Source organism: Acinetobacter psychrotolerans (assembly GCF_048552595.1).
GTDB lineage: Bacteria > Pseudomonadota > Gammaproteobacteria > Pseudomonadales > Moraxellaceae > Acinetobacter.
In genome coordinates this window covers 1-54241 of the sequence record NZ_JBIMDK010000022.1, presented here as the reverse complement: position 1 = coordinate 54241, position 54241 = coordinate 1, and the positions used below count along the sequence as shown (strand labels likewise).

Below are 54241 nucleotides of genomic sequence, written 5' to 3'. Positions count from 1 at the left end.
TACCCCGTATTGGTGAGATTGTCGTTATTGACTTCTTTGATGGCAATATTGACCGACCATTTGTGGTGGGTCGTATTCATGAAGCACAACGTCATCCCACCAAATTTGATAACAAAGGTAAACTGCCTGATACCAAAAAACTGGCAGGTATCAGAAGTAAGGAATACCAAGGCGAAGGCTTTGGGCAACTGCGCTTTGATGACACTACAGGTCAGATCAGTACCCAATTGCAAAGCAGTCATGGTGCTACCCAGCTTAACTTAGGTAAGCTCAGTCATCCCAAAGACAAAGACACCAGTGATGATCGTGGTGAAGGATTTGAACTGCGCACTGACCAATGGGGAGCCGTCCGTGCAGGACAAGGTTTACTGCTTTCAACCTATAAACAAGACCAAGCCAAAGGTGATCACCTTGATTCAGAGCTTGCCAAAAAGCAACTTGAAGGCAGTCACACCAACAGCAAAGCTTTAAGTGACATTGCTAAAAATCAAAAAACTGATGAAATTGAATCAGTTGAACAACTTAAAGAATTTGCAGAACAATTAGAGCAAAAAATTGCAAAATTTAATAAAGCCTTGCTTTTATTAAGTTCACAAGATGGGATTGCCTTAAGTACCCCTGAAGATATTCATATCTCCGCAGATTCACAAATCAATCAGATTGCAGGCGATAGCATCAACTTGAGTACGCAAAAGAATTTGATTGCACACGCACAAAACAAACTCAGTTTATTTGCTGCTCAAGGTGGCATTAAAGCCATTGCAGCGCAGAGTAAAGTCGAGATCCAAGCGCAGTCAGATGCATTAGATATTTTTGCCAAGCTGGGGATTAACATTTCATCTACTGATGACAAAGTTGTGATTAGTAGTCCTAAAGAAGTTGTGATTACAGGTGCAACTTCACAGATTACTTTAAATGGCTCAGGAATTTTTCCAAAGACGGGTGGAAAGTTTGAAGTGAATGCTGGGCAGCATGTATTTCAACCCGGCGCAGGTGTTAGTGCTAAATCTAACTTACCCCCACCGCCGAAACGTGGGCAGGGTGTACTCGAATTATTACATGACTATGCACATGGTGATTTTGTTAAACAAGGTGGTTATACCGTTATTGATTCATTGGGTAAGCAATTTAAAGGACAATTGGATGACAAAGGTTTTGTACGCGTTTCAGGATTAGCGACAGGTGCTGCCAAGGTAGTATTTGAAGATGACAAGCGTAACCCTTGGGATGAAGCAAGTGATTTCAAACGCCCTCCACAATGGCCAAACGAAAATGACCCTGATGCACAAAGTTTGATGGGTAAGGCTGAAACTGCTCTGAAAGGTGCGGTTTCAGAAGCGAAGAAGGCTTTAGGTCAAGCATTTACCAATCCAGCATCGATTAAAAAGACCATTGAAACAGCTAAGGCTTTAAAAGATGGCGGAGCAAAAGCCTTATTACCAATGTTACAGCAAGGTGTTGAAACGCAGTTGACCAATCAAATTGCCAACTTTGTACCGAAAGCACTTGGACAAAGTTCATTAGGGCAAGGTATGGGAGCTGGAGTACAAGGTATTGTTGCAGGTAGTAATTCTAAACCAATCATCAATCCTTTAAGACCACAAAATTCAAATAATTCGGGTCAAAATCCAACTTTGACAAACAGCAATCCGATGAATGCAATGAATTTAACATTTAAATAAGAATAGAGAATCACAAAGATGGGAATTCCACCAAAAAAAGTATCTAAACAGCAAACTAAACCAAGTGTAAGAACGAATACTGGTAAAGCAGCGGTTGCACCAATCAATACCATAAAAATGGCAGATGTAAATGCTGGAACGAAAAAAATTAATCAATGGCTAAAGCAAAATACAGGTGGTGTGGTTGATTTAGATACTTTGAAAAGTGTTACAGGTGCTTTACCTGTTATAGGAAATATTATTTCATTAACAGACGCAGTTTACGATGTTATAGAAATCACTAAAAAGCCTAACCCAGGGTTTCCAGATTGGCTAAATTTAGGGATTGATATAATTGGTGTTATTCCGATCCCTCCTGGTTTAGCTGCATCTAGAATGGCGCTGAGACCAGCTCTAAAAGTATTAAAAAGTAAGAACCTTGCTAAAGAAATACCAGATGCAATTATTGATTTATTAATGATGCATGTAAATGAAAAAGTTGCAGGTGAGTTGGATAAATTTGCAGAGAAGGCACAACCCCTTATTAATGAAATGGTTGATAGCTGTGGAAAAAAGGGCAAAGAGCTTGGGAATAATTTTGCAGATGGAATGAGTAAATTGCTGAATGGGCAATTATTCGACTCTAGAAAGGATTTAAAGAATGCTAAATCCAGCTTTTCAAAAATGTCTGATAATATTTTTAGAGATTCAGGGAAAGCTTTTGATCATGGCATCGCATTTTTAAGAAGTGGTCTTTCTGTTGTTGGGCAAGAATATGGAAACACAACAGCTAAAGCTGCTACAAGTTTTATCGGTGCAGATACGAAAGCTGCAATAAATAAGCAGATTGGCCTATTTAGAAAATTTAGTAATGCTGTACCAGCTAAATTAGCTCCTTTAGCTGAACCTAGTACCACCATGAGTGTTGCTTGGATGTTGCAAAAGCTGACACTTGCAGCTAAAAAATTCAAACAGAAAAAAGCCAAAAAGACGGTAGCTATTAAACCAAACCAAACTTCACAAAAAGATAAAAAACGTCCAAATGGAGAGTTAGAAACAATTCAAAACCAAAAAGGAGCAAATAATAATCCTAATGATAATTGCCAGTTAAACACAACAGGTGTGAATGGAAGTAAATCAAAGCCAGTAACTAAAACTAAAAAAAGTATTACTTATGCTTTAGGGACAGAATTTTTAACTCATGTGGATGCATTTGAATTTGCTCTTTCTAGTTTTGTTTTATCTAGGACCTATGCTTCAAATTTGTATCAACTAGATGAGGGAGAGTTTGGAGCACGTTGGCTTACTCCATTTATGACACGTATTATTAATAAGACAGAATATGTAGAAGAAACAGAACAAAAAGAAGGGTATATCCATAAATTAAAAGGATTCCAATATATTGGAGCAGATGCTCGTCCAATTACCTTGGCAGATATTAAAGTTGGAGATAGTATTCATGACCAACAGGAAGGATTTTATTACAGTGTGATTTCTGAAAACGTACAAATGATTTCATTTGGTACAGATGAAAAGCACATCTTTGAAAAATATAATGATGAATACCGATTATCAATAATTGAGTATACAAATGGAATGACGGCAGCAGTTTGCTATGACCATAAGATCAATAATAAGTCGTATATTTCAGATATTTTAATTAAAAATAAATCCCTGTTGTTGCTACACGTCGCATTTAGCATAAATAGTCAAGGTAAGGTTGAAGATGTTTGGGCAATTGAAAAGGGAGAATTAAAACGTCCACTAGCAAGCTATAACTACAATGACAAAGGTGATTTAGTTGAAGCCATTACTGAAAATGGCGCAAGTTATCATTACCAATATCATCATCATCTTATAACACGCTATACCGATCTTACAGGTCGCGGTATGAATTTAGAATACGATGGCATTGCACCGACTTCTAAGGCATATCATGAATGGGCAGATGACGGTAGCTCTGAGGTTCACTTAGAGTGGGATGAGAATATTCGTCTTACCTATGTCATTGATGCATATGGTAATGAAACAGAGTATTACTATAATATTGATGGTTATACTTACCGTATTGTTTATCCAGATGGGTTGGAGGAGTGGTATTTCAGAGATGAATGTAGTCGTGTAGTTAGACATATTGATACTGACGCAGCCGTCAATGAATATGAGTTTGATGAGAATGGTAACTTAACCACAATTACACAACCTGATGGGGCGACCATCCACTATGATTATGATGATCAAGATCAACTCATTGGTATGGTAGATGCCGAACAAGGTCGTTGGTTTAAAGAATACGATGGATCAGGAAATATCATTAAAGAAATTGATCCACTAAAAAGAGAAACAAAGTACAACTATAATGGTATGGGGCTTCCTACACAAATTACCGATGCTAAGGGTGGGAGTAAGCGATTAGAATATGATGGCCAAGGGAACTTAATTAGTTATACAGATTGTTCAGGCAAAGAATCTAAATGGCAGTATGATCTCCGAGGTCGAGTGGTCTCTGTAGAAAACGCTTTAAAAAATAAAATTGAATATTTTTACAGTGATTTTACAACTGAAAAAAGAGAGCCTCTTGAAAAGGGTTTACCATTAAACTCCTTTGGTCAATTAGAAAAGATTAAATATAGTGATGCATTAGAAGAACATTTTATTCATGATGCAGAAGGGAGATTATTGGTTTATATTGACCCAACAGGTAAAAAAACATGTTATGACTATAACTCAGCAGGTTTGATTTCTTATCGCATTGATCCTCAAGGTTATAAAATCAAATATGAATGGGACAAACTCAATAGACTAAAACGTTTAATTAATGAAAATGGTGCAGCTTTTGAGTTTTTTTATGATGTCATTGGCCGCTTAACCAAAGAAATTGACTTTGATGGTAAAGAAACTATTTATGAATATGATGAGGCAAATGGTCAGCTTCAAACCAGTATAGAAGTTGCAATGCTTCATGGGCAAAATTTATCAGGAAATCTTGCGCCTAAAGATCGTATTCAACATTTTGTTATGGACAGTATGGGTCGTCTTGAACAACGTACTTCTGGTTTTGGATACAAAGGTCAAAATGAATTAGAAGAACAAAAGTTAGAGGAGTTTGCTTATAATAGTCATAGTCAAATTTTACTGGCAAAGAATGCTGAAAGTAAGGTCGAGTGGTTCTATGATGTTGTTGGTAATTTAGTTCGAGAGCACATTCAAGATAATACAACGTGTAAAACAGCTGTGTGGAAACATAGCTATGATGAAATAAATGATCGCATTAAAACCATACGTCCAGATGGACAAAATCTTGATTGGCTAACGTATGGTACAGGTCATGTGCATAGCTTAATTTTAAATGGTCATGATATTGTTAGTTTTGAAAGAGATGATTTACACCGTGAGACTGCCAGACATTACGCAAATGGCTTAAGTCAATTTGAACAGTACGATGAACAAGGTCGCTTAAGTCAGCAACAGATCGTCAAAGGTCATGAAAATGGCTATGCGTATGAGCAATTACAACTAGAGCAAAATGCTGTTCAAGATACAGCTAGCTTATTATCTCGTGTTTATCGTTATGATAAATCGGGTCAGCTTGCACATATTCAGGACAGTCGTCGTGGTGACATTTATTATAAATATGATCCACTTGGGCGTCTGTTTGAAGCGACATCAAAACTGGGTAAAGAAAAATTTAGTTTTGATCCAGCAAGTAACTTAATTGATCGAGATATTGACCAGCAAAATCACATTCATGAACGTGCAGCTGATGGAAATCAGCATGGTTATTTAAAATTGGTCAATAATGTTGTTCGCCAGTATTTAGATCAACAATATCAATATGATGCTTATGGTCAGCTGACGACTCAAAAATCAACACAAGGTGATTTGAATTTATCTTGGGATGTTTTAGGTCGTTTGGTACGTAGTCGTAATAGCGAATATACAGCTGAATATCGTTATGATGCGATGGGTCGACGTTTAGCAAAAAGAAGTAAGCATCATCGTACAGGTCAGGAACGAGATTTTATTTATGGTTGGGATGGAGATACTTTGGCTTATGAATCCAATGAGCTATATACCAAGCATTATATTTATGAAAAAGACAGTTTTATTCCTTTAATTCAAGCCGTTTATCAAGCACCTATACAGACTCATACCACACCCGTTTGGGATGATAAATACAGTTTTAATCGAGATCCACTTTGGAAAAAGACTCAGAGTGGTCAAGGTTTTGATGACATTTGGTTCTATCACTGTGATCATCTAGGTACACCACAAGAGCTGAGTGATCTAAGTGGTCAGATCATTTGGAAGGCACAATATAAAGCTTGGGGTGAATGTAAAGCAGAGAAAGTGAAATCAAACTTCTTTGAAAATAGTGAAATTATTTCAAATAACATTCGTTTCCAAGGTCAATATTTTGATGAAGAAACAGGACTTCACTATAACCGCCATCGTTATTATTCCCCTTATGTAGGACGTTTTATTTCTAAAGACCCGATTGGGCTTTTAGGTGGGCATAATGTTTATGCCTATGCGCCAAATCCTATTGATTGGGTTGATCCGAGAGGCTTAGCTGGTGGAAAAGGCAAGTCAAATACCCAGATGGGAACAATGCAAAAAAAACAACCTTGTCCTAAATCTCCTTGTGATGGTGTTAATCCAACATTAGCTGCTACAGAATTTCAAGGTAAACCTCCATATGAAGGAGTCGATAGCTATACAAATATTGTATTAAAAAAAGGGGCAATTATTCATACATTAGCACCTCATGGCACTAATACCCCGGGATATTTTGTTGATACAAAACAACTATATAAAGAAAATGGTAAGGGTGCTAGATCATACAATGATTCGTTACAAGTTTTACATACAGATAATAATGAAAAAAATTATCCTAATGTTTGGGGAATGAGAACGAAAGTTACCACATTTAGAGTTAAAGAGGATATTTGTGTGGCGAAAGGAATAGCAAAAGCGAATCCAGATTTTGGAAAGGGTGGTGGAACACAATATTTTGTTAGTTTACAAGATAGGCATAAATTAACAGCTGTTGGCAATATAATTGATCTAAAGTAAAAAAGTAGGAAGTGAAATGTATAAACTTTTAATTAAAAAAGAAACTGGTTTAGTAATTTTAGAAGATAAAATTTTTCTGGAAAAAAAAATTAGTTTTAGTAATTTTTTTGAAAAAATTAAAGGCATTGATTTATTTTTAAATCAAAAAAATGAAGATAATATAAATTTTAGAATTGATGTAAATTTTTTAGAAACTGATTTTGCTTTGATGGGTGAGTTTGATTCCAATAAATTTTTGTCATTATTATATTTGGTGAAGTTAAATTCCATAATAGTAGAAAAAAAGTGGGATACGACAGAACAAGATGTTTTACAAGAGTTGGAAGAATTGAGTATTTTATTTAAAAATTATTTTTTTGCTAAAGTGATTAAATTTAATGGAATTAATGAATATTTAATAGAATTAGAGTGGGGTAGAATTATTTTATCTATGACTAAGGATTTGTATCATTCTATAGTCATTCAATATAAATAACCTGAATCGTGGATAAGAAGTGACTTGAAAAATACAAGAACCAGAGCCATCATTTAGTTACCAAACTAAATTTACTACTCTAGTTCTTATGTTTAATAGTACTCAATTATTCTGCATCATTGATGATTTTTTAAATTTGAATTAATCTATTAGGAATTTCTAAAATAGAACTTTTAATGCTTAAAAATTAGTCCTATTCAGCTTAGTATTTTCGAAACTCTCTTTATTGCAATTTTACATAAACGTGCTTAGTTTAATAATTTCAAAGTATTCTCTGCTCGAAGTGTTAAAATTGAAAAAATAAATCAAATTTCTTCTAAAATTCAGTAACTATAAACAATAACATCCGTTTTCAAGGACAGTACTTTGATGTGGAGACAGGGCTTCATTATAATTATGTGGGTCGTTTTATTTCTAAAGATCCAATTGGACTTTTAGGTGAGCATAATGTTTATGCGTCGAATCCCTTGGAGTGGGTTGATCCACGAGGATTGGCAAGAGGGAAAGGTTCTAAAGGAAGTAGTGGAAAAGGGAGGTTCGTCTAAGAAGAAACCTTGTCTAGGTAATCCTTGTGAGGGGCGAAATCCGGCTGTATCAGGTAGGTCATGGCAAGGGCGCCCTAGTGATGATATGTATATTGGCAAAGATTCTTATAAAAATGTAGTAGTAAAGAAAGGAACAGTTTTATATACACTTCACCCACATGGACCGAATACTCCTTCATATTTTGTAGATGACAAACAATTAAGTTCTACACACGGTAAAGGTGCTAGAACTTATAATGATGCATTGCAAATAGGACATACAGGAAACAGTACTGGTAAATATGCCAGAGATATGCGGACAACATTACATAAATTTGTAGTAACAGAAGATACTTGTATGGCTTTTGGAGAAGCTAAGGCTAATCCTCAATTTGGGAGTGGAGGTGGAAAATAATATTATGTCATGGGAATAGATAAGAAAAATCTAAAAGCTACAGGCAAAGTTTTTGATATTAAATAGAGAGTTATTATGAATGATTTAACTATAAATTTGAAAAGTGGTGATTTGTTTTTAAACAACTTTATTTTTAAAATTGATACTGAAAAAAATTATTTGAATAGTATAGAGCACCTTGATCATTCATCTCGAGATAAGGTTTTAGAAGTAAATGGATTTAAAAAATATGGCGGTTATGATGTTTGTTTTGCAGGGGTAATTTTTGGCCCAGAGTTTGTTTATAAAGCTGGTGAGTTATATTCAAAATATTTTATGCTAGGTGAAGGTTGTTGTGTTACCAACGGATGGGATGCAACTGAACAAGATCAGAAGAAAGATAGAGTTTTTTTAACCAATAAAATCTCAAACTTTTTAGATAAGAAACCTGATAAAAAGTTAAAATCAAGGGACGTTTTTATTTATGAATGGGGAGAAATAGTGGTTTCTATAACACATAGAGATTATTACGTTATGTTGAATTTTAATTATTATTAGAGTTTTATTCCCTTAATTCAAGCCGTTTATCAAATGCCTATACAGGTGCATACAACACCAGTTTGGGATGATAAATACAGTTTTACTCGTGATCTACTTTGGAAGAAGACTCTGAGTAGTCAAGGGTTTGATGATATCTGGTTCTATCACTGTGACCATTTGGGGACTCCACAAGAGATGAGTGATCTAAGCGGTCAAATCATTTGGAAGGCGCAATATAAAGTTTGGGGTGAATGTAAACCTGAAATAGCTAAGTCGAATTTCTTTGAAAATAGTGAAATCATTTCAAATAATATTCGATTCCAAGGTCAATATTTTGATGAAGAAACTGGATTACATTACAACAGACATCGTTATTACTCGCCTTATGTAGGTCGCTTTATTTCCAAAGACCCAATTGGACTTTTAGGTGGGTACAATGTATATGCTTATGCTCCGAATCCTATTGATTGGGTCGATTCGAGAGGGTTGGCAAGAGGGAAAGGTTCTAAAGGAAGTAGTGGAAAGGAGGGGGGGAGGTTCGTCTAAGAAGAAACCTTGTCCAGGCAATCCTTGTGAGTGCAAAAACCCAGCTGCTGAAGCAAGAGGATGGCAAGGTTCAAATCCATATGAAGGCGTTGACTCATATAAAAATGTAGTTTTGAAAAAAGGAACTATTTTATATTCATTATACCCTGGTGGAGCACCAGGTTATGCAGTGACAATCGCTACAGTCAACCAAGCTAAAGGTAGTGCTCAAAAATTCCATGATTTAGTTCAAGTAACACCTGGATGGGATAAAGATTTAGGTAAAATGCGTGATATGAGATATAGAGTAACAAAGTACGTTGTTCAAAATGATATTTGTGTTGCTAAAGGAAAAGCTCAAGCCAATCCTAATTTTACATTTAAGGATAAGGATAAGGATGGAAATGTGTTAGGTAAAGATCCTCATACGTATTCAGGTGGGGGAACGCAATTTTTTATTTCTGAAAGTGAATTATCACAATTAAGTAAGAGAGGTGTTAGAAATATATGAAAATTGAATTGACGAATGTTCTAATCTGCGATTGTCTGATTCAGGTGATCGAAAAAGAACTCAAAGTGGGTAATGAAATTATAGAAAGTGATCAAAATGCTGGGTGGCCTAAAGAGGATAGTAAATTCGTATTATTAAAGAATAAAATTAGTATTAATTTAAATTTTCTTCCTTTAAATGTTAAACAAAACATAAATTCAGATAAACATTATGGATGGCATAATGAATTATATTGCAATATTCACCACGATTTACTTACTGCTGGTCGAACAGAATATCTGAAATAGTCAATTTATTTAAATTGCATAAAGTTCTAAAAGATTATTCGCCTTTACTTTTTGGATGTGGTGATTAATTTTTAAATATTTATTTTTCAATATGATGCTAGTTGTGGGTTATAAATAAAAGTGGATATAGAAAAAATATATATCTGTGCTTGCTTAAAAAAGCATTATATAGAAAGAGGTAGAAAAGGGAGATACTATTAGATCAATCAATGGAACACCTCATTGGCCAGAAAAGATAGTAGATTTGTTTTTTTAATAAGAGACTTATATTAGATTCATTGTATGATATATCATCATGGGTCTTTGTAAGCATTAACAATGATATGTATTATACTTGGTGTAATGAAATATATTGTGATAAATATCATGATTTATTTTTGGCTACTTATATGTAATTTTTAATATTGGTATAGGTGTTAGTTTGAAAAATATAACAATCATACATTTAGAGGTGGTTAAATAATATTAAAAAACTCCTTTCTAAGGGAGCAATGAGGAGATAGGGCTTCGTTACAATAGATATTATTTCCCATATGATATTACGTATGGAGTTTTATTTTAAAATTCCTAGTTGGAATTTCAGGTGGAAATAATATGTCTAAATTCAGAATCTTGATAAATTAATTAATTTCAGAGGATTTTCAGGAGGAGCTGGGTAAATAGTTATAATTATTAAACGTAAAGTATCTTTACAATCAATAGCTAAGTTTTAAAATTTGGAATGGTAAATGAATTTAGAGCTAAACAAATCAACAGGAAATCTATTTGTTAATAAGAGCGAGTTTTTTTTTGATAATGAAAAATTTATTTCAAATAATACTTTTTTGAAAAAACATTTTAAAGTGAATGGTTTTGATACGTATGGATTTGAAGTTGTCTTTTTTGAATGTAATTTTAGCTTAAATATTATATTTAAGGATGGTGATTTTGTTAGATATTTTTTCTTAACATTTGGTGAGGGTTGTTATGATGATACTTGTTTAAAAAAGCAACTTGTAGAGTTGAGCAGTTTGGTTGAAAAAGAAGTAAATATAAAGCCCAAAAAACAAGAGTGGAAATCATTTTTTAAATTTGAGTGGGGGCGTGGAATTAAATGCAATTAGACAGGATTATTCAATTACAATGAAGATTCATAATATAAAAATATAATTCTTATGAGAAAAATAACTTTATTCTAGCTTCTAACATCATTATTTCTCTTATGTGGGGTAATTTATTTCCAAAGACCCAATTGGTCTTTTAGGTGGGCATATGATCAAAAAAATGTCAGAAATGCCGGGTTAATAATGGAAATTTAAATGTATAAATTAAGTTTTAATAATGCTTTTTTAATTAATGGTTCATTTATTAATACAATAGATGAAAAAAAATTTCTTAATGATATTAAATTAGTTGTTGCTGAAAGCGATTTTTTTATTAAAAACAATAATGGCTACACAACTTATAGTTTTTATTGTGATTTCTTAAGTGTTAATTTTAAATATTCTATAATTTTTTTTAATTATGAAATATATGGGGAGCCTTATTTGATTTATTGTGAAAAAATGGTGGTATTGACTGGATTAGTGATATTAATTTTTTAAGAGAGAAAGCAGAGCATTTGAAAAATATTTTCCTTACTAATAAAATTAAACTTATTAAATTTGATGATGAAGTTTATGAGTTTTTAGATAAAGGAGTTTATATTAAGTTATATCCTTCACCACCTGCTATGGGGTAGTGTTATCAATTAAAGTATAATCATTTAATAATTGACTGTAAATAAATTGATATTATTTATAGCTAAAATTTCTAAGATATAAGGAGGACTTTGAAATGAGGTTCGACTAATTTATAAAATTATTTAATCTGAATCTAAAGAATAAATTAATAAGGTTTCATTACAACCGCCATCGATATTATTCACCTTATGTAGGGCGTTTTATTTCTAAAGACCCAATTGGTCTTTTAGGTGGGCATAATGTTTATACTTATGCGCCAAATCCTGTTGAATGGGTTGACCCGAGAGGATTGGCTGGAGGAAAAGGTTCTAAGAGTGGTGGTGGGAAAAGAAGAAATAATGGGATTGCAACAAAACAACCTTGCCCAAGAAGTCCTTGTGATGGAAAAAATCCGTCTGCATATGCAACAAAATGGCAAGGAGGTACAAATAAAGATTATCCAGGTGTTGATAACTATCAAAATGTAGTTGTTAAAAAAGGGACAGTGATATATACCTTATATCCTAATGGTCCAAATGCACAAGTGACAAAGAACCCTGGTACATATTTTGTTGATGGAAAAGAGCTTTTAAAACATAAGAAAAGTGGAAATGCCCAAACGTTTAATGATGCATTACAGACAAGGCATGCTGGAAATACTGAAGGTGCTTACCCAATGCGTTCAAAACTCCTAAAATTTGTAGTGGCAAAGGATACATGTATGGCAAAAGGTAATGCGGTAATGAATAAACAATATGGTGGTGGTGGTGGAACTCAATATGTATTAGAAGAAGCTGATAGAAAAAATGTTGTTAATACTGGTTTAGTTATGGATATATAATGAATAATTTAGCATTTAATAGTGGAATTTTTTTAAACAATTTTTTTATTGATTCTGCTGATGAATTTAATTTTAAAAATCAGGTATTAAAAGCCTTGGATACTGACCAATTGAGCAGTAAAGAATATAATGGTTATATAACATACAGTTTTTTGTGTGAATATCTTGAGACAAAATTTAGATTTTATGTAACCTTTCATGAAAAAAAAAGAAATAGTGACCCCTATTTGGTATGGTTAGATAGTAATTGTGAACAAAAAAAATGGGAATCAAGTGAAAAGGATTTGTATAAAGATGTTGAAAATTTAAAGAAAAAATTAGAAGCAAAAGGCTTTTTACCTTATAAGGGAAAAGAAAATTTAAGTTTCTATTATATTATTAATAAAACTAATTTGGTCTTGACGGGATCATTGAGGTCTATGAGTACAATTATAGGTATTGAGATGTAATTGCATAAAAATGTAATAGTAAAAAGTACTGCCTTAAATTAACCACTACAACTCATCGTGCGATACAATTTTTTTGAAATGGCAGTCGTTAAAAATATTTTAAATAAAATAAGATGAGAAAAACATGAAAATTACAAATGTAGAAATACATATTTGTAACTGTTTAGAATAAATCATAGTAAAGGAATTAAATATAGGTAACTCTATAAGAACTTTCAATGAAACTCCTGAATGGCCAGAAAAAGATAGTAGGTTTGTATTTTTAGATAATAAAATAAATTCCATTTCATTAAAAAATTTACCTGAATGGGTTTTCATTAGAGTAAATAATGATATGCATTATACTTGGTATAATGAAATTTATTGCAAAAAACATCATGATTTATTAGCGGCAGGTGATATGTGATTTTTTTTAAATAAATGATGAATGTATTTACATGAGGGATACTTTTACATTTTTGGTGGACGTAATGCTTATGTCTATGCGCCAAATCCTGTTGAATGGGTTGATTCTTTTGGTTTGGTGGAGATAAGAAAACATAATTTCCCGCCAACAGGTTAAAAAATACATAATGAGTAATTGGGTTAAAGGTACTACAGATTATAATGGAGTTGTCCGTTGCCAAGCATGTAATTGTGATTTGACTGGAAAAAAAAGACTGTTCAATATTCGCCACATGTCGTAGTGATGTGTGCTGATATCAACGGAAGCTTTAATTGGGTAAAGTGATCAAACAGCCCAACTAGACAGTAAATCTACGTCATATTTTGCTAAGACATGACTACTATACTTAGATAGAGCTGATACAAGTTTTGGGTTAACCCAGAGCACATTCCCAAAAATATCTTAAATCTACAATCGGAACAGATTTAATTTAGGTGCGATTACTGATATGCCGAAAATTCCGAAGCAATGCTATAGGTTAAAAAACTAATTTGAATTGTGGATAAATTAAGACATATCAACAATCACTAAATAAAATCTCTAAATCTGCTACAATTACGCCAATTTTGAATTCCCACTTTTTCAGTTTAAGTACATATTTAGAAATGTGTACATAACTGCGTACATATTGTAGATTTTTCTCATGTTTAAAGATGAATTAGTTAGGCAAGTAAAGGCTCGTAGGACTTTTGCTATTATCTCCCACCCCGATGCTGGTAAAACCACCATGACAGAAAAATTGCTGTTATGGGGTAAAGCTATTCAGGTCGCTGGGATGGTGAAAAGCCGTAAATCTGACCGTGCAGCAACTTCCGACTGGATGGAAATGGAAAAAGAACGTGGAATTTCCATCACCACATCGGTTATGCAGTTCCCGTTTAAAAAGCACGTGATTAACTTACTCGACACTCCGGGACATGAAGACTTTTCGGAAGATACCTACCGGACCCTAACCGCAGTAGATTCTGCGTTGATGGTGATCGATGGTGCAAAAGGTGTCGAAGATCGAACCATCAAGTTGATGGAAGTCTGTCGTATGCGCGACACGCCAATCATTTCATTCGTCAACAAAATGGATCGTGAAATTCGTGAACCATTGGAACTACTTGATGAAATTGAAAATGTTCTGAAAATTCGCTGTGTGCCACTGACTTGGCCTATGGGTACAGGACGTGATTTTGCAGGCGTGTATAACCTATTTGAAAATAAATTCCACGTTTATAAAGCTGGTTTTGGTTCAACCATTACAGAGATTGAAATTCGTGATGGTTATGATTATCCAGACTTGCGTGAAAAGGTTGGTGATCTTGCATTTGCTTCATTTGAAGAATCACTTGAATTGGTACAAATGGCAAATGAACCACTAGACCGTGATTTATTCTTACAAGGCAAACAAACACCTGTGTTGTTTGGTACAGCACTGGGTAACTTTGCAGTTGACCACGTACTGGATGCATTTATTGAATGGTCACCTGAACCGAAAGCACATCCGACACATGAACGTGCTGTGGAGTCTACGGAAGAAGGATTCAGTGGATTTGTCTTTAAAATTCAAGCCAATATGGATCCGAAACATCGTGACCGTATTGCATTCATGCGTATTTGCTCAGGTAAATATGAAAAAGGCATGAAAATGAATCATGTCCGCACAGGTAAAGAAGTGCGTATTAGTGATGCTTTGACCTTCCTTGCGGGTGAGCGTGAGCAGCTTGAAGAAGCATGGCCGGGTGATATCATTGGTTTACACAACCACGGTACCATTCAGATTGGCGATACCTTTACATCAGGTGAAAATTTACATTTCACTGGTATTCCGCATTTCGCACCTGAAATGTTCCGTCGTGTGCGTCTGAAAGATCCTTTGAAATCTAAACAGCTACAAAAAGGCTTAAAAGAACTTTCAGAAGAAGGTGCAACACAGGTCTTCATGCCACAGATCAACAATGACTTGATAGTTGGTGCAGTCGGTGTACTTCAGTTCGATGTAGTCGCATATCGTTTGAAAGAGGAATACAAAGTAGATTGTGTTTACGAGCCAGTAAACATTAATACAGTACGTTGGGTGTCATGTGATGACGAGAAAAAATTCAACGAATTTAAGAAAAAAGTACATGATCAGCTGTCTGTCGATGGTGGTGGTCATTTGACTTATCTTGCACCAAGCCGTGTAAATTTACAGTTAATGCAAGAACGTTATCCAGATATTAACTTCCGTGCCACACGAGAACACTAAGATTGAGTAAGGTATTTAAAAATGTAAAAACAGCTTCCTTGTGAAGCTGTTTTTGTATCAGAATAGTATGCTTTTGGAGTAAGGGGCTTAGGTCATGCAATTAACAAAAAAAATAACATCCGTGCTTTGCTTAAGTATGCTGTTTCTGGTGGCGTGTGATTCGAAAAAAGATCAGACTTCAGAACAAATAAATTCCAAACCTACGCAACAACAAACGGCTGAAGTCTTACCGTATCTGAATATTCAAGAAGTGAAAGCAGATTATGCTTTGCCATTTTGTGAAAAGAAAAACTGTATCGAAATTGATATTCAAACCATCAAAACGCAAGATGCTTGGTTAAACCAGTGGATTTCAAATAAGCAAGCCCATGTGATTCAAGCACAGATTGATTTAAAACAAAATATGACATTGCAGCAGGCGGTTAATGCTTTTGTGAAAAAGTCAGATCTTTGGCAAGCAGAGTTTGCTAAAAATAAAGCCTATGAATTGCATATGCAAACTCGCATGGCATCTCAACGAAATCAGTATGTTTTGCTTCAAGTTTCAATTAATACCTTACAAGCAGATGTCAGTATTAAAGAGCGACAGTACTTCTTTGTTGCAGATAGGAAACTCCAAAAAGGCTTAAGTATTTTAGATGTAATTGATCCTAAGCAGCAGAATCTATTGAATACTTGGGTACAAAAAGAGTATTCAGAGTGGTTAGATAAACAAGATAGTGATGTAAAAAAACGCGCACCAGAGAAATTGTTTTGGGGACAAGCAGATTGGTTTTTTGATGGTGAAGGTGTGGGGCTATATTACCGAGCAAGTGAAATTATTGAAGATGGAACACAATTGGACATTTATTTGACCAAACAACAAACGCAGCAGATTTTAAAAGCAGACGTTTATCAAAATATGTTCTAGTGTTTTACTGAATGCGTAAATCACTTTCAATAATACTTCAATTTAAATACAAATTTTGATTGAGCATATGTAATGATAAGAATAGTCTGTTGAATAGACATATTTAATTATTTGGTAAAGGTTTGTAGGATGTTGAAAACCCAAAGTACTTTAGCACTGTCAATATTGATGATCAGCCTAGGGCTAACTGCGTGTCATAAGCCCAATCCTAAAAATACTGAAAAACCTGTAGATGAAAGTGCTGTATCACAAGTGCCTGATACACCATTGCTTTTACAAGGCAGTACGGAAAAACTCAAGGTAAATTTACCAGAATGCCGTGGTAATAGTTGCCCTGAATTTTCCATTGACCGATTGCAAAGCAACCAACCTTTTGTGGATGAAATTATTGATCAAGCGATTTTAGATAATTTAGAGCATATTTTAGAAATTACTGAATTAAACAAAGCTAAAAAAGAAATTGATAAACACCAAACCACTGAGCAGTTGGCAGCGAGCGCGACAGTAACTCAAACAGCAACACAGAAATTACAAGAGCAAGTACAACCTTATGTAACATCCTTTTTAGCATTACATAAAGAATTGCAAAATTTAGGTGCAAGTAGTCAAATAAATGTGACATTAAGCCCTAAAATTTTAAACTCTGACCTACCATTGGCAACTGTTGTTTTAAATACCAGTAGCTATTTGGGTGGAGCCCACGGTTCATCAGCGCAGACTTATTTTAACTTTGATCTTAAAGCCAAGAAACAAGTTACTTTAGATCAAATTATCGAAAGTAATCAAAAAGCCAAGTTAAATCTATTGGCACATGATGCTTTTAAAGTTTGGGTGATCGATTCGAAACTTGCTGATAATGTTGCTGAATATGAGCAAGCATGGAAATTCACATTGTCCAAAAATTTCTATTTGGGTAAGCAAGGTTTGATTTTACAATATGGTGAATATGAAATCGGACCATATGTAGTTGGATTACCTCGCTTAACGATTCCTTACTCTCAATTAAAAGGCGTTTTAAAACCACAATATTTTCCAGCAAATATGCAGGTCGATCAGCCGAGTATTTCTATAGCTCAAGCGACCAATAAGTAATTATATGGCTCTTTCTTTATTTGATACGCATACGCATTTTGATGTTCCCGATTTTGACGAGGATCGGGAGAAATTGGCGTATCAGGCAAAGTTAGTAGGTGTGGAAGGCTTAGTTTTAATTGGCTTTTTACATGATCGTTTTACGGATTTAATTCGTACTCATCAATTTTTAAATCAATTACAAAATGCACCTAAAAGTTATTTAGCGCCTGGTTTACATCCCTTTTATATCGAGCAGCATCAGCTTAAACATTTGGATGATTTAGAACAGATTCTCAAAATACAAGACTGTGTTGCTGTTGGTGAAATCGGTTTAGATACTTTTCTGAAACAGCATAAAAAAGCTGAAATTTTGCAAAAACAAAAAGATTTTTTTGCTGCACAAATTGAATTGGCACATCAATTTAACAAACCTATTTTACTTCATATTCGTAAAGCTCACGCAGATACGCTTTCCATTCTAAAACAGCAGAAATTTAAAAATGGTGGTATTGCTCATGCTTTTAGTGGGGGGATTGAAGAAGCGAAAGCATTTATTAAACTGGGTTTTAAAATTGGTGTTACTGGGCAAATTACCAATTCCAATGCAAAAAAACTGATTGCAGTTGTGCAGGAAGTCGGAGCAGAACATCTCGTTTTAGAAACAGATTGTCCAGATATGACACCGCTGTGTTGTCAGACCTCGCATGAGCATCGTACTCGTAATACGCCCGTAAACTTACCTTATGTGCTAAAGGGTTTGGCTGAAAAGTTGGCAATGGAACAGTCATTATTGGCAGAAATTTTATGGAAAAATTCTTATTCGGCACTGCATTTATAATTGAAGAGAGATATTGCATAGGGAATGTATTCTTTGCTTTTATCGTTTGTAAATAGGTAAAAGCAATATATCTTTAAACTCATTTGACTCGAGTTGCTTCAATCACTGTACTTTTGGGTGAAATTTATTCACTCCGAACGCACAATGTGAGGATTAAACGAACGGATGGTACATTTAGTACGTTACGAAAGCTTAAGTCGTATTGATACTTTGAATAAAGTGGAATATTTTAAGAGTAGGAATATATGCATGACATGCTTCGTCATTGGATTGCAGCCTAGAATATTCAGTTCTCCAAGCCCTGCGCATCATGCAGGGCTTTTTTTATTGTTTTAATTCAGCCATAGTATTTACATGATCATGGTTGGAGAAATAATGAAAACATTATCCTTAATCTTTTTTTGCTGTATGACAACAAATATGGCTTTTGCAAAGCCTGTGGAAATTCAGTTGAAAAAGCAGAAAATGTCTACAGAACAAATGTCCCAACTCTGTAAACTGCTAGCGAATGACTGCCTAGAAACAACAAATTGGCAGTGGTATAAAGCGCAACAAAATTTTTATTTGATCGATCAGCTTAAGCTCTACCAATTCTCTGGCAATATCGACAATACATTGAAAATTCAAAAGCAGTGGGATTTCTCAGCTTATCAAGCAAAAACACAACAACCCCGTTGGTCTGAAATGAGTGATGAACCGAGTCCGTTGACAATATTTCCAAAATTATTTCCCGTAAATGAGCATGATTATGCAGTTGCTCTAGTACAGCGTTGGAATGAATCGTATTCGGGTGGTGGAATGCATGAAGAAGTCGCCGATTTTGTTCAACTTCTTCCAAATGGTAAATATCAACAAATTTTTCAGAATATTCCTTTGTCTATGTATCGAATGATTCGAGCTTGTTTTTCTGAGGAGGATTATAAAAAAGCAGGTGAGCAGTGCCATGATGAATATGCATTGGCTACGGAAATTGCCTATGTGAAACCTAGAACATGGAATGTGAAATATCATTATCAAAGTTGGATTTCTAAAGTGTCTGATTCAAATGAAAAAAATATCGATGAAAGAAAAAACTATGTGTTAAATCAGAATTTAGCCGATGCGATTCAACTGCCTAAAAGGTGGTGAGTGGATTTTTTTCGATTCAGGCTGTGAATTTGTTAAAATGCCTTTGAATTTTTAGATTTTAGATATAAGAGCCATGACCGAACTTCTCCATACCCAACAGCCTCATATCGATCTCCCCCAGGATGATGAATATGATCGCCGTTTTGCAGGCGTTGCCAAAATTTATGGTGAAGATGCTTTTAACCATTATGAAAAAAGCCATGTGATGGTGATTGGAATTGGTGGCGTGGGTTCATGGGCAGTAGAAGCATTGGCACGTACAGGTGTAGGTGAACTGACTTTGGTCGATATGGATTCGATTGCTGCCTCAAATATCAACCGTCAATTACCTGCGATGACCGCTACACTCGGTCTTGAAAAAATTGAAGTAATGGCAGAGCGTTGTCGTTCAATCAACCCAAGAATCAAAATCAATTTGATTGATGATTATTTAAGTGCTGAAAATATTAAAGAGCTATTAGCTGAAGCACCTGATTTAATTTTGGATTGTATTGATGATGTCAAAGCCAAATTGGCGTTAATGCTTCATTGTCGATTTAATAAAATTCCGTTAATCGTTTCAGGCGGTGCAGGTGGAAAGCTCGATCCACTCAAAATACGTGTTGCAGATTTATCGAAAACTGAACAAGACCCAATGTTAGCAAAATTGCGCACTCAACTTCGTGGTATGGGCATTTGTAAAAAGCCGAAAGATAAGTTTGGCATCACCTGTGTATATTCGATTGATAATCCGTTTTCGAGTGCAGATGTGTGCCCAAGCGCAGGTTTGCGTTGTGGTGGCTATGGTTCGGCAGTTGTGGTGACATCGAGCTTTGCGATGGTGGCTGCGGCTGAAGTGTTGAAAAAGTTAGATCAAAAAAGAGCGAGACAGTAGTTTCGCTTTACTTTTACAATTGATCGTTTTTGTACTTTAAATCATTCAAAAATTCACTTAAATTGGGCTTAGACCAATACAATAAAGAGAAAAGTACATGAGTTTTTTTAAGAAACTATTTGGTGGAAAAGAAGAAAAACTGACACAGCCACAAACGAATATTCATGCTGAGTTTTGGCAATGGTTTCAGCAAAATCAAAAGGATTTTCATCGTATTATCAATGGAATGAATCGAGAGACTATTGAAAGGGAATTTTTCGATAAACTTTCTCCAGAATTAGAGAAAGTTCATAAGGGTATTTTTTTCTTAACTGGCATGTTTGATACAGAGACTGCGGAACTTATTTTAACGCCAGATGGTATTGTTCCTAATATTGTTTTTGTTGAAGAATTGGTTGCTGTTGCACCTGAAATTGAAGGGTGGCGTTTTACGGCATTAAAACCCGAAACGGATATCAATAACGTAAGTATTTGCATGCATGATCAAGAGTTTAGTAAGGAATCTTTATCTTTTTACTTGAAAGATCATGCTGATATGCCTGATGAATTTGATTTAGTCGTTGCACATGATCAATATAATGAAGAACAAAAAAGTGAGTTCTTACAAGCTGTTTATATTTTCCTTGATAATTACTTAGGTGAATATGATTCGATTACCAAGTTAGACAGCGTATCAATCATTGCCCCGCAAGATGCAGAAAAAGAACTTATCCCGATTGAACGTTTAAAAAATATTGTGATCTTGAAAAATAGTGAAATTTCACGGTTGGATAAAGTGATTCATGCCAATTCAGATGATGATGAATATGTAGGACTGGAAGGAGAGACTGACGAGGGATTACCTTTGGTTGCTACACTCAATCGTACCTTACTTGATTGGGATCAAAAAGCTTCACATCCGTGGATGATGATTATAGAAATTTCGTATGATGGTCAAAATACGAATGGCATGCCTTCAAGTGATGACTATGCTTTGCTTGATACGATTGAGCAAGATATGTTGGATGAGTTAAAAGATGTGGATGGCTATTTAAATATTGGGCGTGAAACAGGTGATGGGATTCGAACAATGTTTTTTGTCTGTAAGGATTTTAGAAAACCATCTAAGGTCGCTGATCAAATTGTGAATAAATATAAACATCATTTTGAAATTGAGGTGTCAATTTTCAAAGATAAATATTGGCGTTCATTAAGCAAATTCGGTTAGTTTCGTTAAAATAATTATGGGTATATGATGGGAAATATCACAGAAAATAATCATCAAGAATTTGATTTTAAAGTTTCTGCTGTAATTTTTTTGCTTTTAATGGGTATATTGTATGGAGGTTATTCAACATATCAGCATTTCAACCTAGTTAAACAAGTTTCTGAAGGGAATAATAGAGCTTTTGATTTGAGTATTTTATTTGATTGGTCAATGAGCAAGTTTAATCATGATGTCAGAAAAGCATGTAATTTTGAAAATATTCAATCCATTGCAAAGTCTCAAGATTTTCAAAATGTGAATCATTTTTTAGAGTTAGATTTACCTATCCAGAAACAAGGTAAATTCATTGAAAATGTAAAGGTTTATCCTAGTAAGGACTTGAAAGCGTGCATCATCAGTGTTTATTTTAAAAATAATTCTGAATTATCCAAAGATATTGCAGGGAAATTTATAACTCGGCATTATTTTATTCAAAAAGAGCATAGTTACTGTTCTACCAATATAAAAAATCGTCGTTTGGTCAAAGGCTGTCAACAATTTAATTGATCGTTGACAGCGTATTAATATTCTTAAACTTTATATTTATTGGGTAATAGACTGCTCTTTAATATAATCTTCAGTACGCTTCATTGCTTCTTTAATATTCACAATGGCAACTTCAACATCAGTAAAAGTTTTAGCATTACCACCACTTAAAGCCTGACGCCATTTACGTGCACCTGGAAGATTTTGGAATAAACCTAAAATATGACGGGTAATAATCGACAGTGGCGCACCTTCTTCCATACGTTTGGCAATGTATGGCAGCATTTGATCGATAATTTCAAAACGATCTGGCATGTCCAGATTCCACAATTGCCCAAGTTCAGCTAAAAGGTATGGGTTGTGATATGCCTCACGACCAATCATCACACCATCAACATGTTTTAAATGCTCTTGTGTTTCTGCAAAGGTTTTAATTCCACCGTTAATTTCGATCAGTAAATTTGGACGATCCTGTTTTAAGCGATAAACATCTTCATAACGTAAAGGTGGAACATCACGATTTTCTTTAGGTGACAATCCTTGCAGCAAAGCAATACGAGCATGGACAATAAAATTATCACACCCTGTTTTCGCAACAGTATCCACAAAATGCAGCATTTCCTCATAGGATTGCATGTCATCAATCCCAATTCGGTGTTTTACATTCACTGGAATATCGACAGCATTACGCATTTCTGCAATACATTCCGCAACTAAATCAGGCTCTGCCATGAGACATGCGCCAATTTTATTATTTTGTACACGGTCACTTGGGCAGCCGACATTTAAATTGACTTCGTCATAGCCCCAGTCTTGCGCCATTTTGGTGCAGGTTGTTAATTCTTTCGGATTTGAGCCGCCGAGTTGTAAAATAATTGGATGTTCTTCGTTGTTATAATCTAAATGACGATTCGCCCCACCGTAGATGATTGCACCAGTGGTGACCATTTCTGTATAGAGGATGACGTTTGGATTAAACAGGCGGGCAAAAAAACGATAGTCACGCGTTGTCCAATCCATCATCGGTGCAACACTGATGCGAGGTTCTTTAGTGTTATCAATGGTTTTTTCAGTAATCATATTAAAAAACATACCTTTACAGTGTTGCTGATTTTGATCTATTTCGATTTTTTACGCCTTATTTCGCACTATTATTTTTGATATTTACGCCAAATTGCGCCATTATAGCCTTAAGAAAACAATAAGGCGTAAATCATGGGAGCGATTTCACAGCGTAAATTAGCCGATGGAACCATACGCTTTCGAGCTGAAATTAGAATAAGCCGTAAAGGGTTTGCAAATTTCAAGGAAAGTAAGACGTTTAGTTCTATGCGACTCGCTCAAAAGTGGCTTGCAATGCGTGAAGAGGAAATCGAAGAAAATCCAGATATTTTGTTAGGCAGATCGGATGTGACGAATATCACTTTAGCCAATGCCATAGAGAAATATCTTGATGAAGTTGGCAATGAGTATGGTCGTACTAAAACCTATTGTCTTCGCCTAATTCAGAAATTTCCAATAGCGCAATATATTATCACAAAAATAAAGCCAGCCGATATCTCGGAGCATGTCGCTTTGCGTAAGGGCGGTTATGCAAAACTGGATTTAAAGCCAATAGCGACAAGCACGTTGCAACATGAGTTATTGCATATTCGTGGCGTATTGTCTCATGCCTCAGTCATGTGGGATGTAAATGTTGATTTGGCAGGATTTGATAAAGCAACGGCACAATTGCGCAAGACTCGACAAATATCTTCAAGTGGTAAGCGTGATCGCTTGCCTACAACGGCAGAGTTAAAAAAACTGACAGAATACTTTTATCGAAAATGGCAAAAACCTGTTTACAGCTATCCCATGCATTTGATTGTGTGGTTTGCAATATTTTCATGTCGTCGTGAGTCAGAAATTACTGAAATGTTATTGGCTGATTACGACGAGGATAATGACGTATGGAAAGTACGAGATTTAAAAAATCCGAATGGTTCAAAGGGTAATCATAAAGAATTTAATGTATTAGAACCTTGCCGAAAAATGATTGAACTTTTACAAGTGAAGAGTACGCGAAAACGTATGTTGAATCGAGGATATGATAAGGATTTGCTCATTCCTCTAAGTCCTAAAACGATTGGTGGTGAATTTAGAAATGCTTGTAAAATTTTGGGAATCGAAGATTTGCGTTTTCATGATTTAAGACATGAGGGTTGTACTCGTCTTGCTGAGCAAGGTTTTACAATTCCTCAAATTCAGCAAGTGAGTCTACATGATTCATGGGGGAGTCTGGAAAGATATGTATCAGTGAAAAAAAGGAAAAAGACAATAGAGTTAGATGAAGTGTTACCCCTCATTAGTGAAGAGTAACATGATCTTGAGCGGCATATTTATACTGTTGATCTAGGACATTGGCTAAATCTTTTACATGAACAAAGTATGGAGCTTTTTGGCTTTTATCTAGTCGGAAGCAAGAAAATGGGAAATCCTGATTTCTTGCTTTTTCTAACATTTTTACTTTACTTAGATGAGGGTAGTAATCCTTGACTACGTCATCTAGTTTTACTGTTGTGCTGCGGTAGCGCATAAATAAGTAGTCGGATGTGGAAAGTTGTAGAGCACTATTCATGAATTAATTCCTATTATTTCGGTTGATGTGCTTACAGTAAATTTAATGGAATTTAAAAAGTAGAGCAGTACGCACATCTAAAAATATAGTAGTATTATGCTATCTAATTATCTGTATTTTAATAAATTATGAATAATAAAAAATTATCAAGCTTAGAGCTGCTTGAGCAGGATATATGGTTAAATTTTTGCTACTACTATCAGTGTGAACTGGATGATGAGTCAATAGCAAATGAGGATCAAACATATATTGATAAAAAAGAAAAAATTATAAAAAGAATGCAGCAGAATGATTTTTCAGTCAGTGAGCTTGTGGCTTTTCGTCAAGAAATGATGGGAGAAACTATTCCTTTTAAGCCTTTTCAAATAGCTGGACTATTAACGCGGATTAATGCGTTAAGGACTGAGGTGAATAACTTGCCTGCCCTAATACTTCAAAGACAATATTCAGATATTTTAATTGCCTATGTACAATTGCTTGGTGGATTGGGATTTATTAAAAATCCTAAGCTTTTCATAAGTGCAAGAGCAACGCTCGCAGTCAAAGCCCGTTACGACAAGCACTTGTACCGAAGACGTGAAATCATATATCGCATTTTACGGGAGCAAGTAGCACGTCATGGTAAATGGGAGACCCTGAATCAGGCGATTCATTTTATTCTTGATGATTTAATCAGAGCCTTTGAAGCTTACGATGTTGAATGGCTTGAGTCGGAGCTCGTGCTTAAACAAGAAATGCTCAAGCAACTGGAGCAGGGGCAGTCGTCAGAAAAGCAAGGTAAAGCTGATCTAGGGGGTATACGCAGAAAACCAAGAACATCTTCAACTTCTAAAAAAATAGTAGATTTAAAGAAAGAACTTAATGATTTGACGCAAATACTCAAGTCAAAATATCCCTCTAAAGAGATGGAAAAAACCAAGTATAAAAAGTATAAAATGCCTTACAGTGGTGGATATATTGCTGAGACCATTATCCATGAGCTCCGAACCCAGCCTACTATTCGGTCAGAAATAATACTCTAATTAATTTTTACTATTTCCTTTTTAATGGATTAAGTTGTTTTTCACGTATAGGTGAATGTTTAGCATTCATTTTTATGGTGGGGGATTTAGTATCAGACTGTTCTTCAGGGGGATTCTCAGAGACAGGGTGCTCATAGGCAGTTGAAAAACCTTTTGTATAACCTGAAGGTTTAACGGGCATGATTGCATTTTCGTGAGAGATTTGAATAGTACTTATATTAAGTGGGATTACTTCATCAGAGGCTGGTTTTAAAGACGCTTTGATGCTGAGAATTTTATCTTCAAGTCTAGATTTTAGTTCAGTGATGATTTCAGCTTGTGCTGCTTCTTTTTCAATTTTATCAAAAGACTCATAGATACGATCAATATCATCTTGAGTGGAAATATGTTGATCAAGAATTTTTAATTTTAGTGCAGTAGAAACCCACTGACTAAATAAATATTCTTGAATTTGATCGTTATCAGCTTGCTGTCTTTTTAACTTGTCTTCTGACTTTTTGTTAAGTAATTTTTCATGGTTGTGAGCTTGTTTTAGTCGCTCCTGTAAGTTTTCAACCTCTATTTTTAGATTAAATGAGTCTTCATCAAAATTTTTAATTACATGCTCAAGCGTTATAGACGTGTTTCCACGTTCTAACTTCCTTTTGATGTGTTCTAATTTTGATTTGGCATTTGTACTTATTCTTGCTTGTAAATGTCCCTTTGATTTGTGATTTTTTTTGTACTTAAACTCTCTAAATTTTTTACGAATAAGCTCATAGACTTGTTTTGAAACGGTCAGAATTTCTTTTGATTTTAGTGTCGTTACTTCACCAAATAGACCTAGATTATTTTGTTGCGCATCTGAGATGAAAAATTGGTTAGGATATTTTAATGTCCATTTTTCTGCATTGTCTCTTATGAATTTTTCTTTAAGCTCACGATCATTCTGAATCCAGATAGAAAGTTGTTCATAGGGTCTTGCCATATTTTTAACTTTTTAAAATTATTAACTTGATTAATATTAAATTAGTATTATATAAATGTTAACTAAAATATTAAATTAATATTAATGCGAATATTAATAGTAGTGTCTTTTGCTTTTTAATCGTTTTTAGTGCCTATAGCTGTGGATAAAATAAGGAAATGGATTGAATTCATCTGAATCTAAAATTGCATTATTTTTGCTGATACACGACTATTCACCGATCACTTTAAGTGATCAAGCAAGGTGGCTATTGCTTAAACTCATAGCTGAATTGAAAGTGGGAGATGCCATTCCATCCATAAAAAATATGGCAAAGGTTTTTCATATTAATGAAAAAAAAATTGAGGACTGCATTGCTGAGTTGGAAGATCATGAAATTTTAATCCAAGCAGTAGATGGACTAACTTCTGACACAAAGAGTTATATCGATTACGATCTATTCTTAAGTTGTATGAATGCAAAAAGAATAAAAAACCTATCATTGGATAAATGGTTTCATCAAACAGCAAGAGCAGATAATTTCCCTCTTATAGGGCTTTTTCAACATCTCGTTGAAAACAGATTAAATGATTTTTATATGCATCATTTGCAACATACTTCATCAACATTGTCAGGGATCTTAGATTTTAAGTCTGCTTTAGTGCTCATGGTATTGGTTAGGAATAGTAATCAATTTGGAATTACCAATCAGTGCGGAATCCACAAAATAAAGCACAAAACAGGGCTGTTTAAAGATGCAATTTTTAGGTGTATCAAAACGCTAGAAAATCAAGGCGTGATTAGAACACGAGTTGATGGTGTGCTTTCCAGTAAAATTTTAAGAGTGTCTAATCCATTTTATATACTGAATTTATCACATGAAATCTGGCAGGAAAAAGCAACTTATGGTAGATACTTTATAATTCAATATCCTCAACCACACCATTTTGAAGTTGAGCTGATTGCAAGTTTACTGCAAAAATTCGAAAGTAAAAAAGCTACGTTAATAGAGATTTTAACGATTAACGATGCTTATCAGATTTATGTAAATCTTGTCACACAGATGCCAGACTTGATCGCTACGGTAAAGGGATTGACGATTGAGATGATTAATGAAGATTCTTCAATACCTGAACATGAGTTTTTTGAATATCGTTTTACAATACATCTGTTGTCACTTTTTCTTGAGATGCCAAATGATCATGATAGCAGTCAATGGCTTAGAGATTTAATTGAGTTTTTCCCACAAAAAAATTCAAAGATACATTTGAATGGGGTAATTTCTTTATTAGGATTTCTTCAGTGCCATTTAGAACAATGGTGTGCACAGATTTACAATGATCTGTCTAGAGCTCAGGCATTATCTAGAGGTGGAGATTCTGTAGATTTACATGATTTGAAAAAAATGACAGGTCGATTGCAATTGAATACTTTGTTGAAATTTGCTGAAGATGATTCATTGGAGACATCAGAACAGACTATACGGAGTAACAATAGTCTGTTGTCATCTTTAAGTGCGATGATGACCTTGATTGCGAAGAATCAGCTTTATCCATTTTTAACGTATTTAGGCTTAAAAGAACAATTCAGTCAATTTTGTATTGTTCCTCGCCATGTGAAGCAAAAACAGTGTGCTTGTATTTTTATGCCATTTCCAAGACAAAAATCGAATCAATTTACCAAAATTATTTTAGATGAAAACAGTGCGTTTCTATCTGAGCAAAAAATTTTGCAAGACGAAAGGCGCACTCATTTTTTTATTGAATCTATTCAACCGAGCCTCAAAGAACTACAAGATTTTGGCTTACTGCCTGAGAGCTGCCTTACTGTTGATCGCTTTAATATTTCTAAGAATAAAAACAAGGTTACGGCGTAACTTTAGCCTAAGTTATTTTCGATACATCTTCCTATTTATCGATGATCAGTACCATGTGGATAAATGACTTTATTGAAGAAATAGTTCAGAGTACTTAACAGGTATCTTATATAATTAACTATAAGTATTATATTGATAATATAAACAATAGCTTATCTAGTGAATGGCTATGGTAAGTTACTTAGCACAGTATAGCCCATACTCAAATGGGCTATAGGCAACGTATTAATATCAAATCACTAAAAACATGCAGAACTAACCCTATAGTATGTTCCAAAGTCTTCAAGCATATTCAGCTAAGCAGGATGACCACAACATCCTGCTTTAGAATCATGATCAGTAAAATTTTACATCACTCACTTATATATGAACCTTATGTTTCAGTGAGAACCTAAATGTACCAAAATGTTCAATTTCAAAATAATCCATATGATCAGCTTTATCATGAAGCAGAAGTATTAGCAGGAGTAGACCATTTCATTCAAGAGGTTTGCTTGGGTAGTTATGATCCATACCATCAAAACCTGATGATAGACCTTCAAAAATTAGTTCAGTCATTTAAGCCAATCTACAATGCAGATTTTTCCTATTGCAATACAGTACTGATATTCATTGAGGTTGTGAAGACCGTTGATTACACACTGAGCCAAATGCCACAGGCAGATTATGAATCTATTGAGTATTTTGATGAAATGACTGTATGGCATATTTTGACTTATATCCAGTCATTATCGAGCTGTGTTCAACAGCAACTGATCGATTTTCAACAACGTGAATTAAAGAATCAGCAAAGCCTTTTTAAATATACATCCACACTTATCCATCATTATGCGAGAACACTAGTGGTTCGGGTGGATTTGTCTATCAAGAAAGAATATCAAGCCTTATACAATATTCAGGCATTTAACCAAGCCTTAGATGTCTTGCATCGGCGTATCGCAGATCAGGATACTTGCTTTAGTGATTTACATGGTTATGCGTGGGCATTAGAGCATGGAGTAAGCAAAGGCTATCATTGCCACCTTCTGCTTATGTACGATGGAAATGAACATCGAGGCGATTTTGAAATGGGGCAGTGGGTAGGTCAGTGCTGGGAGCAGATTACACATGGATGTGGTTATATTTTTAACTGTAACCATTCCGACTATAAGGCAATCTTTGAAGCGATGGGGACTTTAGGCATTGGAATGATTCATAGTAAAAATCCTGATCAAGTTTATAATTTTCTGAATTACGTTATCCCTTATCTTGTGAATGATGAAAAAGAACAGCAGCATCTCCGAGTGAAAGATTCAGCCTATATGCGTAGCTTTGGCAGAGGGGTGGCTAATTCGAAAAACCGTATAGGAATGGATTAATCTAACTGAAAAAGAGAGCACTTGGATAAATGAGTGCTCTCATTGTTGAAGCAATTCTAGGATTTTTACAGCCTTAAAATGTAATATTAAAACTCCCTTGATCAGTCATCAATTCAGCTTCAAGGACTTGATCACCCTTACATTTCAGTAAATATTTGACTGTACCGCTATAATTCAAAGTCACAGGCATTTTGCTATAAAAATCACCTGTACTGAAGCCACAGCGACCACGGTTAATCTTTAAACCTTGTAAAGTAAACGGTTGCTCATTGGTGGATTGAATTTCCAAAAAGTAATCAATTGCACCAGGCACATTGAATGCAGATTGAGACTCCTGAGCGGTAATACGACCACGGGCACTGATTGAGGCAACATCATCAATAGCAGCCTCTTCCTCGTCAAGCGGAATATCAGGAACCTCCTGTGTAATGTTTGGATCAAGCTCGGATTCCATCATTGCTTTTAAAACTTCAGGATGGCTTTGCCAATGATCAAGATAGGTCTGTGCCTCTTTTTCATAAGCAGGCAAATACAAATGACCTGAATCGACAATCGCTTGCATATCACTCAATCTTGCTTTGACTGCTTCCTCTGTATAAGGTGCATAAATAGACTCAGACTTGGTATGCTGTGCAGCAGCACTGGTAGGCTCACCTGAAGTATCCGTCTTTGCAGATTGATTCCCTTGACTGCATGCCATCAATAGGGAACACAGGGCAATGGTTGAAAGTAAAGATTTCATGATTGCACTCCCTTATATTTTTGGACGAATAACAACGAACCAGATAAATAACAGGATCAGAATACCCCCTACAATTTTACCGACTACTGGAAACATTACAGCAGGCCAAACAAAGCCTTGACCAATGTTGTAGGCAAAAGACTTGTAGTTATACTGTCCCCAGAAGTGTTGATAGATTGCAAAGAAAAAGCCGATCACTAGATAGATGCTAATCAGACCTATTTTAATATTTGAATTCATTTATTTTCCCCCAGTTGCAAATTTTGCCAATGCAATAAAAATTCCCATCACGATCATGAAACTAATGAAGGGCAGACCCAGTACACAAATTACAGCGATGATGCAGATCATGCCTGCAAGTGTTCTCATGGTTACTCCTTCATGCACTGATAGGACACATTGACCATATCCATCTGGAAGGATTCAGTTTGCTGTAAGGTATAGATATTTTCTTTCAGGCCATCCTCACCATATTTGTTTTCAAGTTTGTCGTAGATACATGAACAGGTACTGCCATCAATGCCACCTGTTTTACAGCCACTGATAAACTGACGTTCTGTTTTACTGGCACAGCCTGCTGTCATCATGACGAGTGAGATAAGTGCAAGTGAAGTTTGAATTTTCATCGTTTCCCCGAATTATTATTGTGTAATTTGAAGTGTTATCAATCTTGCTTATGTACTGAAACTCAGGCGAGACAAAGCCTTCCAAAGCTAAATAGCGTTTAGATCAGTCAAATGAGCAAAAGTTTATGAGTGCTGTTAATGCAACAAGGGAATTGAAAAACGTTTCAGGTAAAACAACAAAGATTGATAAAATTGAGTCATGGCGACTACTCCTTAGGTTTAAGAAGTTCTACCGATTACTGTCAAATAATGGTGGCAGAACGAAAGAGGGTTGACAGACTGAACCTAAGAATCAGCACACCCGAAGGTGTCCCCCTCCCGTTCTACCGCAGAGGGAGCACGAGTACTCACACCAAAAGAAGAGATCTTTTAGTGTGCTTAGGAAACGGTCTGTCAAAACCGACTGACAATGTAGGTCAGTAGTTGAATGATAAATTTAAGGTATCGCTTAGTCAATCAAGCTGTAATGAAAAAGCAATTAAAATCAAAGATTGATGATATGAATTGTTGTAAATAGCTAAACGCAGTTTGATAATTCTTAGCTATTTTCTAGTAGGTTGATTGGTCGTAGCTTTTCGTGCTTTAAACATTCCTTTTGATTAAAGTATTTATTGAAACTGATATTTTATGCATTCTTTTGACATTGATATTAAATCTTAATTTTTTTGAATTTTTCAATAAATCTATTCTAAGTGTACTTCATCGGATTTAGTGTGTGATATTAATTGGTAACAAATGTACTGCTCACTCCGTATCACTATAACTAATATTAACTGATGGATGTATATATATGACTTTGATATTTTGTATATAAGTAAAAAACTTATTTGGTATTTAGATAAGTATAATTTAAGTGAAAAATCAATAAAAAATGAAATTATGTGATGGAGTTAAGATTGTATTTAGTTTACTATTTGTTTGTTTTTTGTAGATTAAAAACATTTTAAAATCCAATAAATCATAGATATGGCTAAAAACTTTAATAAGGGGGGATTATGAAGACGACTATATTGGCACTTATATGCTTGGGTGCTGCTCAAGTTAGTAATGCAGAAATCTTTAAAGTTAATGGGGAAGGAGCTACACCTATTATCAAAAAAGATCAGAATGGTACGCGTAATCAAGCATTCAATAATGCAAAAACGGATGCTGTCATTGCCCTTATTAAGCGGATTAATGGCCCTCAAGCAATGAATGAAGCGAGTCAATATTTAAATGATATTGTAAAACAAATCGACAACAGTTATGTATTAAACCGAGGTAGTAGTACTAATGGTAATAATGAGTTAGTCACTCAAGTTAGTCTAGAAATGGATGATCAAGAGTTTCGTTCAATTCTTAATGATTTAGGCCTGGCAAAGAAAAATAGTCGTACTAGTCCAATTATGATTGTGATGGATGAGTATTTTGGTGTACCTAAAGATAACTCTAAACCAGTGAAAGAATTTACTTCTTATTTTTCAGATCGTAGCTATAGCTATGATGAAGATGCTAGTTACAAAGCCAGCGAAAGTGCCAAAGCAAGTTCTTCAGATTCTTATTCATCAAAAGGACGCTCAGCTGCTGCATCAGGCTATGCTTATGATAATTACTATGGGGCTGGTGTTGGTGTTTCTGCTAGTTCAGCAAGTCATAATAATTCAGGTAAATCCGCTTCTTCAAATAGTTATAATGCGAGTGAATCGGCTAAATATAGTCAATCTGAACGTCAAAATGATATTCAAAGTTTTGTGAAGTATGTGGAATATCAGACTCCAAGTACTAAAGCTGAACGTGATAATCAAACCTTAAACTCAATTGCAAGTTCCGCATCGCGTTATGATTTACGTTTGCTTGATTCTGATCGTTTCAGAAGTCAGTATTTAAATGGTCGTAGTATGACTATTCAGCAACTAATGAGTGATGCAGAGCTTAATAAGCTAGTCATCGCTGCACGTAAAGAAAAAGCGGACTGGTTTATGGCTGGTAGCTCCTATATTTATGATCGTGGTCGCTCACCTGCCACGGGGCAATTTATCTGTGATGGTGCTGTAAGTTTTAAAATTTATTCAGTAGATGATTCGACTTTAATGGGGGGGGAAACTCGTACAGAGTCATCGACAGGTGCGACCACAGATTCATGCCGTACGAATGTGGCAAAGAAACTGGGTGAATTGGCAGTGAGTCAAGTTGGACCACAGATTTTAGGTTATGCAAAAAATCGCTCTATGTACGGTAAAGAAATTACAATTTTTGTAAAAAGTGTTTCTGGCAATGTATCTTCACGTTTAGGAGATGATTTATATGTTGCCTTAGATGAAATGGATGGTGCAGAAAACATCGATATTCGTACTCAGGATGGTAAATTGGTTGAAATGACCATGACCTATAAGAGCGAAAAACCGATTAGTGCAGAATTAGCTAAAGCGCTACGTAAAGTAAATCCAGCTTTGTCGAGTGCTGAGCGTTTACAAGCTGGGAATACGATTACACTGTGCATTGGTGGGACACAATGCAAATAAAATTCAAAGTTTTATGTTTGGCTATGCCAATGCTTTTTTCAGCATGGGCGAATGCAAATATTCAAATATACCCATTGAAAGGTATTTTTGGGTTAGAGCAAGGTTGTCGTACCGATCCTAGTAAATATGAAGCGAATGGTTCTTCGATTGTGTGTGACTTCAGTCAAGCGATTGACAATGATGTCATTCGTAAACAAGCTGAGCAACTTTTTGTACAAGGTTTAAAACAAAGTTTCGGTGAAAAAATTGTAGATACTATTTCGCAAAAAACTAAAAATCGTACTTATGTGGCATCTTTAGAGGTTTTACGTGCGAGTGAATACATTGTGAAAAAGGATTCGACTGCAGAAATTTTTCTGCCAGTCACCTTAAGTCTAAAACTCACCAATGTATTATCAGGCGAGGTTATATATAGTGATAGTGTGACGTTGTCACAACCGATTCAGGTGCTTACTACTGAAATTGATTCTACTGCAACAAAAACAGCAATTAGGCAAAAATTTCAAAGTACTTTGTTGATGTTAACTCAACAAGTGACCCAAGAATTACAATCGAAACTTAAAATTTCTGAAACTGAAACTTTAGTGATCGATCAGTGGAAATCTTATCTAGTTCTAGATAAAGGCTTTAAGCAAGGGATTGCTGCACAAGATGAGCTGAGTTCAACAGAAGGTGATTTGATTCGCGTTGTACACGCAGACAGTGATTATGCTGTGGCTGTTCCTGTATTGATGCAGGGCGGTAGTAAGCGCTTTAGTAAAGTTTCAACCAATACGCGTCAGGCTATGAATAAGCCCAAAGCATTAGTGGTTGATGTACTGACTTATCAAGGTGAATCAAAAGATTTAATCGAGCAAATATTTTCTGATGCGGTGGGTGAGCAAGCCTCATTTACTTTGACTCCAGTTAATCGACGCTATAGTGCTATGGCACAAAGTATTAGTGAACAAACTGCATTAGCGCAAAGTGAAGATATTAACCAACGTGAATTACCTGAATTTTTTATCCGTATAAATGTTATTCCTGTAATTGCTTATCAACAGCAAATTGGAAAAATGACTCAGCAACAGGTTTTTCATAGTGAAGTCTTTGCTGAAATGATTGACCGCTCTGGTCGGGTAATTTATTCCGCACATGCCACCGATGATATTAAAGACGTAATTTCGGAAGGAATGGGTTTTTCTTTAGAAGCACGCAAAGAAGTCGTATTAAAAAATGCTCTTTTGAAATTAGGTCAACAATTTCAAAAGGGTATTCAATTTACTCGGTCTGATTTAAAAGTTTCGGATACAAGTGGTCAAAATATTACCATTGATGATGCTGGAGAACGCTTAAGTAGAGGAATGAAAGTCCATGTTTATCATTCAGATAAAGCGGCAGGACGTAATATTCTAATTCCAACATGGGAAGCAACTGTTTTAGAGCGTCAAGGTGCTAAAGTTACAGCGCAATTAGATTTTCCTGTCAGCAACAGTGATCGTTTACCTGTGCGTTCAGGAGACAGTATTTTACTTGATAGTTCTGCTCCAGTGGGGGACTCTAAGCAATCACGTGTCTTATGTCTAGGCTTACATACTGAGCAAGTTGGTGAAATTCCATTTTATGGTTTTGGCCCTTTGATTTATCACGCTTTTACGAGTCAGTCGAAACGACCGTTTTATGCGACAGGTTCAGGCTTTAAAGGACAGACTCTACTGAAAGATTCAGTTGTTACTATGACTGAAAATGCTGGGTTTAAAAAAGATATGAAAGTTAACTTCCATATTCCAACAGATGAATGTTTACAGCCAGTATTTAAGATTGAAGTGAACCAAGACAGTATTAAATGTAATGCAGATAAAAGTAATTGTGACGCAACATTAGTTATGGCTAGTGGTGCACGTAGATTCAACCAAAAGGCTGAAAAAGTTGGGGCTTATGGTCTGCAACAAGAAATTGGATTAAAGGGTATCAATCATCAACATCGTAATGAAATGTATAATATTCAGATGTTTGAGGCTTTACCAAAAATTTTAAATCAAATCGTGCAAAAAGCCGATTCTTCACAATAGGGGTAACAATGTATGAAAAAAATTGCGATCGTTTTAGCAGTAACAGCTTCAATGGGTGCATCTAGTGTCTATGCAGGTTTTGGATCATTGAGTAATCTCGCTTCGTCATTGTCTGAATCTGCTACTGGCGTATCCTCTTCAAACATGGATATCAATGGTTTCTTCACACAAGCTAAAGCAACGAATGCAATGTTTATACAGAGTCGTACCGCTTTAGCTTCATTGCTTGCAAATAAGCAGGATTCAGATGAATTAAAAGCAAAACAGAAAAGCTTAAAAACAACGTCTAATTTGAAAGAAAAGGAAGCTATTCAAAAACAAATTGTAGCGATGTCTAATGCAGTTTTAGAAGCGTCTCAAAAAGATGAAGAAGCAACAGTAGCTAAACTGTCAGCATTAAATGTAGAGCAAAAGAAAAATTTATTGGATTCTGCGACAAACTTTGTAATCGCAAGCTTAACTGCACGTGAATTGGCGGGGGGAGCTAAACAGGTGAGTACAAGTTTAATTACAAACCCATCAAGCTTGACCAATACTGGAATGTCTTTAGTTGATGCTAAAAATATCGTTGGAGATATTACTGGTATTGCTAAAAATTCAACGATGGCTTTAGTGGAATATCCAAAACTGTTTAAAAAAGCGGGTATTGAATTTAAAATGCCGACAAGCTCATCAGAGAAACCAAAAATTCTTTCTGATATTTAAAAATTGATTTAGGTCTAACTTTAAGTAATTTTGCTACAGAAAAAAGCCTATTTAGATAGGCTTTTTTTTAGCATTCAATGCCGCACAAGACTACGTGCATTTAAATATTTATATTGTTGGCGCAAAATAATAGGTAGATCGATCATCAAAAATGTCATCGATTGTTTTATCGTAGACAAAATTATTTTCTGTTAGGGAGAATGAAAAAATTATAGTACGTATGTTTATAAAAATTTGGGTGGTGTTCTAAATTGTATACCAGTTAAATCTGCCAATAAAAAATTGAAGGTGAGTAAAATAAATTCACTGTATTTTCCGCGCTTTTTGATATTTGTACTGTGAGTGAAATCTAATCATCATACTTTTGAAACACTACGAAAATTTGAATTGAAATGGAAAATTATTTGATAACTAACTCATTCTAAATTATTTTAGATACATAACATCCTAATGAGAATCATGAAACTCTTTTGAGACTAAATGAAAATATGAAAACAAAGCCTGCCATCGAGCAGGCTTTTTTTATTCCCAAAATTTAAGGAGTCGAGCCATGAGCTTGAGCTGTCCCTTTTGCCATTCAACTCATGTGATGTTGGTTGAAGCAAGTACGCAACAATCCAATACAACCTTATCTAGTTTGGTTACCCCAACCACATTAGGTGCATTGGGAAGTACAGTTGCAAAGACATTCAATCTACCACCGATCATCGGTGGAATCGCAGGAACGGTTTTGGGAAGTGTATTGAATTCATTCTCAGAATCAAGCACACCCACACAGCAGAATTTGTGCTTTTGCCACAACTGCTACCAAAAGTTTCCAACACATCTTTTGCATTAAAGATCGATTCATATCAACACAGATTCAAATTTCAATTTCAAATTAAAAAGGAATAAAACCATGGCACATCAAATTGAACAAATGGCCTATGTCGGAGAAACTCCATGGCATGGACTGGGCAATCAGCTCAGTCAACATCAACCATTGGACGTCTGGGCACAACAGGCAGGCATGGACTGGCGTATCGAATCCTCCAATGTTAGTTATATGGCACAGAACGAACGAGGGCAGAGCATCATCATGCCTTATGAAGAGCAACGAGTACTTTATCGCTCAGACACCCATGCACCACTGTCTGTGGTCAGTCAACGCTTTCAGGAAGTACAGCCCAAAGAGATTTTAGAATTCTATCGTGATCTGACTGAGCAATCAGGCTTTGAACTTGAAACCGCAGGCGTACTGAAAGGCGGTAAAAAGTTTTGGGCATTGGCACGCACAGGACAGACATCCATGTTAAAGGGCAAAGATGTCAGTAATGGCTATATGCTCTTAGCAACCGCATGTGATGGAACACTTGCCACTACCGCACAATTCACCTCCATTCGTGTCGTATGTAACAACACTCTAGCGATTGCACTAAAAGGTCAGAACAGCAATGCAGGTGTGGTCAAAGTGCCACACAGTACTAAGTTTGATGCAGATAAGGTTAAACAGCAACTCGGCATTTCAGTCCGTGCATGGGATGAACACATGTATGAGATGAAGCAACTGACACAGCGTAAGGTCAGTCAAATGGAAGCCTCGGCTTACTTTGATGCAGTGTTCAATAACAGCACTATGAACAGTGTGTTGGATCAAGAGGACAACATTATCCAGTTCTACCGTGATGTTGCCTCCCAAGCCAATGGCAAAGAAAAAGCTGAACCGAATGCGAAGTCGATGAGCCGGGCAATGGAAATGTTTAATGGTCAAGGACGTGGTGCAGAGCTAAGTTCTGCTAAAGGCACAGCCTATGGATTGCTATGCTCAATCACAGAATTCATTGACCATGAACGTCGTGCGATGAGTACAGATCACCGACTTGATTCAGCTTGGTTTGGGGCAGGAGCAAATTTGAAACAACGTGGCTTGGAACAAGCCTTAAGTATGCTCGCATAAAACGAAAAACCCATTTTTCAGTCATGGAAAGTTAGACCTATCTACATGTAATTTAACGATCATTCACATTTTTAAAAATAATCAAACCATCGCTTAGGCGGTGGTTTTTTTATGCCTTGAATTTGTCATTTCGATCAAACCCTCTTATTAAAAATCAGGAATAAAACATGAATACAGCAATATTAAACCCAACGATTCAACAAGGGAGCAAACCCTTTGTTGCTCCAAAAATGTTTACAGCAAAACGCTTGGTCAATACCAAAAATATGACTCAATCTGACTGGCTTGAAGTCAGACGACAAGGCATAGGCAGTAGTGATTGTGCAGCAGCTTGTGGACTCAATCCCTATATGTCGATGCTCGAATTGTGGATGATTAAAACAGGTCGAATCAAACAATCGATTGAGGATGAAAGCTCAGGACAGGCACCTTTATATTGGGGAAAACAACTTGAACCTTTGGTTGCTGAATACTACAGCATGCACACCAATAACAAAGTGCGTCGTATCAATGCGGTACTGCAACATCCCGAAGCAGACAAACACTTTATGCTGGCCAATCTTGATTATTCCGTCGTAGGCAGTGATGAGGTACAGATTCTTGAATGTAAAACCGCAGGAGAATATGGTGCAAAACTTTGGCGAGATGGTGTGCCTTTATATGTGTTATGTCAGGTGCAACATCAATTGGCAGTAACAGGCAAGAAAGCAGCACATATTTGTGTGCTGATCTGTGGACATGAAACTCGCATCTTTAAAGTCACTCGCTCAGAGAGCGTCATACAGCATATCGTCAATGCCGAGCGTCACTTTTGGGAATGTGTGGAAAATGACACACCGCCCGATGTTGATGCGAGTGAGTCGGCAGCTAAAGCTATTCAGCAACTATACCCCCAACACATTCCATTAACGGTGGAAGACCTGAGTCAGAACCCTGAAGCCAATCAATTGTTCACGCAATTGCTGCAAGAGAAACAGCATATCGAAGTTCACCAAAACAATTTCGATAACACTAAACATCACATCCAAATGCTGATGAAGGATGCAGAACGGGCAACCTTCAATAAAGGCTCAGTGACGTGGAAGCGATCCAAAGATTCTATCGGTTTAGATACCAAGGCGGTATTAAAACTTCATCCTGAGCTGATTGATGAATTCCCTCAAAACAAAGTGGGTACACGGCGTTTTCAGATTTATAGCGATGACTGAATCCATTACATCGATAAATCCATGAAATATCCAATCTTCCAAAAAGCGCAAAAAACCACCCACATCCACCAACTCCCGAAGGAGTGGTGGACAACTATGGCGGTCTTTGCAAAGTCGTAGCTTTTTCAATTTTCTGGTTACTTACATAACAAGGGGTAATCTATATTTTTTTAACTGGAGCAATCAAACATGATCAAAGGATTAGCCATAACACCACCGATACTAGGTCGTATCAGTATTGGCAAGGTTATTGAAAAGAACGGCAAACGCCTTCCTGAAAAAGATGACCAATTTACTATTACCAGTCAAATTCAAAATAAGGACGGATGGGTGAAACATCCACTTGATGAACAGCTTCGAGCCAAAGCACCGAATCAAAAACTCCGTACCATTCCAGTGCGCATGATCTTCAATGATCCTGAACTGAATCTACGAGCAGAGTACAGTTTATTTGATCGTCAGACAGGGCGACCTGTGTGTATTGGTAATGGTCAAACCTGTCAAAGACGTACCAACCAAGGCATTGAACAACATCAATGTCCATCACCTGACCTTTGCCCACTAGCACAAGGGGGTAACTGCAAACCCTATGGACGTTTGCACGTTAACTTAGATGAGTTGGATGAATTGGGGACTTTTATTTTTAGAACCACAGGTTTTAACAGTATCCGCACGCTGGCAGCTCGACTGTCTTATTACCATGCAGCCTCCAATGGATTACTTTCATGTCTACCGCTACAACTAACCTTAAGAGGCAAGTCCACCACACAAAGTTATCGTACGCCTGTGTATTACGTAGATTTAACTTTACGTGATGGCACGAATCTTCAACAAGCCATTCAGATAGCGAAAGACATTGATCAGCAAAGTAAAGCAATAGGTTTTAACCAAACGGCTTTAGACCAAGTGGCAAGACAAGGATTTGCCAATGCACAGTTTGGGGTGAATGCAGAGGAGGGTTTGGATTTTGTGGAGGAGTTTTATACAGAGGAGAATTCTGAAGCTGAGCAAGTAGAGCCTGATACTTCAGCTAGAGCCAAAGCAAAGCCTAAGTCTAATCAAGGGAATGGATTTGTTCAGGATATTCAGCAGGGATTGCAGGATAGTGTGAGGGTTGTGAATTGAATGGTTTCGTGTCGGTTGAATAACTAACTTATTTAATGATTTTAAGTTGAGGAATCGCCGTAAAGCAGGGAGTGTAAACTCCCTTATTTTTTGGCTAAAACTGTTATGGACTATAACTGTAGAGCTCAAATAGAAGACCTAAGAATAAATTTATTTAGGTGGTTAATTTTGTTAAACTTTAAATGTTTAAAATAGTAACTTTATCTAAAAAAATTAAATCGTCTTTTAGTTTGGTTAGACGAATTTTTGTTATATAAAAATTTTAGAGGGAAAGTCATTGGTTGAGCTTTTTATTTTTATTTACCTTTTCGCAATCGGTTTGTTGTTGTATGTCTTGATTAGGTTTTATCGGAATTCAATTAAGAAATTTAAGATAGCTATACCAACTTTTACCCATGTTCATTTGCCTGCAAAAATATATATGGACAATTCAGTTCAGCCTGAAACTGGTTTTATGAACGGATTAAAAAATATTGTCACTTTGGGTGGTCATGACGAGCTTAAAAATGCAGTACTTGATTATAAAGCAGCTTATCAGCGTTATGCAGATCAATTTAATCAATCTATCGATTCAAGGGCGAGTATTGGGCATAATCTTAATGAAATGGGGCAGTTGACCTATTTGATTTTAGGAGAACTTCAAAAAAGTAGTAAGTTGTTAAATAAAAATATCAATGGATTTCAACAAGTTCAGTTAATATCAATAAATAATTTAAGCAATCAAATGAATGGCTTAAATCAGGTTTATCACAACCATGAGTTTAGTCATAACAATTCTGTGATTTTGGGTAGTGCTTTTGCAGGAGGGTTGTTGGCAGTTGGGAGTTGGACACTTGTCTCTATGCTTGGCACAGCATCAACGGGAACAGGTATTGCAACTTTATCAGGAATAGCAGCTCATAATGCTATCCTAGCGTGGTTTGGTGGCGGAGCTTTGGCTGCTGGTGGTGGCGGAATGATTGCAGGAACTTTTACATTAGGTTTAATCATAATGGCACCTATGATCATCTATTCAACATGGCAAACCTATAAAAAAGCAGATGAAATTCGCCAAGAAACGATCAAGTTACCAGAAGCAGAGAAGAAATTAAAAATAGAGAATGATCAACTTCGTGAAGTAAACAAAATAATCAAAATGAAAGTGGAGCATCTAAAAAAACAATTAACCAGTGTCCAAAACATTAATGATCGGGTGTATAAGATTATTTACCCATACGGCATGGGAAGTGAGCTGACTCGGAATATTAATCAGTTTTTTAATACAGATTTTTATACAAGTGAAGAATCTAGGCAACTTGATGAGTTAAATCAATTTATTAGTGAGGCATATGCATTATTTGAGCAAATGCAAGAAACATCTGAGTTGCTAGGATTACCTGCATCTCATAAAAAAGATGGTTAATTTGTTTGAAAGCTGAATTGATATAACTCAAAGTCCTCAAAAATACATCAGTATTTTCAAGTTACTAGCAGATTTTATTGTAGTTACATGCATAATAAAATATACATGTAACTTAGAAAATATTCGGAAATTATTGAGTCATAAGTCTAAGAAATTGAGGATTTTTTACTTCAATTTGCAATGAATTTTTATATTGTTCAATCACTCCGCGAGCACAAATTCTTCTACCATTCATAGCATCTAAACTTCCAAAACGGCTTTCAAACCAACGATAGTCATTGTTCCAAACTAAAATTGTTAATGTTTGATTTGGATAGGGCTTATCCAAATTTAAATAATGGCGATTTTCTAGATGTTTAATTTGTGCAAGTTTCCCACAAGCCATAATGCTCTCACCAACATGAAAAGCAGACTTATTTGCTTCAATTTTTGCTTCTTGAGCATATGTTAGACTGCTTGCGAATAACATTAGACTCATTACAATTTTATATTTCATGGGGTTATTTCCTTATTAAACTTCATTCTTGAACTTTATAGAATTTGTGATGTATTTTTTAATTGAATTTGTGGAATACCTTTGTAAGATCCTATTTCACCAGTAACGCATAGATCTTTACCTTCAAAACTAGTGAGGTCACCAAAATTATTTTCATCACTACTCCAAATGACAATAGTTAAATCTTGATTTGGATAAGCTGAACCCAAATTCAAATAGGTTCCCTTTGTAAAAGATTTCACCTGAGCAACTGAACCACAGACTATCTTGTACTCGCCTAAGTATTGGCTTGCAGATTTAGCATTAATATTTTGATCTGTAGCAGCTGTAGGTGTAGTCAATACTGGTTTTTCTTGTTGTTGTGGTTCGACAGGTTGGGTTTGATTTGCATCATATTGTGCTGTACTTTGACTTGTTGGAGGCTCTGTTATTTTGTGTGTGTCAATCACTTGCTGTGATTCCTCTTGAGAGTTAGAAACACTATTTGACAGTAGGCTTTGTGATTGATTCGTAATTTCTTTTGGTTGAGTATTCTCATGTGTAGCAACATTTTTTTTGGAATAAGAAACAAATAGTCCAACACCAGCAATGATAAATAAAATAAATGCAACGATCACTATTATAGCAACAGGACTTTTTCTTTGAGGTTTGGGAATGATTGGGATGGTTGTTGGAATTAGGGAAGTTTTTGCAAGATGAGTCGGTGTAGGCGTAAGGGGCAGTTGTGGACTAGGCTGATTTATGGTGTTTGTTTCAAGATAAATGACCATTTTGGTCAATTCTGTAATTTCACTTTGGTCTGCTGAATTTTTAATCTGATCTTTTAAAGATTCTGTAAATTGCAAAACATTGGAGTTTTTTTGTGTATCAATATTTTCAATGCTTTCATTTCTGCTTTGGCTTTGTAATATATCCGTGATCTCAGAAATAATTTTCTCTGGGTTGTATTGCATCTGAGCATTGGTATAGCGTAGCAGAATACGATATTTGGAGATCAAAGCATTTTGACGTGACAGCATGTCATTAAAATCAGAATAGTTCGAAACTTTCCAAAAGCCATCTAATTCGATAGGTAATAAGTAGTTTTTAGGGTCATTTTTGATCATAAAATCGATATACCGATTTTTGCCATGTTGATCAATAAAATGATGCTGAGCGAAGACATCATTGGGTGACAGGTTGGGAATGTTTTTTAAAATCGTATTTACAAACTGTAATTCGTAGTCCATTGGATGGTTGAGATTATCTAAATTATTGTTAATCCAAACATCCCATTTAGAAGTTACATAGCCACATCCAAAACATCGATTATCTTGTTGTTGAGATCCATCCCATGGCCATTTTCTGTTACATTTTGGGCATGTGTACATTTTATACTCTTTTAAAAATCTATTTAAAACATGTAGTAAATAGTATCAGTTTTAAAAAGGCTTGCTAACTTTTAAATTTAACTTACAGGGGAATTAACTGTGCCAAGTTACCATATTCTTTAGTTATTGAATGCTATGTGATGGCACTGACTTTTTCCAATCTAATTGAAATTGAATCAGCTAGATGAATTTCAGCAAGTATTCAGCAGGGGAGTTTTAGGGCGGTGAATTGAAGGTAGGAAGATATTGAGATTAGAGGTGAGCAGCCTAAAATATTATTTTAGGCTGCTTTTTATTTAGATGTTTATTATATGGTATTGATATTATAGATGAATTATTTGAACGAAGCAGGAATTTTTCTAAATATGTTTTACATTAGATCCTTTTTTAAAATCAGTTGACTATATTCTTGCGGGTTGAGGAGGTTGGCTATAATTTAGAAATTTCTGAATGACTGTTTAACTGTTCAAAATGTAAATAATCTCTACCAATATAAATGTTACTAATGAATTGTAACTGTCTGTAGGGTGAGTATGATTACAAGGATGAAGTAATTTTTTTTGACGGTGATGTTATTAAAAAATATGAATTTTTGTTTAGCTTTAATTAAGCTAGGAATGTATAAGTTTAGTGGTCTGATGAGCTTGAATTACTATTAAAATAGTGACCAAATTGTTACCATGATTAAAGAGATATAAAAATTTTGGCTTTGAATTTTAGGGAGGGTAAAACTAAATGACTGAAGGTATATCAACATTCGCATATGATTCATTAGAATCAATCCGTAAGCGTCTTTTGGATTTAAGTTCAAGAAATGCACTATTGAATTATAAGTTTCCAAGAGGAAAATGCCTTCAGTTTATAGATACTACTCCAGATATTTTATTCAATGCCTTGAATGAAAATGTTGTACTAGATTTAGTACCCGTTCCCAAACCTTCAGATTCTGAAATTAAAAAATATTACGGAATAGATGAAAAAGATAAAGCAAGTGTTAAGGATCAAATTCCTAGTGTAGAATTTTGGGCTAAACAATTAGGATACCAAACAAATTTTGAACTTGATGAAAACTGTTCAAAGGATTCACTCATAGTTAAAGATAATAATATTTTACAGACACTATTATATCCAAAAGATTTGGAAACTAGGCTCAAGCATATAAGACAACAGGCTGAATCCTCTATTAGCGAGACAGGCTCGAATATTTTGTATATTACGATTGGTTTTTTAGAGTGGACAGATAGTAAAGACTCAAATCTAAAACGTTTAGCGCCGCTGTTTACTTTACCTGTGAAAATTGAGAAAAAGGCAAAATCCAAACATGGGGGATATGATAATTTTGAACTAACGATGTTAGATGAAGGACTTTTAAGTAATGTTACATTACACGAAAAATTAAAAAATGATTTTGGCTTAGAATTACCATTGTTAGATGACGAAAGTACGCCAGAAGATTATTTTAAATTCATTGAAAAAAATATTTTGGCTCATGAACAGGCTTGGAGCATTAAGCGCAGGGTTTGTATGAGTTTATTAAACTTTACTAAGCAAGCAATGTACCAAGATTTAGATCCTGCGAATTGGCCCGAAGAACACTCTATAGAGCAACATCCAGTACTTCAGCAATTATTTAGCAAAGTAGCTAAAGAAAGTCAACATCATAGTTTTGACTCTGAATATGAAATTGACGAAATTGAAAATATTCATGATAAATTCCCAATTATTTATGATGCAGATAGTTCACAACACAGTGCTTTAATTGATGCTGTGAAAGGTGAAAACTTAGTTATTGAGGGTCCACCTGGGTCTGGTAAATCTCAAACCATTACAAATCTTATAGCGGCTGCAATTAATGATGGTAAAAAGGTTCTATTTGTTGCTGAAAAGATGGCAGCACTCAATGTTGTTAAAGATAGATTAGATAAGGCTGGACTAGGTGGGTTTTGCCTTGAATTGCACAGTCATAAATCTAATAAATTAAAGATATTACAAGACTTAAATGAGCAATATAAACAGTTTAAGCAGTATGAGAATCCGAGTCAAATACACCTAATAAAAAATAAATTAGAGTTCTGTAAAAGTAACTTAAATCAGTACGTAAAAACTATTAATAAAGAATGGGGAGACACACAGCTAACTGCACATCAAATTTTATCAAAGGCAACCTATTTTAAAAATTTATTGAATATAAGTCCTGAAGAAGTATTGATCGATAATTTAAATGTAATTTCTTTGAATCAGGAAAAAATCCATAGCTATATTGATTGTGGGAATTTATTGGAAAATGCTTATAGACAAACTCGCGATCAATGTACAAATAAGAAAATTTCGAAACATTATTGGTTTGGTGTTAATAAAGTTAATTTAATTGATTCAGAAAAATCAGAAATTATTAGTTCTCTTAAAGAATGGAATAAAGAGTTAAAAGCAATACAGTATTTATTTGGCGAGCTTTTTTTGCTTGATGATATAAAATTAGAATTAGTTGAAAGAGTCGTTCTTGATACAAAAAAATTACCGATTTTTGATGAAGAAGTATCTTACCATTTAATTAATGATCTAATCGAAAAGGTTGATTTACTATCTAAATATACTGATTTATATGCTGAAATAAATAAAAACTATAGTGGCATTACTGCAGTATTTAGTAAAGCCTATGTAAATGAATTAAATTCTCATACAATACAGAATATTAGAAATTTGATAAATGAAAATAATACATTTGATAAAACTATTACTCTGGATGATATAGACGATTCCATAAGCAAGTTAGAGGAAATTAAAAATGCTTTATTAGATTTAAAGCCTGATATTGAGTTGATTAATAAAAATATTCCTTATGAGCTCAAGATTGTATTTGGATACTCTGAAGAGAATTTTAGTGAAATGGAATTATTGGTAGGTCATTTAAAGAGCTTGCCATTTGATCTTCTTAAACATAGGAATGAAATATTTGACGAATCTAGCATTGATCAATTTATATTGGATTTTGAGCCTATATTTAATAAATTGCATCTAAATTATCAATATTGTCAAAGTTTATACAAAATAGAGAATTTACCAAGTGTAGAAGAATTAGAGCTAAATTATAAAAATATATGTATAGGTGGATTTTTTAAATACTTCACGATACGTTGGTGGAATGCTCGTAAATTCATATTGGGTATGAATAAGAATATAAATACTCCATTCATTGAAATACAGGATAATTTCCCAAAACTAATTGATTTCAAGAAAAATATTGATTCTTCTAATGAATTGAATGAGAAATATAAAATTTTAGGTGATATGTATGATGGAGTAAATACGCCTTTAGATGATATAAAAACATTGCGTGACTGGTATAAAGGTGTTCGCCATGAGTATGGAGTTGGTTTTGATGAGCGGGTGAAGATTGGTTCAGCTATTCTAAGAATAGAAAGTCATTTAGTAAAATCTATTATTGAAGAATATGACCGTAAAGTTGAGCCAAAATTAAACAAAACATTGAAGTTATTGCATGATTTTTCTGCCTTATACTCAACTAAAATTAAAAATCTATCTAACCTTCACCAAATTATTGAGGATGGTAGTGAGATTTCTCGTACTTTAATGTCTCTTAAACAATTAAAGATTGAGTTCGAACCATCTTTCATTTCGAAACAAATTTCATTATCTGATATTGAGAGTGCATTGAATTTATTTGATGCTAATATGCTGAATTTATCAAAGTTTAATGAAATTAGAAATAATAATCCTATTTTGTCAACCGAATGGAATTTTGATGACTTAATGGGTGAAATTAATAGTAGAGAAATGAATCGAGCTAAAAAAACTCTTAGTTTTTTACATATAATTTTAGATTCGAGTGAAATTATAAAAGAAAAATTTACTCAAATTTCTGATGTAAAAAATTACCAAAATTTTAAAAGAGTTTTAGAAGAAATTTCTGATAATTTTAAGAATGAAGATATTTTTAGAATCAAATTTAAAAACTGTTCTAATATAGATGAGGATTGGTTTAATCAGTCTAAAATTTCTTTTAGTGATGTGATAATAAGAAATAATTTAGCTTTAGAGAATGAGGATTGGATATTTACATGGAGTAATTATTACACAATTAAAAATAAAGCTGAAAATTTAGGTTTAAGAAGTATCATTAAAAAGTTGGAAGATGGAGTGCTGGAGGACTGTTCAGTTGTTAATGCAGTTCAACTATCTTTGTATAGTTCTTTAGCAAAGTATATTATTAATACTGATACCTCAATTCAAAAATATAATGGGATGGAATTATCAACGATGGTTGATAATTTTAAGAATTATGATAATGAATTAGTGATTTTACAAAGAAAGCAGATCGCTAGTAATGCTGCATCATGTAATGTTCCGGTTGGTATAGCCTCTGGCAGGGTATCTGATTTAACGGAATATTCACTAATTTCTAAAGAAGCCTCGAAAAAAACAAGACATATACCAATCAGATCTTTGCTTGAACGAGCACCTAATGCAATTCAGGCATTAAAACCTTGTTTCATGATGAGCCCTATGTCTGTAGCTCAATACTTAAAACCAGGTCTTTTTGACTTTGATTTGGTGGTAATGGATGAGGCTTCGCAAATTTTGCCAGAAGATGCGATTGGAGCATTGGCTCGAGGTAAAAGCGCAATTATTGTTGGAGATCCAAAACAATTGCCACCAACTAGCTTCTTCAGTACATCAATAAATCTTGATGAGGTAAATGAAGATGAATTAGTTGGTGTAGAAGATGCTGAAAGTATTTTAGATTCAGTCATGTCATTGTTTAAAACAAGACGCTTACGTTGGCATTACCGCTCACGCCATCAATCACTCATAGCATTTTCAAATAAACATTTTTATGATTCTGATCTTGTTTTATTTCCTTCACCCATTCAAAGTTCCCCTGAATTTGGTATTCGATACAAGAAAATATCTGGAACATTTAATTCTGGAAAAAACTATCAAGAGGCACAGAGTGTTGTAGATGAAGTATGCCAATTACTTCTTCAAGATAGAAATGAGTCAATTGGTATTGTTGCAATGAATAGCCAACAACGAGATGAGATTGAAGATCAATTAGAACTTAGACTATCTCAAGACTCTATATTGCAGGGGCTTTATGATAAAAAAATGGGATCAGATGAGCCTATTTTTATTAAGAATCTTGAAAATGTTCAAGGTGATGAAAGAGATGTTATTGTCATATCAATGACATATGGACCTTTGCAGATTGCAGGTAAAGTTTTTCAAAGGTTTGGTCCGATTAACCAAGGTTCAGGTTGGAGACGACTCAATGTGCTGTTTACTCGCTCCAAAAAGAGAATGCATATAATTTCATCAATGAGTTCAACAGATATTTTATCATCAGAATCTAGTAGTAAGGGGGTGACTGCACTAAAAGCATTCTTAAGATATTGTGAATCTGGTTTCTTACATGAGGAAAAAGTTACAGGGAAAGCGCCTGATAGTGACTTTGAAATTGCAGTGATGAAAGCTCTTGCAATTCATGGATACGAATGTGAACCACAATTGGGAGTGGCTGGTTATTTTTTAGATATTGCTGTCAAGAACCCAAATAATTCAGGTGAATATTTATTAGCAGTTGAATGTGATGGAGCAACCTATCATTCGGCAAAATCTAGTCGAGATCGTGATCGATTACGACAACAAATTTTGGAAAGCTTAGGATGGAAAATACATCGTATTTGGTCAACAGATTGGTTTAAAAACTCGCAAGAGCAAATGCAAATTTTGCTTGAAAAATTGAGTAATGTAATACCACTAATTGATAAGAATATAACTGATTTAGATGTAACATTATCGAAATCCTTAGCTAAAGAAAATCAATATGCATTAGTATTTGAAAAAGTAGCTGAGAATTTAATTGATTTTATTGAGGTGAATGATTTAGTAAAATATGTGGATAGCAGAAATCCTGAAAAATTAGTTAGTGTAAAAATTTCGAGTAATTTTAACAATTATCAGGATGGTATTACTCACAGCAATAGCCCTTTGGGACAGGTATTACTAGGGCTTACAATAGGAGAAAGCTCAGCATTATCTCTGCCAAGCGGTGATGTAAGTATTACGGTTGAAGATATTATTAAGTCTTAATTTTGTTGTATTTTTAAAAGACTAGTTTTTAGCCCAACCAGGAATATCTATGAGTATTGATTTAGAAAACATGATAACTGTTGATGAGATAGAAGTATCAGGAATTAGTAAGCTTTCATATTCTGAGCAATAGAAAATATTGTGGTGGGGATTACGAATGTATGGCATAGGCCAACACAAAGTTGGTGATATACATGAGATTAAATATGATGGAAGAGTAGTTATTCTTGATGATGGTTCGAGATGGGAAGTTGAATTATCTACTATCGATTTTTGGGGAGAGTTTACCAATGTTGCTATCATTGATGATGAAATGTATCGTTTAGAAGAAAGTGTTTCTGTAACTGAGGATTTTGACTAATTTTTAGATATTAAATAGACGCTGAAATTTAAAAGTAATTTACTAACGTGAAATTTAAATTAATCTAATCGTTTTGAAGAAAAGGCCATTCCCTATGGAAATCCTTTTCTTCTGTTTTCTGCCGATTTAGGCTATATCCGCTTCATTTCAAACCTATCTAATATTGAATTCTACTCAAAGCGAGCAAGTCACCGCTCAAGTACAGCGTTTAATTTCAGCAATGAAGCAAGAAGATTATATTTTAGCTGAGTTGATGCAATTGGTTTGTTTAACTCATCGAGCAACATTCCAAAAAAATTACTTGAATCCTGCAATAGAAGCAGGCTTGATTGAGCGGACTATTCCAGATAAGCCGAAAAGTCCGAAGCAAAAGTATCGTTTGAAATGATCAAGTCTAGGTTAGAGTTGAGAGGAAATAAGCTAAATGATACAATATTGAACAATAAGTGAGCGGTTAAAATTAAAATAATAGTACAGTAAAATTGGACAAAATGTGGACGTTATTTACGCCTATTTTACGCCTAAATTTTTATAAAATTTAAATAAGTTGTTGAATTAAATATGTAATAAAAATTAACTTGTCCAATCCATCATAGGTGCAACGGATATTCTAGGTTGCCCTAATATATCTTCGTTTTGTTTTAAATCAGTCATTTAAGCACCTATGTTTGTCTGTAACAGTTACAACGATTTTGGATGGTTTACAGTCATTCTGTATTTTTGGCAATAAGAATTGCAACTTATCCATTTATCTCTTGATAATGGGTAATATTACAGAATTGAAATCAAAAAAACCAAGAGCACGCGATTGAAAGCTGCTATTTATATTCGTAATGAAAGTGAAGATGCTGAACATTAAATCTTCAAAAATTGAGTACGAAAACTTTAGCTAAAGCGTGGATCGAAAGAGAAGAGGGATTAGAAAAGAATCCACACTTATTGTCAACTCACAATACTATAATTAGATCGATGACCATGTTATGAGAACTGGTAAGAATCTATTATAAATCTGAAATGTCTAATCCAGCAAAGCAAATTAATTTTCATAAATAGAAGGGATATATCCATAAAAAATTATAAAAAATCACAGTGAAAGACCTGTATCAATTTACTCAACAGCATTTATATCTAGATTGAATTAAAAAATAATGTTTATAGAAATAAGTGAAAAATACCGTTTAATTTAAAGATATCAAGATAAGCAATAAGTTACAACACACATCAAAATTGATGATTTTCATCATGACTTCTTTTTGAGTCGTGGTGTCGTAAAATGATAAATACGTGTCGTCAAATGTGAAGGAGTATGGTGCAGAGTCCTGTAGTTTGAGTTCATGCTTTTAAAAGCCTGAAATAATAATCAGCACATGGATGAAAAGATGACATTGACTAAAGCTGTACGTTTCTATGAAACAGGCACACCAGATGTAATGCGCTACGAAGATGTAGAAGTAGGTACTCCAAGCGTTGGAGAAGTTCGTTTGCGCCATGTCGCAGTGGGGCTGAATTATGCAGATACATATTTCCGCAATGGTACTTATAAAATTCCAATGCCAAATGGTATGGGAGTAGAAGCATCTGGGATTATCGAAGAAATCGGTGAAGGTGTTACTGATTTTACTGTCGGTGATCGAGTGACCTACACAGGATTTTTAAACACGTTAGGTGCTTATAGTATTGAACGACTGATTCCTGCAAATGCGCTCATTAAATTACCAGAAGGGATTCCGTGTGAGACGGCAGCAGCGATGACGATGCGTGGTCTAACTTCTGCCTATTTAATGCGTCGTATTTATGATTTTAAAGCAGGGGATAGCATCTTACTACATGCTGCTGCGGGCGGTGTAGGTTTGATTGTTTCACAGTGGGCGAAGTTACTGGGTCTAACGGTAATTGGTACAACATCTTCAGTAGAGAAAGCGGCTGTGGCACGTGCGCACGGTTGTGATCACGTGATCAATTACAGTCATGAAAATGTGGCTGAACGCGTTCGTGAAATCACCAATGGTGTAGGTGTAAATGTCGTTTTTGACAGTGTAGGTAAAGATACTTTTATGGCGTCGTTAGATTCTTTAAAACGCCGTGGATTACTTGTCTGTGTAGGAACTGCATCAGGTCCAATCCCTGCTTTTGATCCTGTATTACTTGCCATGAAAGGTTCTCTATTTATTACTCGTCCTGCTTTGGCGGATTATATTGCAGATCCAGCGGAAAAAGCGGCATTGGCAAATGAGTTATTCGATCATGTGAAAAATGGTGGTATTAAAATCGAGATTAATCAGCGCTATGAGCTAAAAGATGCGGTGCAAGCACACCGTGATCTAGAAGCACGTAAAACAATAGGCTCATCAATTTTTGTTATTTAAGTTTGTTGTTGGAAGGGATTTCTTATGCAAATTGAACAGCTAACCTGCCATATAGGCGCAGAACTGATCGGTGTTAATCTCGCAGATGCGATTCATGATGACGGTCTATTTTCTGAAATTCGTACACAACTACTGATGCATCGCGTTCTATTTTTACGAGATCAGGCATTGACTGGCGCTGAGCATGTTGCATTTGCAAAACGCTTTGGCGAATTAGAAGATCACCCTGTACTGGGAAATAATCCAGAAAATCCAGGCTTGGTACAGATTTATAAAAGACCTGATCAGCCGCGAGAGCGCTATGAGAACGCATGGCATACCGATGCGACTTGGCGTGAAGCACCACCGATGGGTGCTGTATTACGGTGTATTGAATGTCCACCAGTCGGTGGTGATACCATGTGGGCAAATATGGTACAGGCTTATGAAAATTTACCTGAAGATATAAAAACAAAAATTGATGGTTTGCGCGCTCGTCATAGTATTGAAGCTAGTTTTGGTGCGGCAATGCCGATCGAAAAGCGTTTAGAATTAAAAGCGAAATTCCCAGATGCAGAGCATCCCGTGGTGCGTATTCACCCAGAAACAGGTGAAAAAGTACTGTTTGTGAATAGCTATACCACACATATCAGCAATTATCATACACCTGAACGTGTGAGATTTGGACAAGATGCGAATCCTGGCGCAGGAGATTTACTTCGTTATTTGATTTCTCAAGCCAGTATTCCAGAGTATCAAGTGCGTTGGCGTTGGAAGCCGAACAGCGTTGCGATTTGGGATAACCGTAGCACTCAACATTATGCCGTAATGGATTACCCAGCGTGCCATCGCAAAATGGAACGAGCAGCCATTATTGGTGATGTAACCTATTAGGATTATAGGTTAATTCTTCATTCATTAAACAATTTTATAAAATACAATAGGAGATGCTTTCATGCAATTCTTTGATGATTCTTTGCACCCAGAAAATATGGAAAAAGTGGTTATCACAGTTGCGCCGTATGGGCCTGAGTGGATGCCACAAGACTTTCCAGAAGATATTCCAGTGACTATGGAAGAGCATATACAAAAAGCGGTTGAATGTTACGAAGCAGGTGCAACGGTTTTGCATTTGCATGTGCGTGAATTAGATGGCAAAGGTTCAAAGCGTTTATCTAAGTTTAATGAGCTAATTGCAGGCGTGCGTAAAGCTGTACCTGACATGA

44 protein-coding genes and 4 pseudogenes are annotated in these 54241 nt (G+C 35.1%); 39 read left to right on the top strand and 9 right to left on the bottom strand.

The features are described 5' to 3' along the window. The 21 genes and pseudogenes from ACG94X_RS15295 to ACG94X_RS15195 all read left to right on the top strand — a co-directional run. On the top strand, positions 1-1682 hold a 1682-nt coding region (locus ACG94X_RS15295; protein ID WP_419384566.1), incomplete at its 5' end, for a type VI secretion system protein VgrG. Positions 1683-1700: 18 nt separating this feature from the next. Continuing rightward, positions 1701-6737: an RHS repeat-associated core domain-containing protein gene (locus ACG94X_RS15290; protein ID WP_419384565.1), complete on the top strand. Its 5037-nt coding sequence runs from the start codon at positions 1701-1703 to the stop codon at positions 6735-6737. A 16-nt stretch (positions 6738-6753) separates the two neighbouring features. Further along, complete coding sequence (locus ACG94X_RS15285) at positions 6754-7212, top strand: hypothetical protein (protein WP_419384564.1); 459 nt, start codon at positions 6754-6756, stop codon at positions 7210-7212. Positions 7213-7514: 302 nt separating this feature from the next. Beyond that, a pseudogene (locus ACG94X_RS15280) lies at positions 7515-7709 on the top strand (RHS repeat-associated core domain-containing protein); the annotation flags it as partial. Further along, on the top strand, positions 7660-8151 hold the full coding sequence (locus ACG94X_RS15275; RefSeq protein ID WP_419384563.1) for a hypothetical protein: 492 nt from the start codon (positions 7660-7662) through the stop codon (positions 8149-8151). The pseudogene ACG94X_RS15280 and the gene ACG94X_RS15275, both read left to right, overlap by 50 nt. A 75-nt stretch (positions 8152-8226) precedes the next feature. Beyond that, a complete protein-coding gene (locus ACG94X_RS15270) occupies positions 8227-8688 on the top strand; it encodes a hypothetical protein (protein ID WP_419384562.1) in 462 nt (153 codons plus the stop codon). Continuing rightward, positions 8689-9195, top strand: a pseudogene (locus ACG94X_RS15265) (RHS repeat domain-containing protein); the annotation flags it as partial. Next, positions 9107-9706: a hypothetical protein gene (locus ACG94X_RS15260; protein ID WP_514131874.1), complete on the top strand. Its 600-nt coding sequence runs from the start codon at positions 9107-9109 to the stop codon at positions 9704-9706. The pseudogene ACG94X_RS15265 and the gene ACG94X_RS15260, both read left to right, overlap by 89 nt. Continuing rightward, positions 9703-9993, top strand: coding sequence for a hypothetical protein (locus ACG94X_RS15255; protein WP_419384560.1), 291 nt, complete (start codon positions 9703-9705; stop codon positions 9991-9993). The genes ACG94X_RS15260 and ACG94X_RS15255 overlap by 4 nt, the downstream gene beginning before the upstream one ends. A gap of 728 nt (positions 9994-10721) precedes the next feature. Then, positions 10722-11096, top strand: a complete 375-nt coding sequence (locus ACG94X_RS15250; RefSeq protein WP_419384559.1) for a hypothetical protein — start codon at positions 10722-10724, stop codon at positions 11094-11096. Between the two features lie 195 nt (positions 11097-11291). Further along, the gene (locus ACG94X_RS15245) at positions 11292-11576 is read left to right on the top strand and encodes a hypothetical protein (RefSeq protein ID WP_419384558.1); all 285 of its coding nucleotides are present in this window, start codon (positions 11292-11294) and stop codon (positions 11574-11576) included. A gap of 295 nt (positions 11577-11871) precedes the next feature. Further along, positions 11872-12534 (top strand): annotated as a pseudogene (locus ACG94X_RS15240) (RHS repeat-associated core domain-containing protein); the annotation flags it as partial. Beyond that, positions 12534-12983, top strand: a complete 450-nt coding sequence (locus ACG94X_RS15235; RefSeq protein ID WP_419384557.1) for a hypothetical protein — start codon at positions 12534-12536, stop codon at positions 12981-12983. The pseudogene ACG94X_RS15240 and the gene ACG94X_RS15235, both read left to right, overlap by 1 nt. A 1088-nt stretch (positions 12984-14071) precedes the next feature. Then, positions 14072-15661, top strand: a complete 1590-nt coding sequence (locus ACG94X_RS15230) for a peptide chain release factor 3 (RefSeq protein WP_419384556.1) — start codon at positions 14072-14074, stop codon at positions 15659-15661. Positions 15662-15755: 94 nt separating this feature from the next. Continuing rightward, complete coding sequence (locus ACG94X_RS15225; protein ID WP_419384555.1) at positions 15756-16571, top strand: hypothetical protein; 816 nt, start codon at positions 15756-15758, stop codon at positions 16569-16571. Positions 16572-16700: 129 nt separating this feature from the next. After that, the gene (locus ACG94X_RS15220) at positions 16701-17663 is read left to right on the top strand and encodes an RsiV family protein (protein WP_419384554.1); all 963 of its coding nucleotides are present in this window, start codon (positions 16701-16703) and stop codon (positions 17661-17663) included. A gap of 4 nt (positions 17664-17667) precedes the next feature. After that, positions 17668-18483 (top strand): TatD family hydrolase, encoded by an 816-nt coding sequence (locus ACG94X_RS15215; RefSeq protein WP_419384553.1) that lies wholly within the window; start codon positions 17668-17670, stop codon positions 18481-18483. 375 nt (positions 18484-18858) lie between these two features. Next, the gene (locus ACG94X_RS15210) at positions 18859-19611 is read left to right on the top strand and encodes a hypothetical protein (RefSeq protein WP_419384552.1); all 753 of its coding nucleotides are present in this window, start codon (positions 18859-18861) and stop codon (positions 19609-19611) included. A 73-nt stretch (positions 19612-19684) separates the two neighbouring features. After that, the gene (locus ACG94X_RS15205) at positions 19685-20485 is read left to right on the top strand and encodes a tRNA threonylcarbamoyladenosine dehydratase (protein WP_419384551.1); all 801 of its coding nucleotides are present in this window, start codon (positions 19685-19687) and stop codon (positions 20483-20485) included. 97 nt (positions 20486-20582) lie between these two features. Next, a complete protein-coding gene (locus ACG94X_RS15200; RefSeq protein WP_419384550.1) occupies positions 20583-21692 on the top strand; it encodes a DUF695 domain-containing protein in 1110 nt (369 codons plus the stop codon). A 27-nt stretch (positions 21693-21719) separates the two neighbouring features. Beyond that, positions 21720-22238 carry a hypothetical protein gene (locus ACG94X_RS15195; RefSeq protein WP_419384549.1) on the top strand — a complete coding sequence of 173 codons (519 nt, stop codon included), beginning with the start codon at positions 21720-21722 and terminating at the stop codon, positions 22236-22238. A gap of 36 nt (positions 22239-22274) precedes the next feature. Here ACG94X_RS15195 and dusA read toward each other — a convergent pair whose 3' ends face one another. Next, a complete protein-coding gene (gene dusA / locus ACG94X_RS15190; protein WP_419384548.1) occupies positions 22275-23297 on the bottom strand; it encodes a tRNA dihydrouridine(20/20a) synthase DusA in 1023 nt (340 codons plus the stop codon). A 135-nt stretch (positions 23298-23432) separates the two neighbouring features. Here dusA and ACG94X_RS15185 point away from each other — a divergent pair, with 135 nt between their 5' ends. After that, positions 23433-24575 (top strand): site-specific integrase, encoded by a 1143-nt coding sequence (locus tag ACG94X_RS15185; RefSeq protein WP_419384547.1) that lies wholly within the window; start codon positions 23433-23435, stop codon positions 24573-24575. Here ACG94X_RS15185 and ACG94X_RS15180 read toward each other — a convergent pair. Then, positions 24562-24834: a pyocin activator PrtN family protein gene (locus ACG94X_RS15180; protein ID WP_419384546.1), complete on the bottom strand. Its 273-nt coding sequence runs from the start codon at positions 24832-24834 to the stop codon at positions 24562-24564. The genes ACG94X_RS15185 and ACG94X_RS15180 overlap by 14 nt on opposite strands. Positions 24835-24962: 128 nt before the next feature. On the opposite strand from ACG94X_RS15180, the gene ACG94X_RS15175 reads away from it, so the two are divergent. Next, entirely contained in the window at positions 24963-25856 is an 894-nt protein-coding gene (locus ACG94X_RS15175) for a hypothetical protein (protein ID WP_419384545.1), read from the top strand. A 10-nt stretch (positions 25857-25866) separates the two neighbouring features. On the opposite strand, the gene ACG94X_RS15170 is transcribed toward ACG94X_RS15175, so the two are convergent. After that, complete coding sequence (locus ACG94X_RS15170) at positions 25867-26823, bottom strand: amino acid ABC transporter substrate-binding protein (RefSeq protein WP_419384544.1); 957 nt, start codon at positions 26821-26823, stop codon at positions 25867-25869. Positions 26824-26986: 163 nt separating this feature from the next. Between ACG94X_RS15170 and ACG94X_RS15165 the strand changes: the two genes are divergently transcribed. Then, entirely contained in the window at positions 26987-28678 is a 1692-nt protein-coding gene (locus ACG94X_RS15165; RefSeq protein WP_419384543.1) for a hypothetical protein, read from the top strand. Between the two features lie 395 nt (positions 28679-29073). Further along, positions 29074-30036 carry a YagK/YfjJ domain-containing protein gene (locus ACG94X_RS15160; RefSeq protein WP_419384542.1) on the top strand — a complete coding sequence of 321 codons (963 nt, stop codon included), beginning with the start codon at positions 29074-29076 and terminating at the stop codon, positions 30034-30036. 73 nt (positions 30037-30109) lie between these two features. Here the strand turns inward: ACG94X_RS15160 and ACG94X_RS15155 are convergent, their stop codons facing one another. Genes ACG94X_RS15155 through ACG94X_RS15140 form a run of 4 tightly spaced genes read right to left on the bottom strand, consistent with a single transcriptional unit; the run spans position 30110 to position 31404 of the window. Further along, positions 30110-30778 carry a hypothetical protein gene (locus ACG94X_RS15155; RefSeq protein ID WP_419384541.1) on the bottom strand — a complete coding sequence of 223 codons (669 nt, stop codon included), beginning with the start codon at positions 30776-30778 and terminating at the stop codon, positions 30110-30112. 12 nt (positions 30779-30790) lie between these two features. Then, positions 30791-31018 carry a hypothetical protein gene (locus tag ACG94X_RS15150; RefSeq protein WP_419384540.1) on the bottom strand — a complete coding sequence of 76 codons (228 nt, stop codon included), beginning with the start codon at positions 31016-31018 and terminating at the stop codon, positions 30791-30793. Beyond that, complete coding sequence (locus ACG94X_RS15145; protein WP_419384539.1) at positions 31019-31147, bottom strand: hypothetical protein; 129 nt, start codon at positions 31145-31147, stop codon at positions 31019-31021. Positions 31148-31149: 2 nt separating this feature from the next. Continuing rightward, positions 31150-31404: a hypothetical protein gene (locus ACG94X_RS15140; RefSeq protein ID WP_419384538.1), complete on the bottom strand. Its 255-nt coding sequence runs from the start codon at positions 31402-31404 to the stop codon at positions 31150-31152. 995 nt (positions 31405-32399) lie between these two features. On the opposite strand from ACG94X_RS15140, the gene ACG94X_RS15135 reads away from it, so the two are divergent. The 8 genes from ACG94X_RS15135 to ACG94X_RS15100 all read left to right on the top strand — a co-directional run bounded on the left by ACG94X_RS15135 (position 32400) and on the right by ACG94X_RS15100 (position 42332). Continuing rightward, complete coding sequence (locus ACG94X_RS15135; protein WP_419384537.1) at positions 32400-33905, top strand: hypothetical protein; 1506 nt, start codon at positions 32400-32402, stop codon at positions 33903-33905. Beyond that, positions 33896-35956 (top strand): hypothetical protein, encoded by a 2061-nt coding sequence (locus ACG94X_RS15130; protein WP_419384536.1) that lies wholly within the window; start codon positions 33896-33898, stop codon positions 35954-35956. Before ACG94X_RS15135 ends, ACG94X_RS15130 begins: the two co-directional genes overlap by 10 nt. A gap of 12 nt (positions 35957-35968) precedes the next feature. Continuing rightward, the gene (locus tag ACG94X_RS15125; RefSeq protein WP_419384535.1) at positions 35969-36661 is read left to right on the top strand and encodes a hypothetical protein; all 693 of its coding nucleotides are present in this window, start codon (positions 35969-35971) and stop codon (positions 36659-36661) included. 550 nt (positions 36662-37211) lie between these two features. Beyond that, positions 37212-37499, top strand: coding sequence for a hypothetical protein (locus ACG94X_RS15120; protein ID WP_419384534.1), 288 nt, complete (start codon positions 37212-37214; stop codon positions 37497-37499). A gap of 60 nt (positions 37500-37559) precedes the next feature. Beyond that, positions 37560-38597: a DUF932 domain-containing protein gene (locus tag ACG94X_RS15115; RefSeq protein ID WP_419384533.1), complete on the top strand. Its 1038-nt coding sequence runs from the start codon at positions 37560-37562 to the stop codon at positions 38595-38597. 167 nt (positions 38598-38764) lie between these two features. Next, positions 38765-39805 (top strand): YqaJ viral recombinase family nuclease, encoded by a 1041-nt coding sequence (locus ACG94X_RS15110; protein ID WP_419384532.1) that lies wholly within the window; start codon positions 38765-38767, stop codon positions 39803-39805. 189 nt (positions 39806-39994) lie between these two features. Next, a complete protein-coding gene (locus ACG94X_RS15105; RefSeq protein WP_419384531.1) occupies positions 39995-40930 on the top strand; it encodes a recombination directionality factor in 936 nt (311 codons plus the stop codon). 277 nt (positions 40931-41207) lie between these two features. Further along, the gene (locus ACG94X_RS15100; RefSeq protein WP_419384530.1) at positions 41208-42332 is read left to right on the top strand and encodes a hypothetical protein; all 1125 of its coding nucleotides are present in this window, start codon (positions 41208-41210) and stop codon (positions 42330-42332) included. A 130-nt stretch (positions 42333-42462) separates the two neighbouring features. Here the strand turns inward: ACG94X_RS15100 and ACG94X_RS15095 are convergent, their stop codons facing one another. Continuing rightward, the gene (locus tag ACG94X_RS15095; protein WP_419384529.1) at positions 42463-42828 is read right to left on the bottom strand and encodes a hypothetical protein; all 366 of its coding nucleotides are present in this window, start codon (positions 42826-42828) and stop codon (positions 42463-42465) included. A gap of 35 nt (positions 42829-42863) precedes the next feature. Then, a complete protein-coding gene (locus ACG94X_RS15090) occupies positions 42864-44198 on the bottom strand; it encodes a hypothetical protein (RefSeq protein ID WP_419384528.1) in 1335 nt (444 codons plus the stop codon). A gap of 735 nt (positions 44199-44933) precedes the next feature. On the opposite strand from ACG94X_RS15090, the gene ACG94X_RS15085 reads away from it, so the two are divergent. From ACG94X_RS15085 to ACG94X_RS15060, 6 genes and pseudogenes are all read left to right on the top strand, one after another. Continuing rightward, positions 44934-50309 (top strand): PDDEXK-like endonuclease domain-containing protein, encoded by a 5376-nt coding sequence (locus tag ACG94X_RS15085; RefSeq protein ID WP_419384527.1) that lies wholly within the window; start codon positions 44934-44936, stop codon positions 50307-50309. Between the two features lie 157 nt (positions 50310-50466). After that, positions 50467-50670, top strand: coding sequence for a hypothetical protein (locus tag ACG94X_RS15080; protein ID WP_419384526.1), 204 nt, complete (start codon positions 50467-50469; stop codon positions 50668-50670). A 184-nt stretch (positions 50671-50854) separates the two neighbouring features. After that, a pseudogene (locus tag ACG94X_RS15075) lies at positions 50855-51058 on the top strand (Fic family protein); the annotation flags it as partial. A 991-nt stretch (positions 51059-52049) separates the two neighbouring features. After that, positions 52050-53036, top strand: a complete 987-nt coding sequence (locus ACG94X_RS15070) for a quinone oxidoreductase family protein (protein WP_419384525.1) — start codon at positions 52050-52052, stop codon at positions 53034-53036. A 24-nt stretch (positions 53037-53060) separates the two neighbouring features. Then, positions 53061-53909 (top strand): TauD/TfdA dioxygenase family protein, encoded by an 849-nt coding sequence (locus ACG94X_RS15065; RefSeq protein WP_419384524.1) that lies wholly within the window; start codon positions 53061-53063, stop codon positions 53907-53909. 61 nt (positions 53910-53970) lie between these two features. Beyond that, positions 53971-54241: 3-keto-5-aminohexanoate cleavage protein (locus ACG94X_RS15060; protein WP_419384523.1), on the top strand; the 271-nt coding region annotated here is incomplete at its 3' end.

Bases quoted from the DNA above. Each gene is read 5' to 3' on its own strand.
- ACG94X_RS15260 (WP_514131874.1), top strand. From the start codon at position 9,107: ATGTATATGCTTATGCTCCGAATCCTATTGATTGGGTCGATTCGAGAG.
- ACG94X_RS15275 (WP_419384563.1), top strand. From the start codon at position 7,660: ATGTTTATGCGTCGAATCCCTTGGAGTGGGTTGATCCACGAGGATTGG.
- ACG94X_RS15290 (WP_419384565.1), top strand. From the start codon at position 1,701: ATGGGAATTCCACCAAAAAAAGTATCTAAACAGCAAACTAAACCAAGT.
- ACG94X_RS15215 (WP_419384553.1), top strand. From the start codon at position 17,668: ATGGCTCTTTCTTTATTTGATACGCATACGCATTTTGATGTTCCCGAT.
- ACG94X_RS15250 (WP_419384559.1), top strand. From the start codon at position 10,722: ATGAATTTAGAGCTAAACAAATCAACAGGAAATCTATTTGTTAATAAG.
- ACG94X_RS15065 (WP_419384524.1), top strand. From the start codon at position 53,061: ATGCAAATTGAACAGCTAACCTGCCATATAGGCGCAGAACTGATCGGT.
- ACG94X_RS15175 (WP_419384545.1), top strand. From the start codon at position 24,963: ATGAATAATAAAAAATTATCAAGCTTAGAGCTGCTTGAGCAGGATATA.
- ACG94X_RS15220 (WP_419384554.1), top strand. From the start codon at position 16,701: ATGTTGAAAACCCAAAGTACTTTAGCACTGTCAATATTGATGATCAGC.
- ACG94X_RS15150 (WP_419384540.1), bottom strand. From the start codon at position 31,018: ATGAATTCAAATATTAAAATAGGTCTGATTAGCATCTATCTAGTGATC.
- dusA (WP_419384548.1), bottom strand. From the start codon at position 23,297: ATGATTACTGAAAAAACCATTGATAACACTAAAGAACCTCGCATCAGT.
- ACG94X_RS15230 (WP_419384556.1), top strand. From the start codon at position 14,072: ATGTTTAAAGATGAATTAGTTAGGCAAGTAAAGGCTCGTAGGACTTTT.
- ACG94X_RS15105 (WP_419384531.1), top strand. From the start codon at position 39,995: ATGATCAAAGGATTAGCCATAACACCACCGATACTAGGTCGTATCAGT.
- ACG94X_RS15080 (WP_419384526.1), top strand. From the start codon at position 50,467: ATGTATGGCATAGGCCAACACAAAGTTGGTGATATACATGAGATTAAA.
- ACG94X_RS15160 (WP_419384542.1), top strand. From the start codon at position 29,074: ATGTACCAAAATGTTCAATTTCAAAATAATCCATATGATCAGCTTTAT.
- ACG94X_RS15120 (WP_419384534.1), top strand. From the start codon at position 37,212: ATGAGCTTGAGCTGTCCCTTTTGCCATTCAACTCATGTGATGTTGGTT.
- ACG94X_RS15200 (WP_419384550.1), top strand. From the start codon at position 20,583: ATGAGTTTTTTTAAGAAACTATTTGGTGGAAAAGAAGAAAAACTGACA.
- ACG94X_RS15180 (WP_419384546.1), bottom strand. From the start codon at position 24,834: ATGAATAGTGCTCTACAACTTTCCACATCCGACTACTTATTTATGCGC.
- ACG94X_RS15135 (WP_419384537.1), top strand. From the start codon at position 32,400: ATGAAGACGACTATATTGGCACTTATATGCTTGGGTGCTGCTCAAGTT.
- ACG94X_RS15245 (WP_419384558.1), top strand. From the start codon at position 11,292: ATGTATAAATTAAGTTTTAATAATGCTTTTTTAATTAATGGTTCATTT.
- ACG94X_RS15155 (WP_419384541.1), bottom strand. From the start codon at position 30,778: ATGAAATCTTTACTTTCAACCATTGCCCTGTGTTCCCTATTGATGGCA.
- ACG94X_RS15095 (WP_419384529.1), bottom strand. From the start codon at position 42,828: ATGAAATATAAAATTGTAATGAGTCTAATGTTATTCGCAAGCAGTCTA.
- ACG94X_RS15225 (WP_419384555.1), top strand. From the start codon at position 15,756: ATGCAATTAACAAAAAAAATAACATCCGTGCTTTGCTTAAGTATGCTG.
- ACG94X_RS15130 (WP_419384536.1), top strand. From the start codon at position 33,896: ATGCAAATAAAATTCAAAGTTTTATGTTTGGCTATGCCAATGCTTTTT.
- ACG94X_RS15115 (WP_419384533.1), top strand. From the start codon at position 37,560: ATGGCACATCAAATTGAACAAATGGCCTATGTCGGAGAAACTCCATGG.
- ACG94X_RS15210 (WP_419384552.1), top strand. From the start codon at position 18,859: ATGAAAACATTATCCTTAATCTTTTTTTGCTGTATGACAACAAATATG.
- ACG94X_RS15140 (WP_419384538.1), bottom strand. From the start codon at position 31,404: ATGAAAATTCAAACTTCACTTGCACTTATCTCACTCGTCATGATGACA.
- ACG94X_RS15110 (WP_419384532.1), top strand. From the start codon at position 38,765: ATGAATACAGCAATATTAAACCCAACGATTCAACAAGGGAGCAAACCC.
- ACG94X_RS15090 (WP_419384528.1), bottom strand. From the start codon at position 44,198: ATGTACACATGCCCAAAATGTAACAGAAAATGGCCATGGGATGGATCT.
- ACG94X_RS15205 (WP_419384551.1), top strand. From the start codon at position 19,685: ATGACCGAACTTCTCCATACCCAACAGCCTCATATCGATCTCCCCCAG.
- ACG94X_RS15270 (WP_419384562.1), top strand. From the start codon at position 8,227: ATGAATGATTTAACTATAAATTTGAAAAGTGGTGATTTGTTTTTAAAC.
- ACG94X_RS15085 (WP_419384527.1), top strand. From the start codon at position 44,934: ATGACTGAAGGTATATCAACATTCGCATATGATTCATTAGAATCAATC.
- ACG94X_RS15185 (WP_419384547.1), top strand. From the start codon at position 23,433: ATGGGAGCGATTTCACAGCGTAAATTAGCCGATGGAACCATACGCTTT.
- ACG94X_RS15235 (WP_419384557.1), top strand. From the start codon at position 12,534: ATGAATAATTTAGCATTTAATAGTGGAATTTTTTTAAACAATTTTTTT.
- ACG94X_RS15255 (WP_419384560.1), top strand. From the start codon at position 9,703: ATGAAAATTGAATTGACGAATGTTCTAATCTGCGATTGTCTGATTCAG.
- ACG94X_RS15285 (WP_419384564.1), top strand. From the start codon at position 6,754: ATGTATAAACTTTTAATTAAAAAAGAAACTGGTTTAGTAATTTTAGAA.
- ACG94X_RS15195 (WP_419384549.1), top strand. From the start codon at position 21,720: ATGGGAAATATCACAGAAAATAATCATCAAGAATTTGATTTTAAAGTT.
- ACG94X_RS15145 (WP_419384539.1), bottom strand. From the start codon at position 31,147: ATGAGAACACTTGCAGGCATGATCTGCATCATCGCTGTAATTTGTGTA.
- ACG94X_RS15070 (WP_419384525.1), top strand. From the start codon at position 52,050: ATGACATTGACTAAAGCTGTACGTTTCTATGAAACAGGCACACCAGAT.
- ACG94X_RS15170 (WP_419384544.1), bottom strand. From the start codon at position 26,823: ATGGCAAGACCCTATGAACAACTTTCTATCTGGATTCAGAATGATCGT.
- ACG94X_RS15125 (WP_419384535.1), top strand. From the start codon at position 35,969: ATGAAAAAAATTGCGATCGTTTTAGCAGTAACAGCTTCAATGGGTGCA.